The following is a 56,155-nucleotide window of genomic DNA, read 5'->3' on the forward strand; positions in this document are numbered from 1 at the left end:
CATAAAAGTGTTTGACTTGCTCTAATTTGTTACTGACGGAATTAATTCTTAATTCCTTACCTTTGCTTTTGTTCAGTTTTCAAAGAACTTGTTTGTTTAAAGCTTGTCGCTCGTTTTGGCGACTTTATTAGGATAACATCTCAAAAATAAGATGTCAACCTGTTTTTTTATCGTGTTTCCCGACTGCAACATTGTTTCTGTGTGTCGCAGCGACAAGAAATAATATAGCACGATACTCATAAACAGGTCAACACCTTTTTGTAAAAAAGTTTATTCTTTTATTGCGTAATAACGGTGGTATAGGTTTTTGCTTTTCGTTTCCCGTTTAACCGTCTTGATATATCCCTTATCTTTTAGGTGCGTAAGAAGCATTGGAAGGTCGAGAGCATAATCCTGCACTTCACTATGCTCCATTAACTCATGGTATGCCCATTCGTCTTTTTGTTTAAAAACACTTAGTAAATGATTAGCTCCCAGTTTTGTTTTAGAAGAAAGTGAAAACTCTGAAGCAAGCAGAAGAAGCTCGATTCTTTTATCAATCGATTCCTCGCCTGTCACAAGCTCTTCATAAAGCTTGAAGATCTCAGGCTGGATCATCTTCACTTGGTTCCAGACAGTTACCTCCGGATAATAACCATGCTCAATAACAGACAGACGTGCTAAATGATGAAGAGCATGCATGATGTTATTAAAAGCATCAAGATATTGTCCCGAGTGAAATAATTCCTTCCCATCATTATATCGTCTTAAAAGTTTAGCGAACTCGAGGCCAATCTTATGTGTCCTCTCTTCTACAGGAAATTCATGAAGCCTGTCCCTCAGCCTCGTTATGTATTCGTTTCGATTAAAAAGAACTTTTCCGTTCATTACCCAGTCAACTGCTCTCCTATTGGTGCCAAGCATGAGCCATGAATTCAATAGCTCTTCTGTTACAACATGCAAGGCTGCTGAACCGGATTGGAACTCGTAATGTTTAATCATCCACGGCTGATCAGATTCTTTTACTATAATAAGAAGAATACTGTCAAAGTGGTCAGTACCTGGGCTAAATGCTTTTGTCTTTTCAACATCCAATACACCTAACGTGTTTTCATTGCTGGCTCTTTCCTGATAAAGAGGGCGTAAAATATCGTCCATTAAAGGTCATCTCCCATATTAACAAAATCCTGTGTGTTATCTTTCAACATCAAATAAAGAAATCCTTTTTCTTTTCTTCAGAGTTCATATGTTATACTAATGAACGTAGGAGGGACAGGTATGATAAAGTATACGAGCAAGATTAATAAAATACGTACGTTTGCCTTAAGCCTCGTGTTCATAGGTATTATCATCATGTATGCAGGCCTGTTTTTCAAGACAAGTTTTGTCGTTATGTCTATTTTTATGGTTATTGGGTTTATTGCAACAATCGCTAGTGCTGGTGTTTACTTTTGGATTGGAATGATCTCTACTCAGGCAGTACAAGTTGTCTGTCCGAATTGTGGAAAAGTCACAAAAGTCCTCGGCCGTGTTGACGCATGTATGTCCTGTAATCAGCCGCTTACGATGGATAAAGGTCTTGAAGGCAAAGATTTTGATGAGAAGTATAATTCTAAACGCCAAATGCGTAAAGAAAATAGATAAAGCTGACATTCCGTTAAGGAAGTCAGCTTTTTTCATTTAGTGTTATCTTTTGCAATCCGGGCAGACGCCGTATATTTCCATCCGGTGCCGGCCAACTTCAAAGCCTGTCACCGACTCGGCAAGACTTTCTACTTCATCTAAGCCTGGATAATGAAAATCTACAATTTTTCCGCAAGAATCACAGATGATATGGTAGTGGTCGGTAGTCACACAATCAAACCGGCTAGATGAATCTCCATAAGTCAGTTCTTTTACAAGACCCGCTTCTTTAAATACACGAAGATTATTATAGACGGTAGCAACACTCATATTTGGAAACTTCCCTTCCAGTGCCTTGTAGATCTCATCAGCAGTCGGATGGGACATCGATTGAATAAGATGCTCTAAGATAGCATGACGCTGCGGTGTAATACGTACACCTGCTTCTTTTAAATTGTCAATTGCAGCATTGATCTTTGCACTAGACATCCGTCATGCACCCCATTTCTTTAAGAATTATTACTTTATAATCGTTATAATTAGTCTACTGCTTAACTACAGGTTTTGTCAATTGAAGTATACGCAGCACTCACTTTTTTAAGATAAATCTTCGTGAAGGACAGGTTCATCTACCTTCATTTTTTCATTTACATACCTTGCAGCAACGAACAAAAAGTCTGATAGTCGGTTTAAATAAGATAATACAAGAGGATTTACAGCTTCCACCCCTACGGCCAGCCGCTCTGCCCGTCTTGCAATCGTTCTGGCTGTATGGAGAGCACCTGCAGAAGGAGACCCTCCTGGCAGTATAAACTGCTTCAATGGTTTTAGCCCTTCCTGCCAACTATCGATCGTTTCCTCAAGAAAACGAATATCGTCTTCTTTCAGCTTCCAAGATACTTCTTTACCAACAGGTGTCGCCAGCTCAGCTCCAACATGAAACAGAACCGTTTGAACTTTTCGCATGACGATTGATGCTTGCTTTGCCCAATCTTCATCAGGTAATTGACTAATGCCAAGACCGATCATACTGTTCGCTTCATCACATGTACCATATGCTTCTACTCTGATGTCATTTTTTGATACTCGTTCGCCAAAGATTAAAGAAGTTGTTCCTTTATCCCCAGTTTTTGTGTAAATCTTCATATTAATACCCCCGATCATAAGGAATGATATTGATCATCTCTGAAAGTTTGTGACTTCGATAAAGTTTAAGATTATCACTAAAAATTTCAATAGCTCTTTCCTGATATTGCGGTGAGATACCAGACAGGTGTGGTGTAACGGTCACATTGTCCATATCCCATAGCGGACTTTCTTCAGATAGCGGCTCTTTTTCGAAAACATCCAGAGCGGCATGAAGGATCTTCTTATCTCGAAGAGCTTCGATAAGTTCACTTTCAACGATTGTAGTGCCCCGGCCAATATTTATGAGAACCGCAGAAGATTTCATTCGCGCAAAAGCCTCAGCCCCAATGAATCCTTCTGTTAAAGGTGTTGAAGGAAGCACATTCACAATAAAATCACTTTCTTCATACAGCTTGTTTATTCCTTCTTGATCTACAATTGCATCAAAGTTCGGCACTGATCCGCCGCTTCTGTTAAAACCAATGGTCTCCATATTGAAGGCTTTCGCAAGTCTTGCAACTTCTGATCCGATTGCACCTGTTCCTAATATACCAATTGTTTGTCCTGAGATTTCAGTCATAGGCACTTTTCGGTCCCACTTATGCTGTTTTTGATTGTCCATTAATTCTTTTGCTCTTCTGGACACTTGCAGCATCATGGAAATTGTATATTCTGCCATCGGGGTCTTATGTATGCCCCTGGCGTTTGTAATAAGGATATCCTTTTTTTGAAGAGCTTTAAAAGGCATCTTATCCAGTCCTGCAGAGATTACCATAATCCATTTTAACGATTTCGCCTTAGCGACTAATTCGTCTGTCAGATCTTCACCGTAAGAAATGAGAATCTCTGCTTGATCCAGATCCACTTCAGCTTCTTTCATCTTGTTGTAAAAACGAAACTCCTCAACAGGAAATCGCGCTTTAAGCTCTTCTTTGACTTCTTCTCTTAATCGTCCGCTTGAAAGTATCATAAAAAAACACCTTCTTTTTATTATTGTTGAATTAGAAAAAGCGGGACAGTGCATCCCGCAATTTAATTCGTTTTTTCACACTGCTTATTTAAGATTTTCTGGATTCAGCCCTTGTAATTCAGGCAGTACGAATAATCCATCTTTACGGATTAAAACATCATCGAAGTAGATTTCGCCACCGCCGTACTCCGGACGCTGAATGAGAACCATATCCCAATGGATCCCTGATTCGTTTCCATTAAAAGCATCTTGATAAGCTCTTCCTGGTGTAAAGTGAATGCTTCCGCCGATCTTTTCGTCGAATAAGATGTCACCCATTGGATGCTGGATCAGTGGATTTACACCGATTGCAAACTCACCAACATAACGAGCGCCTTCGTCCGTATCAAAGATTTCGTTCAATTTCTCCGTATTATCTGAAGTAGCTTCAACAATTTTTCCGTCTTTAAACGTTAAACTTACATTATTAAATGTCGTTCCATGATAAGGACAAGGCGTGTTATATGTGATCTTTCCATTCACGCTGTCTTTAACTGGGGCTGTAAATACCTCACCATCAGGAATATTATTTTCACCTGCACACATGACAGCAGGAATACCTTTAATAGAAAACGTCAGATCAGTTCCAGGTCCTGTGATGCGTACTTTATCCGTACGCTCCATCAATGCATGAAGAGGCTTTTGTGCTTCTGCCATCGCTTTATAGTCAACATTGCAAACATCAAGTACAAAATCAGTGAATTTCTCCAGACTCATTTTAGCCATTTGAGCTAGACCTGTTGTTGGATAATTCAACAATACCCATTGACGATCGTTGATAATCAGGTTTTGAACAGGCTTATTCAACTCGGCTTTCATTTGGAAAATATCACTTGGGATTTCAGCAAACTCTGAATCATTGTTTTTACATTGAATGGAGATATAAGCATCTACGTCTTCCATCCTTGCAAGATCCCACTTCACTTGTGGCTCAGTATGTTCCTTAGAAGATCCCGTCAATAAAACGCGGGAAATTTCTTCGTCTACAAGCTGTACATACGGATAAGCTCCCATGTTATACGTTTCTTTTACCAGCTCTTTAACTAGCGGCTTTCCTGCAATAAAAGAAGTAATTAAGACTTTTTGCCCTTTTTCAAGTTTAAGTGAGTGCGTTAACAATGTTTTTGCTAACGTTGTTAAACGTTCATCTCTCATTATGTAGACCCCCATATATTTATCTGTTATAAAATTCACACAATTATATTTTAGCATGGGAGAGCTATCCTGCCTATTTTTTATAAATGAAAGCATAGTATCTTCTGAAGCGCTGCATAATAAATGGCGTGGAGGTGATTAAAATGAACGTATCACGTGCTCAGCAAATCATTGAATCTGAAAAAGAGATCGAAGTTTTACATAATGGGACTCCAGTCTGGCTTCAATCGGTTGACGAGAACAATCAAACGGCAAGAGCTTACACAAGAGAACAGCCGGATAACGAGATGAACATCCCTGTGAATGAATTGCAGGAAAGTTAAAAAAGCCCCGAATTCAGGGCTTTTTCTTATGATAAATTTTCTTTTATAAATGCGAGCGCATCCTGTACGTGATCCTTCACTCTTACTTTCCGATATTCCTTTTGAATGACTCCCTCTTTATCAATGATAAAAGTGGATCTCTCAATTCCCATGTACTCTTTCCCGAAGTTCTTCTTCAGTTTCCAAACATCATACAATTCTGCAGCCTTATGATCCTCATCCGCAACCAGCAAAAATGGCAGACCGTATTTCTCGATGAATTTATCGTGTCGCGCGAGAGGATCTGGACTGACACCAATAATGACCGTATTCTGTTCCTCGAAGTCACCGTGCATATCTCTAAAGTCACAAGCCTGTGTAGTACAGCCTGGTGTCATGTCTTTCGGATAGAAATACAAAACCACATTCTTGCCTTTAAAGTCAGAAAGCTTGACTTCCTCTCCGTTACTCGCAGGCAATTTAAAATCAGGTGCTTTTGTTCCTGTTTCAACAGTCATTGAATAAGCCTCCTTAAAATTAAATCTTTCTATATTAAGGTTAGCCTAAACGCCGCTTCTTCAACAACTATTTTGCTGTTCTATTATGGTGTATAACAGAAGAGAGAACAAATGCGATCGGCAGCAAATAGCCGATCAGTGCCTGAAATGCTGCGATCCATCTCCCTGCACCGACTGGAACAATATCACCGTACCCCACTGAAAGAATCGTGGTACTGCTGAAATAAATGCATGCTTCAATAAACGAAAAAAAATCGCTTTGTTCCAGCTCCAGTTTTATCACCGGGTAACCCATAATGGACAATAAAGCATATATCATGCCAAAACCCGAAATAATCGTTCCATATACAATGAATAAAATCAGCAGATGGCTCGCTGGCATAAGATGCTCTTTTATACCAGGGTGTTTAAACAGCATCCATATGCTGCGCATAATAATCGCAGTACTTGCTATTAATAAAATGACCAAAACGCCATGTCCCATTTCTTCCACCTCCATTTATCTTATGAAAAGATAATGGTGAGTAGGACAGCCTTTATAAGATCTAAAGTAAAAAGACAGCCCGCATTTTTGCGTGCTGTCTTTCTAAATGGCACTGCACTTATCTATAAGTTATAGCTTTTGGCTTATTTATGTTCTTTCTCTTCATTGAAAAGAGCGGCAGGAGGCTCACCGCACGCCCCCCCCGGAAAGCGAGCATCCTGTAACGGAAATCAACCACTTTCAAAACTGCCTTTTGCTATTAATTCTTTGCTTTATTTGCAGAGACAAGCTCTGTTAATTCCTTAAGCTGAGTTGCCAGTTCACGCACACGCGTCTGTGCCAGCTCGTCCACTAGTACATTTCCTTCATCAAAGTTAACCGGATCAGCTACATACTGATCTGGAATAACTAAGCTGTAGATTCCGCGTAATACGGTACGAAGATTAGCCAGGGCGTTAATTCCGCCTTTTCCGCCGCCGGCTGCAACTGCTATTGCGGAAGGCTTATTTTTGAAATACTTACCGCCTAAGAAATCGAGTGCATTCTTTAATGCCCCGCTCATACCGCTGTGGTATTCAGGACTTGTTACGAAGAATCCATCAGCTTCCTCAGCATATACCGCAAGTTTTTTTACTGTTTCATTTTCTGCAGACGCCGCGTCACCTGTAAACAACGGAAGCCGGTCAATTCCCACATCGAAATATAAAACTTCAACGTTCATCTTTCTTAGCTCTTCAGCTGCATATTGAGCAATACCACGCGTTCTGGATTCTGCTGTTGGACTCCCTGCTATAACCATGATCTTCATATATATCCCTCATTTCTACGATGTTCAAAGTAGTACGGTTCATATATTACTAAACTTTTATCTTCTTTTATAAGCGAAACGAATTCAAAAGTATAAAATCACGACTTTAGTCAGATTTTTTATGAAATATATATTGACTTTCCTGTTGTTCGGATGTAAATTATTTGTAATTTTGGAATTATTAAAAACTAATTAGATATAGACCTAATCAAAAAGGAGAGGAAGTTGTAAATGGTACACGTATCTGTCGATTTTTCACCTTTTAACGAAATGATGATCAGTCTTCATGTTATTCAAAACCCTTCACATCACCCTTATAGGAAGGGATGGGCAGAAAGAGCAGTCAACAAACTCCCTCAAGATCTTGCGCTGCTCATAAAGGAATGGGGACCGCATTTTTATGAGTGGATGTATTTTATAAATATCCGTAACGAATTTCAATTTAACGAGGAAACAGTTGAAGAAGGAATTGAAAAGTTGGCCAGAGTTCCAGATTTAACTTTTGCTTACCTGTTACTTGGAGAGAGATACGGAACAGACAGCTTGCTGAAGTGGAAGAACAATCCGGCAACTGCCCCCCTACACTCTATTGAAAAAGATATTCTTTTAAGGACAGCGAGCTGGAAAAGCAGATTCTGTGATTTCTTTTATGATTACAATCGTCATCTGTTTGCCGAGGAGCTTTTCCGGATAACGCCTTGGATTGCGAGGGCATCTGACAATTTTAAGAAAGAACTCATGTCCTCGAAGATAGAAACATTAAACAGCATTCATCCCGATGTAACCGTTACGTCAGAAAATATAAAGATAAAAAAGAATGATGTGTACACCTTTTTCTTTGAAGAGTTTCCTAGACTAGTGATCCAGCCTTCTACATATGCAACACCTCACGTCATGCTTTGCTGCAACGAGGACCGGGTTGCGATCGCTCTTCATGTAGCGGTTCCCGATTCAGAAAAAGACCGGGAGCCTCCTGAGGATTTAATCTCACTATTAAAAGCCCTCAGTGAACCCACCCGTTTAAAGATTTTGCAGGATCTGCTTCATCACCCATACAGCACGAAACAGCTTGCCCACAAATTTGGATTAACCGAAGCCACTGTTTCCAGTCATTTAAAACTATTACTCTCTTGCGGCTTAGTGGAAACTCAAAGAAAAGGATATTACGTATTTTACACCGGGAAACGTGACCGCTTGGAATCTTTAAGGACAGAAGTTACACAGTTCATGCAGCAGCCCGTTCTGGACGAATATATTTTTATCCCTGATTTAACTTAAAAGGAGCGTCTTAAAATGAGAAAGCTAGTTTTGTATGTTAAATCCATATTTCTTCTCGCTGTAGGTATCATTTTGCTTGCGGCTGCACCTTCTCTTATTGCTGGGGATAATGGTATTAAATTCAGTCTGATCCGTTATGCACAATCTGTGTTTGATATAATCAGCAGTTTAGTTACACCATCTTCACTGACCGTTTACACCCACACCCAGACTTGGGCTTTTCCTAGAATGCCCGTTAACCGATCAATCGTATTTTTGAATGAAGTTACTGAAAGACCTCTTTTTCCTGAAATATGGGGAATCGTGGGCTATACCCTCATCCTGCTTTTAGCGAGTTTTTGTATCGCTTTTACAATTGCTGTTTTTCTCGGCTGGATGACAGAGCTTTTTCCTCCAGTTTTTAAGAAGACACTTTTGCGAATCAGCGATCTGCTCGAAGCTTTGCCAGATTTATTCTTTGTGTTTTCGATTCAGTTAATGGTGGTCTGGATCTACAAAAAGACGGGATGGCTTGCAGCAAATCCATTTACATCCAGCAGAGAACCCTCTTTCCTACTGCCGCTCGTAACATTAAGCGTAGTTCCAGCAATCTATTTATATAGATTGCAACTCTTATTATCAGAAACCGAGCTCGAAAAGGAATACATCACCTTTGCACGTTCAAAAGGAATTAAAAAATCCTATATCATTCTCCATCACCTCATAAAAAACACGGTAAGTGAATTAAGTATCCACCTTCCGTTTATCATGCTGATCTTATTCAGCCAGATGGTTGTATTGGAATACCTTTTTAACATGAATGGAATTATGAGGATTCTATTAGGTGAACAGCCCTCCGAAACAAGAGCAATGCTGTTGCTATTAATCGCTTTACCTCTTTTCGGAACGGTAAAACTTCTGCGGATTGTATTGAAAGAGAGGGTTTCTCATGCTGGGTAAGTTAAACACTTTTCATGTCGGATTGATGCTATTGTCTATCATCCTATTTACAAGTATCATTTTCCCAATACTTATTTCAGAACCGGTTATCCATCATTTCCGTTATACAGAAGAAACACGGCAACTCATCGTTCCTCCGTATGGTCCTTCTCAGGAATACTGGCTTGGAACAGATCGAAATGGCAAGGACCTATTTTATGCGATAGTGGACGGAGCTAAGTACACCATTGTATTTGCAGGCATCATTACTCTTGCACGTATGATCATATCTCTCATAATGGGAATGGTTTTTAAACGCTTGTTTATGAATAGCTGGTGGAGCGGTTTGATACAAAGTTTTCAATACATTCCGCAATCACTGATCGTTTTACTAGTCCTGTCACCTCTCATGTTTTATGAGTTAAGATCTGACTCTGTATTATCATACGCAGAAACTTTGGTCATCCAGCTCATTGTTCTAGTAGCTGTGGGTATCTTGCCGCTCGGAAAAATTATTGCTGAAACAGCTGAGTCACTCTCGGGTTTTCAATATATAACATGTTCAAAACATATGGGGGCTTCGTCTTTTCAAATAACAATAAGACATATCATGCCTCATATGTGTCCGCGCCTCTTTATCCTGGCAGGCAGACAGTTCACCCAAGTTCTAACCTTGATGCTGCACCTGGCCATCTACCATTTATTTATTGGAGGAGTAAAAATCACTTCCGGTCAGGAGCATGATCAATTCAACAACTATTCTACGATTTCAAACGAATGGACAGGACTGATCAGCATGTATCATAGGGAACTTATGCTAGAGCCTTTTGTTGTTATGGTCCCCGTTGTCGCCTATACCTTATTGATTCTTTGTGTAAATGTTATGACGAAAAGCCTTGAGAAAAGCTTTGATAAACGACTTTTGCATTAAATAGTATTGTTAGTTAACTAAATGATTGTATGGTCATTCTTTTTATCTCTTCATTGACAAGTTGATTGAAGTGCAAGGTGCGAGACTCCTGCGGGACGAGTGGGACAGGTGAGACTCCTAATGGCGCAGAGCGTCAGGAGGCTCACCGCCCGCCCCGCGGAAAGCGAGCATCCTGGAACGGAAATCAACTACTTTCAAAACAGTTTAAAATAAAAACCGCTCTCCTTTTTTCGGGAGAACGGTTTTCTTTAGTTTCCTGCACCTCTGTATTTTGTGACACCGACATTCCACAACGTTACGGCGATCGTAAAGAATACGAGTCCAACAACCGGTGTTAAGAAAGCATACGTATACCACTCTTCTCTCTCTAAAAAGTATGAAGCAGGATATACACCTACAAATGCAAACGGAAGAATCCATGTGAGCACGTATTTAATGATTTTATTATATATATCAACCGGATACCGGCCATAGTTGCCGATGTTATACATCATAGGCATGATATCTGTACGTGAATCGGACCAAAATCCGATCGTAGCCAGGCTGATGAAGATCCCCGCATACACAAGAGCTCCTCCAATGACAAAAAGCAGAAAGATAAGCGGATCATACCAGCTTAACTCGAGACCGAGTTTGCCGCCTGCATAAAACATAACGATCAATCCTGTCACTGCACCAAATAACGATTCTAGCTCCATCCGCTCGAGCACGATTTGAAACAGACTGTGAACAGGTCTCGTCAGGATACGGTCCATCTCCCCTTTGACAATATAACGATCGGTAAAATCCCAAATATTAAAGAAAGAAGAAAATATCGCAAACGGCACAAGGAAGAATCCATAGATAAAGATCATCTCATCCTTACTCCACCCTGCGAGCAGTGTTGTATGTCCGAAAACAACAAGGATAAACACAAGGTTCACGGCTTGAAACAGAAAATCAGAAAAAATCTCCACGACCATATCTGCTCTGTAAGTTAGCCTAGTTTTTAAATATTGTCCTGCATATTGAAAAAAGATTGATAAGTATTCCATCTGTTTCTATCCCCCTTGAACCACAAGCTGGCGCTTCGCTAAAATCCAGAGCACGTAAACAGGGATAATTAAGATAACTGACCAAAGCGCCTGATTGATTAAAGCTTCAAACACTTGAGAGCCTTTAAACCCTTCCGTAAAAATCATACTCGGGATGTAACTGATCCCCTGAAACGGAAGATAGCTCATAATATCCTGTGCCCACATCGGATAAAAACTAAGCGGCAGGATCAGCCCTGAGAAAAGGTCGATCACAACTCGCTTTGCCCGGATCAGTCCGTCGTTGTTAAATAAGAAGAACGTTGCAATGCCGGCAAGCAGATTGATCTGTGTGTTAATAATGAAACTGAATCCGATCGATATAAAGAAGTAAATCCAAGTCCCGGCGTTAGCAGACAGCTCAACTGGGAAAACGAGCGCCACGATCACCATACCAGGAACCGAAAAGAACAGTAATCTAAAGATCCCTTCACCTAGCCCCTGCATCATCTTCATATTTAAGTAAGGATAGGGACGAACCATCTCGATCGCTACTTTTCCTTCTTTAATTTCCATCGCAATCTCACGGTCGATGTTATTAAAATAAAAGGCTCTGGCCATCCAAGCCACTGCAATATAGGTGGTCATCTGTGTGATCGACAGACCCTGAATGTTTTCCTTCCCGCCATAGATCGCACTCCATAAAAAGTAATAAGCACCGATGTTGATGCTGTAGATTAAGATTCCGCTGTAATAGTTCGTACGATAAGCCAGCATCATCAAGAAACGGATGCGGATCATTTCTATATACTTACCCATGGCGAACAGCACCTTCTACATAGATGTTTCGGATGATTTCTTCAGTCGAGATCTCAAGGATCTTTAAATCTGCAATCTTCTTAACAGCCGTCACTTTTCCGATAACCCCTGATATCACCGTTTCATCACTATCTACAGAGGCAACCCAAATCAGGTCACTCTCCCCTTGCTCCCAGACTACGAGGTGATCTTTTGTTAAATTCTGCAGTTCTTCTAATGTTGCCTTTTCGCTAAACTGGAACTGAATCTGCTTTCCTTCTGCCCAGTTTTCACGAAGTTCTTTTAACGGACCATCATAAATGATCTTTCCTTCATCGAGCATGACAACCCGCTCACAAAGAGCTTCAATATCTGAGAGGTCATGTGTTGTTAAAAGGATGGTCGTTCCATACTTTTCGTTGATGCGTTTTAAGAACTCACGAATCTTTAGTTTTACAAGCACATCAAGACCGATTGTCGGCTCATCTAAAAACAGCAGCGGTGGATTATGAATAAGAGCTGCCGCCAATTCACAGCGCATTCTCTGTCCGAGTGACAGCTTTCGGACTGGCTTATCAAGAAGCGGTCCGATATCGAGCGTCTCTATCACATCTTTCATATGTTCTTCATATTGCTGATCAGGTACATTGTAGATTTTCTTTAACAGCCTGAACGATTCCTGAACCGCGATATCCCACCAAAGCTGTGAACGCTGGCCGAACACAACCCCAATCGTCTTAACGAACTTTTCCCGCTCTTTATGCGGATTCATGCCATTCACAACAATCTTGCCGTCAGTCGGTGTTAAGATGCCTGTAAGCATTTTAATAGAAGTAGACTTACCTGCTCCGTTTTCACCTATATATCCGACCATCTCTCCTCTTTTAATCGAAAAAGAAATATCGTCTACTGCTGTTTTAATTGTGTAGTTTCGTGTGAAAAGGTCACGAAACGCCCCCTTCAAACCTTGCCGGCTCGAAAAGGACTTAAACTCTTTCTTCAGATTCTGAACATCTATAATATTCTTCATATAATGAAGCCTCCAAAATAAATAAAAGAAATAATATAAGGTATTTTAAGTGTTTGTAATTTTGCAAAGCAAAATTTAGCTTTTCCTATCAGAGAAACGCAAGCACTAGGATAGTGTATCCTATCCTTCTTCTAAAACTCAAATAGTTGAGAACTTACGGTACAGTTTTCCAGTCCTGTCTCCGCAAGCTTTTCATGCTACAATACTAGTTGTACTCAAGGTTACTTAGTTATTTAGGAGGAATTATATATGAATCACTCTCGATCTGAAGCTCTATATGATGAAGCTCTCTTACATATTGTCGGAGGTGTTAACAGCCCTTCGCGTTCATTTAAAGCAGTTGGAGGCGGTGCACCAGTTTTCATGGAACGCGCTGAAGGTGCTTATTTTTGGGATGAGGACGGCAACCGCTATATTGATTACTTAGCTGCTTATGGTCCTATTATTACTGGACATGCTCACCCTCATGTTACAAAAGCGATCGTTAAAGCTGCTGAAAACGGCGTTCTTTACGGGACACCTACTGCACTTGAAGTTAAATTTGCAAAAATGCTAAAAGAAGCCATGCCGGCGATGGATAAAGTTCGATTTGTAAACTCTGGAACTGAAGCGGTTATGACGACGATCCGTGTTGCTCGTGCTTATACCGGCCGTGATAAAATCATTAAATTCGCTGGCTGCTACCACGGCCATTCTGATTTGGTTCTTGTTGCTGCCGGATCTGGTCCATCCACACTCGGAACACCGGATTCTGCAGGCGTTCCGAAAAGCATCGCACAAGAAGTGATCACGGTTCCTTTTAACGATGTTGATGCTTACCGTGCTGCTATGGACAAATGGGGCGACCAAATTGCTGCTGTTCTTGTGGAACCGATCGTTGGGAACTTCGGAATCGTTGAGCCGAAAGAAGGATTTTTACAAGCGATTAATGACATTACTCACGAGCATGGCGCTCTCGTAATCTATGATGAAGTCATTACAGCTTTCCGTTTTATGTATGGAGGCGCACAAGATTTACTAGGTGTGAAGCCCGATATGACAGCACTTGGTAAAATTATCGGCGGTGGACTCCCAATTGGTGCATACGGCGGCAAAAAAGAGATCATGGAAAAAGTAGCTCCGCTTGGACCTGCGTATCAAGCAGGAACGATGGCTGGAAACCCGGCTTCCATCTCAGCCGGAATTGCCTGCTTGGAAGTATTGAAGCAAGAAGGGGTATATGAGGAGATGGATCGTTTAGGAGTGATTCTTGAAAATGGATTGCTGGAACAAGCTGCGAAACATAACGTTTCCGTGAGCATCAACCGCTTGAAAGGTGCATTAACTCTTTATTTTACAGATGAAAAGATCGTGAATTACGAGCAGGCTGAAGCAACCGATGGAGAGATATTCGGAAGGTATTTTAAACAAATGCTTAACGAAGGCATTAACCTTGCTCCTTCCAAGTATGAAGCGATGTTCTTAACAACTGCCCATACGGAAGAAGACGTGATGACAACGATTGAAGCAGCTGGTAGAGCATTTAGCAGACTTTAAGATTTAGTCCATTTTTAAAAGTTTGTTGCTTTTAATTCATTTTATTTATTCACTTCACTGACAAGTTGATTGGGTGGAAGGTGCGAGACTCCTACGGGACGAGCGGTCAGGTGAGACCACTCAAAGGCGCAGAAAGGCAAGTGTGCTCACCGCACGCCCCGTGGAAAGCAAGCAATCTAGACCAGAAATCAACTAGTTACAAGAGTAACAAAGTTTGCGAAAACATCCAAAACTTAAAAGAATAAAGAATCCGTCTTAGCACGGATTCTTTTTTTGTTTTAGGGGAAAACAAGTAATAAATACCGTTGCCTTTTCATACGGTATGTAAGTCTGCAATTTTCACAATTTGTTAACACACTCTGACTTGATTAAACTTAAAAAACAGTTTATAGTGTTTGAGATTATTAACATTTTTTATGAGAAAGGAATTATCGCAGTTATGAAATTAGGAGCCCGAATGATTAAAACGGGTTTAGCCATATCGTTATCGATCTACCTGGCGATGATGTTTCAACTGGACCAGCCGGTTTACGCGGCTATTGCTGCAACATTCGCGATTCAGCCTTCCATCTACAGGTCGTATCAAACCATCTTGGAACAGATTCAAGGGAATCTTGTAGGTGCAATCTTTGCTATTATTTTTGTTATTTTGCTAGGTAATAACCCGTTTGTAATTGGATTTGTTGTTGTACTCGTTATCGCAGCCAACTTAAAGATGAAAATTGAAAAAACAATACCGTTATCCATTGTTACGGTAATCGTGATCATGGAGAGCCACACAGAGAACTTTATTGGTTTTGCTGTGGACCGGTTCTTGCTCATTATGCTCGGCGTCCTATCGGCATTCTTAGTAAACCTGGTATTCATGCCTCCTAAATACGAAACAAAATTGTATTATAAGATCTCAGGTCATACCGATGAAATTATTAAATGGATTCGCATGGTCACGAGACACGCATCAGAACATAATGCGATTAAGGAAGATTTGACTCATCTAAAAGAAAACCGCTTTAAGATGGATCAATATTATCTATTATATAAAGAAGAGCGAACTTATTTCAGGACTAATAAATATTCGAAGACCCGTAAGCTTGTACTCTACAGGCAGATGATCCAGACGACCAACAAAGCGCTGGAACTGCTGAAGAGCCTGCACCGGCATGAAAACGAATTATACAACATGCCTGAACCGCTTCAGGAACTGATTCAGCTGAAGCTCGATGGATTAACAAACTTCCACGAACAGATGCTGCTGAAATACACTGATAAAATCAGAGCGCAGCACACACTCGACATGGACGACGAGATCAGCAAGAAGGCGCTCATGAAATGCATCATGAGCTATTATAAAAGCCCTGATAATGAAGAGTGGATTGAGCTCTTCCCGGTATTCGCACTGATCATCGATTACAGCGACCAGCTTGAACACTTGAACACACTGGTAGAAAGCTTTAAAAACTACCATCAGGACGACAGCGAAGTTCAATTGGACCAGCGGTTTGAGGATTAGATGAAGATGTAAGCAGGCCAGCCCTTTTGTGGGGGCTGGTTTTTTGTTGTTGGTTTGGATGGTGCGCTGGCAGAAGTTAGCTCGATACGGATGGCTGGACTTCTGTCGATTCCTGTCGAGGAATGTAAACTCGTGGATAAGAGCTAAAAACTTTTGGATTCAGGGATAAAACTCGTGGATTGAGCCTAAAATCTCGTGGATTCATAGGTGGAATTTGTGGATTCGCCCACTTTCAGGTGCGAAAATAGGAATCTTGCTTTTTGCTTCAAACGGTATCATGCGGCAAAATGGGATTCCTAACAGTATCCAAAAATACTAAGGAGGCTAACATTTGAAAAAGCAAAGGAAAACACCCATTTTTATTACTAAATTATCAAAATTAGTTAGGAGAATTCCTCCCAAACACTTTAGGAAAGAAGAATTCCAAGAACAGCTTCGGAATCATTCTTCTGGCTTTAAAGGTGAACAATCTTTAGAATATTTTTATCGATATTTGCCAAAGGACATTTATTATCTTCACGGTCTACGTATACAGGAAGATAAATATTACTTTCAAATGGACACCTTGCTTATAACCCCTAGTTTCATTACCATTCTCGAAATTAAATACATGGCTGGCCATCTGCTATTTGAAGATCAGTTCTTTCAATTCATTCGAACTTATGATGGAAAAGAAGAAGGATTCGCAAACCCCATTGATCAGGTCAATCGTCAACAATATCATCTCTCTAAAATTCTTGAACAGCATAAAATGCCTTCTATTCCCATTGAAACTCTTGTCGTAATGACTCATCCTTCTGCTATTGTTGAATCCTCTCCCACATATAAGGAAGCTAAAGAAAAAGTAATTAAAAGTTCAGGTCTTCAACAAAAATTTGAAAGCCTTGCTCGAAAATATCCCACACCCATTCTTACACAAAAACAAATTAAGAAGTTAACCAGATTATTAATTAAATTAACCTCTTCATATGATCCTGATATTTGCGAACTCTTTCAAGTAAAAAAGAATGAACTCGCCAAAGGGGTGTTTTGTCCTAAGTGCTCTCATTCCATTATGAGATATGAATGGGGGAAGTGGCATTGCAATACTTGTCATACTTCTTCAAAGACTGCACATATTGAGGCACTGCAAGATTATGCCCTTTTAATCTCTAAAACAATTACTAATCATGAATGTGCTTACTATTTAAATCTATCATCAAGCAGTCAAGCCTATCACCTTTTACGGTCTTTAAATCTGCCTGCATCTGGAACAAATCGATCCCGCCATTACCACCTCAATCCACTCCTAGAAGAAGTTCATTAAAAAAGAAGCTTGGCATATGCCAAGCCTCCTCATTTCACTTCTTATTAGCTCTTCATCCGCGGATCGAGTGCATCACGGAGGCCGTCACCCATCAGGTTGAAACCTAGTACTGTCAGCATGATCGCGAGACCTGGGAACAATACCGTCCATGGTGCCTGGATGATGAAGTCTTTCGAATCAGCAAGCATTTTCCCCCATTCTGGAGTCGGCGGCTGAGCCCCCATCCCCAAGAATCCTAGAGCTGCCGCTTCAATGATGGCTGTTGCGATAGCTAGTGTTCCTTGAACGATGATCGGAGCTAAGCTGTTCGGCAAGATGTGATGAACGAGAATCCGAAAATCACTCATACCGATCGCCCGTGCTGCTGTGATATATTCTTCTTCTTTTACACTAAGTACCCTTGAACGCAATAAACGTCCGAACGTTGGAACGTTGATGATGGCAATCGCGATCAACGCATTCTTCAGGGATGGTCCTAGTACAGATACTACTGCAATCGCAAGCAAGATACTCGGGAACGCAAGCAGGATATCAAAAATACGTGAAATGATGCCATCAACCCACCTGCCGTAATAACCGGCTACGATCCCGAGCAACGAACCTACGATGACAGAGCCGGCTACCGAGAAGAAACCTACCCATAGCGAGATTCGGGCACCGTGGATGATACGGCTTAAAATATCACGGCCAAATTCGTCTGTTCCGAACCAGTGTTCAGCTGATGGCGAAATGTGTTTGTCTTTTAGCTGGACATCACTGTAATCGTATGGAGCTAACACATCTGCGAGCAGCGCGATCAAAATAAAAAAGGATACGATCGACAGGCCGACAAGTGCTATTTTATTCTTTTTAAAACTTCTCCAAGCATCTTTCCAAGGAGAGATTACTTTGTCTTCCACAGGTTCCGCTGGTATATGCTGCGGCTGCGGATCCGGCTGCGGGACTACGGGAGGTTGTGATCTAGTTAGTTCTGACATTCTCTAATCCCTCCTACTTAAATTTAATTCTTGGATCGATTGCTGCATAGAGCAGATCCACGAGTAAGTTAATTAATACAAAGATGGTAGCCACCACAAGAATACCTGATTGAATAACTGGATAATCACGGTAGGAGATCGCATCGTAAATATACGTACCAATCCCTGGCCATCCGAAGATTGTTTCTGTCAGAATAGCTCCACCGAGGAGTAATCCTGTTTGCAATCCGATAACCGTAACAACCGGAATTAAAGCATTTTTCAATGAATGCTTGTAAACGACCCAGAACATTTTCATACCTTTTGCACGAGCGGTACGGATGTAATCTGAACGCATTACTTCAAGCATGCTTGAACGCGTCATACGTGCAATGATTGCCATTGGGATTGTTGCAAGGGCAACACCAGGTAAGATAAGGTGCTTCACTACTTCAACAAACTGATCCATTCTGCCTTGAAGCAGAGTATCAATTAGATATAAGTGCGTTATCGGATCTACCGGAACACGAATATTATCACGCCCTGTAGTAGGCAATAGATCAAAGTGGATGGAGAATACATATTGCTCCATCAAACCGAGCCAGAAGATCGGCATAGAAATCCCTATTAAAGCGAGCACCATTGCAGCATAGTCAAACCATGAATTTTGGAACCAAGCTGAGATGATACCAGCATTAATACCAATTACGATTGCGATGATCATCGCTACGAGCGCCAATTCAATAGTCGCTGCTAAATATGGCCAGATTTCCTCTGCGATCGGTACGTTCGTTTTAAGTGAAACTCCTAGATCTCCAGTAAACAGACCTTTTAAATAATCGATAAATTGTGTGTACCAAGGCTGATCTAACCCAAGTCGCTTTGTTAAAGATGCAACGGCTTCTTTCGTGGCCTGCTGCCCTAAAATTAATTGTGCTGGATTCCCCGGGATAGCACGAATCATCATAAAAACTATAAATGTCATTCCTAGAAGTACAGGAACGAGCGTCGCTAACCGTCTGATAGTATAGGCAAACATAGGGTCACCTCTTTCTTTAGAAGAATTACAAGTATGATAGGTTACTTAGTCATTTTGCAAAAAAAGGGGAGCAGGCTATATTAGGCCATACTCCCCGCCATACCTTATTCGAAAGATACATCCACGAAAGATTGAGATCCAGTTGGATGTGGAACGAATCCTTTGATTTTGCTTGCGCCAGCCAATTGAGGCTTAGAGTGAACAAGCGGAACCCATGGAGCATCGTCATGAATAATTACTTGAGCTTTTTTGTAAAGTTCCTCACGCTTCGCTTCATCAGCTGTTGTTTGAGCTTCAACTAATAGCTTATGAACTTCTTCGTTCGCGTAACGAGAGTAGTTGTTAGAATCGATCGTGTCTTTGTCAAGAAGCGTATAAAGGAAGTTATCCGCATCTCCATTATCACCAGTCCAGCCTAGCATGAACATTGGTGCTTCACCTTTTTGAACTTTCTCAAGGTAAGTACCCCACTCAAAAGTTACGATGTTAGCTTTGATATTAACTTTTGCAAGTTTTGCTTGGATTGCTTCAGCTACTTTTTGACCGTTCGGCATGTATGGACGTGCTACTGGCATTGCCCATAGATCCATTTCAAATCCTTTTTCTAATCCTGCTTTAGCTAAAAGTTCTTTAGCTTTTGCTTCGTCATACTCGCGATCTTGGATTTCATCGTTGTAACCAGCGATTGAAGGAGGCATTGGGTTTTTAGCCGGCTCAGCAGTTCCTTCATAGAAGTTGTCGATGATCGCTTGCTTGTCGATCAAGTGGCTGATCGCCTGACGTACTTCTTTCTTATCGAATGGTGCTTTTTCAACGTTAAATCCTAGGTAACCAACGTTCATTGAAGGACGTTCGAACAATTGAAGCTTTCCGTTATCTGTTACTTTTTTCATATCAGATGGATTAAGAGCATCCATTAAGTCGATCTCGCCTTTTGTTAAAGCATTTAAACGAGAAGAGTTGTCTTTAATTACTTTGAAAGTTACGCCATCAAGTTTTGGAAGACCATCCATCCAGTAATCAGCGTTCTTTTCAAGTACGATCGTGTCGTTTGGCTTCCAGCTCTTGAATTTGAAAGGTCCAGTACCAACTGGCTGTTTGCTGAGCTTGTCACCATCTAAAGATTTCGGGCTCGCGATTGCGAACGGGCTCATTGCAACGTTCTTTAAGAATGGAGCTTGTGGCTTGTTTAAAGTGATAACTACTTTGTATTCGCCATCAGCTTTTACATCTTTAATGACATGGCCTTCGTCACCTTCAAATCCACCAAACATAGATCCGTAGTAAGCGAATTTTTCGCCATCTTTACTTTGTGCCCAACGGTCAAAGTTCTTCACTACCGCATCAGCGTTGAACTTCTCACCATCATGGAACTTAACGCCTTCTTCAAGCTCAAACGTATACGTTAAGCCATCTTCAGAAATATCCCATTTCTTTGCAAGACCAGGAACGATATCTGTGTTATCTTTGCCGTAGTTTACTAGCGGCTCATAGATTTGTTCTGTAACGATGAAAGATTCACCGTCTGTTACAACAGCTGGATCAAGTGCAACGGAGTCCCCACCGCGGCCGTAGATCATAACATTGTTCGGATCGACTTTTTCGTCGTCTCCACCTTTGCTGCTGTCATTGCCTGATGAACATCCTGCCAAAGCTAGAGATAAAGCAAGCATTAAAGCAAATAAAGTTAATAGACTTTTCTTCATCTTCTTTCCCCCAGTTCTCATTTTAATAGTGCCTTTTTGTATATGTACGCGCTTACCGTTTATTCGTATAAATGGCAGGCAGCGTAGTGGCCTTCAGCAACTTCTTTTAAAACAGGTTTTACTGATGCACAATGTTCCATCGCTTGCGGGCATCTCGTATGAAACGGACAGCCGGCTGGCGGATTGGACGGACTCGGTACATCCCCTTGAAGGATGACGCGATCCTTTTGATGTTCAACATCCGGAATCGGAACGGCAGATAGTAGTGCCTGAGTGTATGGGTGTTTCGGGTTGTCGTATAGTTTTTCACTATCGGCAAGCTCCACGATATGCCCCAGATACATCACCCCGACTCTGTCACTGATATGGCGTACAACTCCCAGATCATGTGCGATGAAAAGATAAGTTAAATCGAATTCTTTCTGCAGATCCTGCATTAGGTTCAGCACCTGCGATTGAATGGAAACATCCAATGCAGATACAGGCTCGTCCGCTATGATCAGCTTCGGATTAACAGCAAGAGCTCTTGCAATCCCTATCCGCTGGCGCTGTCCTCCTGAAAATTGGTGAGGATAGCGTTTGGCATGCCAGCTGCTGAGCCCTACTACTTCGAGCAATTCTTTCACTCTTCTTTTTCGTTCCGCTTTATCCTTTACACCGTGAACGATTAAAGGTTCTTCTAAAATCTTTTCAACCGTGTGACGCGGATTGAGTGATGCGAAAGGATCCTGAAACACCATCTGCATTTCACGGCGTTTTTTTCTCATCGCGTTTGTTGACAGTTTAGTAATATCTTCGCCTTCGAAGTAAATTTTTCCTTCAGTAGGTTCCAAAAGCCGTAAGAGCATTCGTCCTGTTGTGGACTTGCCGCATCCGCTCTCCCCTACAAGTCCTAGTGTTTCTCCTTTTTTTATAAAAAAGGAAATACCATCTACAGCCTTTACTTCACCGACTTGTTTGCCTAGCACTCCGCCTTTGATCGGAAAGTGCATTTTTAGATTCTCTACTTTAACTAATGGCTGTGTCTGACTCATGCAGGTTCACTCCCTTCTCCTCATAAAGCCAGCATCTTACTTGATGGCTGCCTTCTTGAGTTTTAAGATGCGGAGTTTCAGAGATACATCTTGTTCCTGCATGCTCACAGCGCGGTGCGAATGAACAGCCTGACTTTATGGAACCAGGCTTTGGAACATTCCCAGGAATGGAATAAAGTCTGCCAACCTTTTCCCTCATATCTGGTACTGACTTGATCAGTCCAACTGTATATGGATGCTGCGGGTTTTGGAAAATGGTTTTTACATCGCCCTCTTCAACTACTTTTCCAGCATACATAACAACTACACGTTCACACATTTCAGCAACTACACCAAGGTCATGAGTTATCATCATAATGGCAGTATCAGTTTCTTTGTTTAACCGCTTCATTAAGTCTAGAATTTGGGCTTGGATCGTTACATCAAGAGCAGTTGTAGGCTCGTCCGCGATTAGAAGCTTCGGGTCACAGATCATGGCCATCGCGATCATGACGCGCTGACGCATACCTCCCGATAACTGATGCGGATACTCTTTTACGAGCTCTTCAGCTCTTGGCAATCCAACAAGCTTAAGCATTTCAATCGCTTTGCCCCATGCTTCTTTCTTTGACCATTTTCTATGTATGCGCAGTGATTCAATAAGCTGGTCACCGATTGTAATAACCGGATTCAAGCTTGTCATCGGCTCCTGAAATATCATGCCGATCTCATTGCCTCTAATTTTCCGCATCCTTTTTTCTGGTGCAGAAGCAAGATTTTCACCTTTAAAGAGGATTTCCCCTTCGATCTTCCCAGGCGGGGTAGGTACTAAGCCCATGACAGATAGTGATGTTACGCTCTTGCCACAGCCGGACTCACCAACAATTCCTAAAACTTCGCCGGGATTGATATGAAAATCGACACCGTCAACCGCTGGAATTGCGCCATCCTCTGTCAGGAAAGAAGTTTTCAGATTCTTAACTTCTAAAACTGGATTCCCCATGAGATCTCACTCCTTTCTCTAAGCTGTCAAATTTCCTAGAATATTACTTCTCTGTTGTGAATTATGACACTACTCTGACATTTTGACAATAATTAATTTTCAGAATAATCGACAAATACTCCTCCGGATGTAGGGATAAAGACCTAACTTTATTGGATTAATTTCATAAAAGATTACAAAAAAGACCGGCATCTGCCAGTCTTTGTCACATTAACTCAATTGTTGAACCGTAAATAAATCATAATAAGGTCCTTGTTTTTCCATTAACTCTTTGTGTTTGCCTATTTCTGCGATCTTACCATGATCAATAACAATGATACGGTCAGCATGAGTGATCGTAGACAACCGGTGTGCCACGATGAACGTTGTCCGGTCTTTTGCGAGCTTCTCAAGTGCTTCTTGGATAAGGTGTTCGCTTTCTAGATCAAGTGCAGAGGTCGCTTCATCCAGAATTAGGATCGGAGGATTTTTCAAAAATACTCTTGAGATGGCAACACGCTGCTTCTGGCCGCCTGAGAGCTTAACTCCACGTTCCCCTATTTTAGTATCGTATCCTTGCGGCAAATTCATGATAAAATCGTGTGCGTTCGCTGCTTTAGCGGCTGAGATCATCTCTTCATCTGAAGCATCAGGATTTCCCATTAGGATGTTGGCGCGTACAGACTCGCTGAACAAAATGTTATCCTGCAGAACCATCCCGATTTTATCGCGCAAAGACCTTACCTGAAAATCGCGTATATCTGTTCCATCAAGCTTGATGCTTCCCTCTGTTACATCGTAAAACCGCGGAATTAGACTAATTAATGATGACTTTCCTCCCCCGCTCATTCCGACCAGGGCAATCGTTTCCCCAGGCTCGACAGATAACGATACGTTATGGAGTACATCCGTTTCATTCTCATTATAGGTAAAAGAAACATTTTCAAAATCCAATGCCCCTTTTACATTATCTAAAGACTTTGCTCCAGGCGAATCTTCAATGTCATAGGATTCATCCAAAAATTCAAACATCCTGTCCATTGAAGCAATGGATTGTGTAAGAGTTGTTGAAGAATTCACAAGGCGTCTTAATGGATTGTAAAGCCTGTCCATATAAGCTACAAAAGCTACTAATGCTCCAATCGTGATGTTTCCAGTGATGGCTTGATACGCCGCGAACCCGATTACGAGAAGCGGAGCGATATCTGTCACCGTGTTTACAACTGAGAACGTTTTTGCGTTCCACTTCGTATGATCCATCGCTTTATTTAAAAATTTTGAGTTGCGTTTATCAAACTGAACTTGCTCATGATCTTCCAGCGCAAAACTTCGAATGACTGACATCCCTTGAACTCTTTCATGCAGATGCCCCTGTACTTCAGCAAGTGCCTGTGAACGATCTTTCGTCAGCTGGCGAAGACGGGCATAGAAAAATTTTACCGAAAACGCATAGACCGGCAGCATCGATAAGGCGACGATGGTCAGCCAGAAATCCATGGAAAACATGATGGCTACAGCAATAACGATGGTTGCCATATCAAGCCAAACATTCATAAGACCTGTGATTACAAACGTTTTTGTCTGTTCCACATCATGAATGACTCTTGAAATGATTTCTCCAGATTTATTATTCGAATAAAAACGAAGACTTAAGCGCTGAATATGGTCGAACATTTTATCACGAATATCATACAAAATTTTACTTCCGACCCACTGCGCATAGTACTGTCTCCAATATTCAATCGGCGGTCGAAGAACAACAAATATAATGGCGGCACCGCCCATCAGCCAATATAGCTTATTCATCTTTTCATCAAACGGCAATGATGTTTGAATAATGTCGTCCAATACATATTTGAGAATGAGCGGAGTCATTAAAGGAATTCCGAATTTGGCAAGACCAATTAAAATTGTCCAAAAGATCTGCCATTTGTAGGGTTTAACAAAAGCCAAATATCGCTTAATACTATCCATGCATATCACACCATTCTGTATTCATAAAGAAAACTTGGCATCTGCCAAGTTATTCTCGTAATGAGTAAAAAAAGGATAACCCGCTGACTACTCAACAGGTTTTCCTTTTTAACGAAATTCTAAATATCTTTCATACCATTGTTCCACAAATCCAGGTTCAAAAGGTCCCTTTTTCTGTGTAACCATCATGATTAATTCTTGAAGATTTTTTTGAATGATCGTATCCAGCTGACTCGGATACCTCATCATTCTTTTGTGAAGCTCATATTCGTCCTCATCTAATAAGATATAAGTTCCATCTGGAAAGACTTTAATATCTAAATCATAATCAATATACTTCAACGCTTCCTTGTCCCACATAAATGGGGAGCCAAGGTTGCAATAATAATAAATACCATCTTCCCGTATCATGCCAATCACGTTGAACCACTGCTTGGAATTAAAATAGCATATAGCAGGTTCTCTTGTCCGCCATTGACGGCCGTCAGATTCGGTAACCAAGATCCGGTCATTACCGCAGATAACCTGACTGGGAGTCCCTTTCAGAATGACAGTATCCTCCCAGTTACGGTGGAGGTAGCCATTATGTTTGTAGCTTTGAATATTGATTATACTTCCGGTTGCAGGAAAACTCATCTCTCTCTCCTTTCTGCCCGAGTTCCGGAAGCTAATGTTACCTATTGAGTTGCTGACTCTCCTTTCTTCAAACCATTTGTCGGTAATTCACCAGCTCCATGTTTAAACCTCGTTCTACATTTGTTTTTTATTCCCGTTCATTACTTTCTTACAAAACACGCTTTTTTCTCTACTTTATTATATCGTTTTAAGAATAGTTTGGAAATGTACTTGTCCCTGTTTTTTAAAAATAAACGCCTTTTTTATAATAATTCCGCTCTAATAGTATTCCCATCGGTTATGTATAGAAAACGTATTGGTTTTTTATAAAAACTGTTTCAGCAAACTCTGTTGCTCTTGAATGTGGTTGATTTCCACTCCAGGTTACCCGCTTTCCACGGGGCGTGCAGAGAGCTTCCTACCGCTTTGCGCCATTAGGAGTTTCAATGAAGCATATGCGCTCCTGTGTCTAAAAGCTATTCTCAACCAAGCCAGATTCCTCGTCGCATTCCTTGCGAGAAGGATATTCATGTAGTTGGCACGCTCGTCCCGTAGGACAAGGAAGGCCTCGGCAGCTTTACAATCGCACGAAGAAAATGTGATTTTCCATTTTCGAGGAGTCGGCAACCTTGCGCTCCAATCAACTTGCAGATGAAGAGAGAAATAAGAACCAGAAGTAACAATCCTTTAGAAAAAAAGCTTTTTGATTAAAAAATAAAACCAAAAAATGCCCCCTAGTGATTAGGGAGCATTCCTGGATAGAGGTTATTTTTGTTGTTGGTTCTTACCTTGTTGAGACTGTTGGTTTTGCTGACGAACTTCCTGAGCGTTAGTTTCGCTAGCAAATTCAGTTCCGTAAGACTGACCAGCTTGTTGTTGTTGAGCTTGCTGCTTTTGGCGAGCTTGCTGCTGTTGTTGTTTTTGTTGTTGTTTGTCCATGTTTTTTCACCTCCACGAAATATAATTTACCCGGGGTAGACGTGTTTTATAAGGAGTTTTTATTAATAGATATTTCCAGTATTAAAAGTTAAAAAATTGGGGGATAAATGAATGATTACACTAATTTAAGGAGGGTTGAAATCATGTATGTAGGAAGAGATATGACCGAACTGAGTATGACCAGCAAAAATGAATGGAAAGACGAAGAGCTCGCCTATTTTCATCACTCACTGCAGCAGATGGCCCCTTATCTAAACGAAGAAGGCACGAGTATTCACAGAGAAATCATTAAAGAAATCGAAGCTCGCGGCGGCTTAAAACGCGGCGAAGCTGATTGGACACACGGGACCGAAGTTAAATATGATTGAATAGGAGGATCCCCCAACGAGCTTGGGGATCTTTTGCTTTTGTTATGATTGCGTAAACGCGCATAAATCTTTGCGAACGCGCATAAATCTTTGCGAACGCGCATAAATCTTTGCGAACGCGCATAAATCTTTGCGAACGCGCATAAATCTTTGCGAACGCGCATAAAAACAAGCCCTCCGCTTCGCTAGGGCTTGTTTTTATTAGAAATTGCTATAAGACTGGCCACCGTCGACGTTCAGCGTGCTCCCTACGACCCAGGAAGCTCTCTTAGACGCTAAAAATACTGCTACATTTGCAACTTCTTCTACTGTACCGAAACGTCCGGCGGAAATATGTTCTTCAACGAATGCATTTATTTGATCTGGATCTTGTTCCAGCCTTTTCTTCCAATTTCCTGTTTCATGTAAAATAGAACCAGGAGCAACCCCGTTTACTCGGACACCTTTTGAAATCATCTCATCACCAAATGATTTCGTGAAGGAAATCATTGCCGCTTTGCTCGCATTATAAGTCGGCTTTCCACCTGATTCACGGCCGAAAATGGATGAAATGTTAATAATTGCTCCGCCATCAGCATTTCCACTCATCACTTCCGCAGCTTGTTTGCTTAAGTCCACAGCTGATAAAAAGTTCAGATGCATCGCTTCTTCAAACTGTTCCATGCTTGTTTCCATAACCGTTGACCCATTGCTGCCGCCTGCGTTATTAACGAGGACATCAATCGTACCAAACTTCTCCAAGAAGTCTTTCATCACACGTTTACGATCATGTTCATCTGTTACATCACCTTGAAAAATCTCGATCCCTTCTTTTTGAGCCGATTCCAGATCACTCAAAGTCCTACCTACAATTCCAACTTTTGCACCCTCATCTAAGAATGCATAGGCAATCGCCTGACCGATTCCTTTCGACCCGCCTGTAACGAGAACCGATTTTCCTTTAAGTTCTAAATTCATACAATGATTGCCTCCTTTATTAGCCGAATAATTTTTTGATGAGAAACAGGAAACGGATACTGGTCCAGCTCCTCTACTGTTACCCATTTCCAATCCGGTGGCAGCTCTTCAGTACTTTCAAGTATTTTTCCTTGCCATATATTGATTTCCCATTTTAAATGTGAAAAAACATGCTCAATATAACCAGCCTTTTCCTCAAGGACAGCTTCAACGCAAATATTTTCGTCCAAATATCCTTTTATTGCATCCATTTCTGCATTTTTGTTTTCACCAACATATTCCGTATTCGGAAACTCCCACATGTTTGCGAGCAGACCTTCCGAAGGTCTTTTGTGAATTAGGAAGCGTCCATCTTCCCCAACTATTATTCCTGAAGCCATCTTTGCTTTTCTCACTTTTGTTTTACCAAGTTTAACAGGAAGCTCATGCTGCTTTCCTTTCTCGAAACCTTTACAGAGTTCCCGCATCGGGCAAAGCAGACAAGCAGGTGATTTTGGTGTACAGATCAACGCTCCAAGCTCCATCATTGCTTGGTTAAAAGATGACGGATCCTCATGAGATATAAGCTCACGAACTGCTTTTTCAAACAAGATCCGGGTTTTTGGCTTGCTGATATCTTCTTCTATTAAAAGGATTCTCGATAAAACACGCATCACGTTGCCATCAACAGCAGGCTCAGGAATTCCATACGCAATACTTAAAATAGCTCCAGCCGTATACGGTCCAACACCTTTTAAACCCGCAATTTCCTTTGGTGTATCAGGCACTTTTCCGCCATAAGATTCGCATACTTCTTTTACAGCGGTTTGTAAGTTTCGAACTCGGGAATAATAACCTAGACCCTCCCAAGCTTTAAGTACTTTCTCTTCATCAGCAGAAGCAAGATCTTGAAGAGTAGGAAAAAGGCTGGTGAACCGTTCGAAATAAGGAATAACAGTATCTACTCTTGTTTGCTGAAGCATGATTTCGGATACCCAGACACGGTAGGGATCTTGGTTTTCTCGCCATGGCAGAGTGCGTTTATTTTCACTATACCAAGTAAGCAATTGTTCTTGAAATTGTTTCACATATGACGCATCGAGGGAAAATAAACTATTACTTGTTGTGTTCAATTTAGAGATCTTCCTTTACGTTCATTTTTTCAAACGCCCAGCAGTGAATTTTTTCTGCTCCCCCTGACACGAGCGGGAAAAGTTTTGAAAAAACAGGGTGCTCTCTAGACGTACGTTTTTCTTTTATTGTTTCATATGCTTCTTTATCGTTTACCTTAAAATATTCAACATAAAGCGACGGCTGATCCGCAGCCCTGTACCATTGAATGTCGGCTGCGCCTAGTTTTTTAAGTTCATCAATCACAGATGCCATTTCGTACTCATATGATTGAAGTGTCTCTGGATTTACTTTATACTCCATAAAAACTGTTAACATTATCTTTCACTCCATTCCCTACATAGGAGGTGGTCGCCTTGGATACAGGCACACATATTGTGATGGGGTTGGGATTAGGCGGTTTAGCCATGCTGGACCCTGCAATCGCAAATGATCCAGCGACATCCCAAGCCATCCTCGCCGGGACTTTAATCGGTTCCCAGGCTCCTGATTTTGATACTATTCTAAAGCTAAAAAACAACGCAGTCTATATTCGTAACCACAGGGGTCTAACCCATTCCCTGCCCGCATTGGTGATCTGGCCGCTTCTATTATTCGGCATTATATCATTATTTGTTCCGCAGGCTGACAGCGGGAAACTGCTCTTATGGACCGCTATAGCTGTTTTCCTGCATGTTTTTGTAGATATATTCAACGCTTATGGCACACAAGCTCTGTATCCTTTATCAAAGAAATGGATTGCCTTAGGTGTTATCAGCATCTTTGATCCATTTATCTTTTTCCTTCATATCGCCGGTCTTCTCCTTTGGTATGTGGGAGTAAATCCAGGATACACATTCTTAGGCGTGTATGTCATTCTTGTCTTTTATTACATTTGGCGCATTCTTGCACGTCAAAAGGTTAACAAGATTGTCTTAAAAAAACTACCTGAAGCTGAAGAAATTTATGCAAGTCCGACCATGCGCTGGGGACAATATCATTTAGCCATTAAGTCAAAGCATGAATTTTTCGTTGCTGGGTTAAAAAATGGGAAAGTAACGATCTGGGATACATTTGACAGGCTACCCATTCCGCAGACCAAAATCGTGGATGCGGCGAAATTGGATAAAAACATTTCCGCCTTTCTTTCCTTCTCACCTGTTCACAGATGGGAAGTTGAAAAGAACGATCATGGTCATATGGTTCAATTTATTGATCTCAGATACCGAAGTAAAGGTCACTATCCTTTTGTCGCCATGGTCCAACTCGATGAGAACCTGAACATTATCACATCTTACACAGGATGGGTATATTCTGAAGACAGGCTAAAAAAGAAAATGGATTTCTCACCGATGGATCTTTTAAACAACAATGAATAAGTAAAGAGACGGGCTTAGTTAATCGGCCCGTCTTTTTTAATGAATCGCTGAAATTTTGGATTGCTTGAGAAGTATTCGTGCAGCTTGTGGCCGTATGAATTAATGAGCTGTGTCACCATCTTCTCGGTTACATCTTGACCCTCATATTCCCTTCCAGCTCTTGCACGGGTTGATTCAAAATCTTCCCATAATCCTTCCACCCATTCCCTGGATTCTTGATAACTCAGGCCAGGGTTCACTTTTTGAAGCATTTTCGCTAATCTTTCAAAACGCTCTTCCATTATTCTCCCTCCTTATCCAAATTTTAAAGAAAGCCCCGTCACATAAAGGTTTCTATTACGTTTCATACTAGTTGAGAACCGATTTAAAGGAGGTAATACCACATGCGAAATAAATCGAAAAACTTCCCTAATCGGATCTCCTTCTCAGGTGAGCCGAGAGCAAAAGAAGAATTCTCTTCTAAACGGCCAGATGGATCAACTCGCGACCATCCACAGGAGCGAATGTTTTTATCCAATCAACACCGAGATGATCAGTAACTCTTGCGGTTATGAATTTCATTCTGGGGGGTGAATCAGTTGAACAAGAAAGATTACTTCTCATCAACACGATTTAACGGAAAATATTCTGACCCCTTTCACTCGCCGCGTGCCAATTCGAAGCATGCGTACAATCAAGTGAATGGGGAGACCCAGCAAGCATTAAATAACTATGTGCTTGAAATTCAAACACGTAAGCGTTCATAGTGAAGAATAAAGAAGCGGTCCTGTTATCGCTTCTTTATTTATGTTTTTTTAAGCGAACTGATTTGGTGGCCATAAATATACATACACTCACATCCTGAAGCGAGCATCCTGTAACAGAAATCAAGATTCTTCTTTTGCAAGTTGATTGGAGCGTAAGGATGCGAGACTCCTGCGGGACAAGCGGTCAGGTGAGACCCTTAACGGCGCAAAGCGGCAAGGGGCTCACCGCCTGCCCCGCGGAAAGCGAGCATCCTGGAGCGGAAATCAACTACTTTCAAAATGTTTATGCTTCAAGCACCGAAATCGGCAAGGCTTCTAACGTACTCTGTTTATTTTTATAACCCCAGGCAAAAATACCATTTAAGTAAAGAACCGAAAAAGTGGAGCCCGGATCTCCTTGTATGCCGTATTCTTTTCCGCTTTCAATGGTTGCAGGATCCATCAGATAGCATTTCGCCATCGCAATTTTACGTTCATGAACAGCGTACTCACTCACCATGCCCATTTGTTCTGCTTTTTGTGCTTTTGCTCTTAAAGAAGCAATCTCTGCTCTTATTTCAGACTCAGTCATCTCGCTAAATCTTTTTTCCATTTGAATCTTTCCTCTCTTTTCTGTACGCTGAAACGTGGATTCAAACCTACTTTATATAGGAGTGATATTATGAATAAAACTGTCATTATTACAGGCGGTGGTTCAGGTCTTGGCTTGGCTCTGGCAAAACAATACAGCAAAGAATTTCATGTATGCCTGATCGGGCGTACAGAATCGAAACTTCAGCAAGCCATAGAAACCCTATCACAAAATGATAATCGCGTTTCTTATCAAGTTTGCGATGTTGCCGATTATGAGCAAGTACAAACCACTTTACATGCAATATTTGAAAAAGAACCTGTACACCTTGTAATCAACAATGCAGGAACTGGTGTTTTTGAACCTTTAAACGCCTTAACAAAAGACGATATTGAGCTCATGGTTCATACAAATGTGTATGGAACGATTTATCCTTCACAAGCCGTTTATTCTCTCTTTCAAAAACAAGGCTACGGCAAAGTAATGAACATTATCTCCACTGCTGGCCTAAGAGGAAAAGTGAATGAGTCTGTATACTGTGCGACTAAATTTGCAGTGCGCGGTTTTACAGAAAGCATTGTTAAGGAATGGGAAGGAACCGGGATATTTCCTACAGCGGTCTATATGGGCGGGATGGATACCCCTTTTTGGGACGATACCGATCACATTAAAGACCGCTCTCGTTTAAAATCCCCGGAAACGGTTGCAAAAATGATTTTCGATCAGGACGATAATCGTTCAGAAATTTTTATAGATCGTTAAGCTCGTCTCCATTTAGAACTTCTGATATAACAGATGAATCAAAGCCCTTGCTGTATAAAAAACGCTTCATGCGTGATTCGTACTCATAACCTGTGTATTTCTTATATTTTTGATGTGCTTTTTTCGCATGAACCAGCAGGGCTTCTTTTTCTTCTTCAGGAGACTGGCTGATCTTTGCCTCTTGGAAAGCCATCTCGATCACTTCCCAATTGAATCCTTTTTGCTGAAGCTGCTGAGCAATTTTTTGTTTTTGTTCTTTCTCAGAACGTTTTGCAGTGCTTCTAAATTGTTTTTGAATAAACTTAACCGACGCCTCAAGCTGCTCCTCATATGTGAACTGGTCCAGCGCCTCTTGGGTATCACTCTCCCCGACGCCCTTTTTCTTAAGCTCCTGGCGGATAGCGCCTGGTCCTTTAAAAGAAGTGTTCATCCGGGTTTTCACGAACGAATCGGCAAAAGTTTTATCATTAACAAAATCATACTCTGATAATTTTTCAATCACTCTTTTGATCGTAGACTCAGTGACCTCTTTTTTCTCAAGATACGCTTCTATTTCATGTACTGTCCGCATTCGATAAGACAAAAAGTGAAGTGCTTTATTAAAAGCTTTTCGATACTCATCTTCTTCGATGATCTCTTGCCATTCATCCTCATCGATCTCCATACCTTTTTGAAGTTGAAACTTTATCAAAACGTCAGCATCCACACTAAAAGCGAACTCTTCTTTTTTTCCTTTTTGAATAAACACATTAAATCGTTCATCATTTTTTTGCTGAGCAGAAATCCTTGTTATTACAGCCATCTACCCACCTTCTTTCAGCTTATATTTTAACATAAGTCTTCTTGCAGTTTGAAAAAATACCCCTTTTATAGTTCGTAAACAAGGGAATTGAATAGGGAGAGGTAAATAGTAATAAAGATAATGGTGAGAGGAGTCTTTTATGAAAAACATTTTAATATCCGGCGGCACCGGATTTGTCGGAAAACACATTACGGATTTACTGACTAAAGATCACTACAAAATATTTATCCTGACACGAAATACAAATAACAAACCTAGTCAAGAAAACGTTTCTTATGTAGAATGGCTAACTCCTCAAAGTACGCCTGAAAAAAATCTCCCTAGAATCGATGCGATTATTAACCTTGCTGGTGAATCTATCAATGGGAGATGGACTGACAATAAAAAGCAAAAAATTTTAAACAGCCGTTTAAAAGCAACGGAATCTCTGTTAGATCTTGCCAAAAAGATGCCTGAGCCTCCTTCTGTCTGGATCAACGCATCTGCTATCGGTTATTACGGCACTTCAAAAAAAGAAGTTTTCACAGAGCAGACAACAAGACATGGCACCGACTTTTTAGCTGAAGTCGTTAAAGCATGGGAAACAAAAGCAAGCGAAGCAAAGAATCTAGGATGCCGAACGGTATTTACCCGTTTTGGACTTATTTTAGGCCGTGACGGAGGTGTCCTTCCTCAGTTAACTCTGCCGTACCGTTTTTTTGCAGGAGGAACTGTAGGGTCTGGTGAACAGTGGGTTTCATGGGTGCACGTTGAAGATGTTGCCCGCCTAATAAAAGAGGTACTTCAAAACGGCAAATACGAAGGTCCCGTAAATGCTACTGCTCCTGGACCAGTTACGATGAAAGAGTTTGGCCAGGTCACTGGTGATGTGATGCATCGGCCACACTGGCTCCCAGCCCCCTCGTTTGCGTTTAAGCTTTTGTTTGGAGAAATGAGCATGCTGATTCTTAAAGGGCAGCAAGTACTTCCAGAAAAAGCGATGAACTTAGATTTTTCATTTAAATTTCCTCATCTGAAGGGGGCTTTACATGATTTGTTACAATGATAATAAAAATAATCTATCAGGTGACACATTATGAAAAAATTGATTAAAAATGCAAAAGTATACCCTATTACGAGCGCTGAGCTGGAGCAAGGAGATGTCCTCATTGAAAACGGCAAGATCATTGCTGTTGAAGCATCGATTGAACCATCTTCTGATATGGAAATTATAGATGCAGAAAACCTTCATCTCCTTCCCGGATTTATTGATGTACATACACATCTAGGTCTTTATGATGAAGGAACAGGATGGGCCGGAAATGATGCCAATGAAACACACGAAGTGCTTACTCCGCATATTCGTGCGATCGATGGGTGTCATCCTTTAGATATTGCATTTAAAGATGCTGTGCGTTTCGGGGTCACGACGGCCCACATCATGCCAGGAAGCGCGAATGTAATCGGGGGTACGACTTCAGTTATTAAGACACACGGTCAAGATATAAGAAAAATGATTATCAAAGAAACAGCTGGCCTTAAAATTGCATTAGGCGAGAATCCCAAGAGGATCCATAGCGGACGACACAATGACTCCATTACCCGTATGGGAATTATGGGGATGCTCCGTGAAGCGTTTTACCAGGCACAGGGTTCGGCTTATCAAGATAATCTCCGAGTCGCTCCCATTGCTGCAGCATTAAACCGCGAGATACCTGTACGCATTCATGCCCACCGTGCTGATGATATATTGTCAGCTATCCGTTTCGCTGAAGAGTTTAACCTGGATTTCCGCATTGAGCATTGTACAGAAGGACACTTAATCGCAGATTCACTGAAAGATTTAAATCTTAAGGTCAGCGTTGGACCAACTTTAACCCGAAAGTCTAAGATAGAACTTAAAAATAAAACATGGGACACGTATCGTATACTATCTGAAAATAATGTCGAAGTTTCGATTACAACCGATCATCCTTATATTCCTATCCAATACTTGAACGTTTGTGCAGCCATTGCCGTACGGGAAGGATTGAGCGAAAAAAAAGCGCTTGAAGGAATCACGATCGCACCAGCCAGAAACCTTGGAATAGCGAATCGTGTCGGAAGTATCGAACCTGGGAAAGATGCTGATTTATCCTTATGGACAGAGCATCCGTTCCACTTTTCGGCAACACCTGTTATGACCATGATTGAAGGCGAAATAATTTACAAAAAATCTACAAAATAACTATTTTCTTTTTTAGAAAAATGTCTTATGATACAAGAAGAGCAACATGCGGATTTCGATTAATCCGGTCTAACTAAAAAGTGCTCTATAGAACACCAAAATTATTTTCATAAATTAAATATTGAGCAAGGGAAGGCAATTGGTGCGCCACCAGCTATGACTGGTCCTAGTGGGTTCGATTCCCACCCCGAATTAATTTTTATTCTTAATTCGAGGGTGGGGGATAATTCTGCCCTCTAGGAGGGATTAAATTGTTGAAAAAGCGTGATTTATCAGACAGTCATGTTCTTTACAATTTAATGGTGCACCCAGACGTCTTCCCTTTTGTACGTCAAAAAGCTGCTTCTTTTGAAGAATTCATGTTCTTAACGAAGCAAACGATCGAGGAAGAAGACCAAGGAAAAATCATTTCCAGAACGATTTTGGATGAGTGGCATAATCCTATCGGCACCATTAATTTATTCGATGTCCAAGATGGCTACGGTTTTCTTGGAACATGGATCGGTCAGCCATACTTTGGCAAGGGTTATAATAACTTAGCGAAAGAAGCATTCTTTTCTGAGTTATTTTTTGAAAAGGATATTCATACCGTGTTTATGAGAATCAGAAAGGTAAACATTCGCTCACAAAAAGCTGCTGAAAAAATTCCTTATGTGACACTTGCAAATGAGACACGCAAGGATATTTACGATCAGCTCAATCAAGGCGAAGAAATTTATAATCTTTATCAGATTGAAAAAGATAACTATTTGATGCATCAGCTTCGTACTCAGCCTCTTGAAGTGGCAGAAGAGCAATTAAAGGAAGCTTAATGCACGAAACAAGTTAATAAACGTTGCACATACTAAGACCACCTTCATTTTTTGAGGGTGGTCTTTTTGATTTGTGTGAATATCCTCTTTGCAAGTTGATTGGAGCGCAAGGTGCGAGACTCCTGCGGGACGAGCGGTCAGGTGGAGACTCCTAATGGCGCAAAGCGGCAGGAGGCTCACCGCACGCCCCGCGGAAAGCGAGCATTCTGGAGTGGAAATCAACACCTTCAATAACTACAAAGGATTACATTTTTATTTTAAGGAGGTCTTTCTAATGAAAAGCAGCAAACGAGAAGCAAAAGAGCGAAATAATGATTTAACTAAAACACAAGAAGTCACTTACAAGGAAGAATTAAAATCTGCAGAATCTGTTGCAGAAACGAAAGAAATGACGAATGAAGACTATTCGTAAGTGGTGAATTCTTCCTGTATTAGATTTTACGATTCTGCACATTCTAAGTTCGAGGACAAGTTCCTCACAAGCTTTTGATTTACGTTTCAAACATTGTATATCTTTAAGGAGGTATTTTTGTGGAAAAACGTAACCGAAAGTCCCCATCGCACAACAAAGCTAATGCTTCACAAGCCAAAGGACTTGACGTCGAGTACTCAAGTGAATTGGCAGATCAAAACGATCTTGAAGCGCAAGCTCGTGCACAAGCCGCTGACCGACGCCAGAACAAGGGCCGTCGCTAAGTGCAAAAAGACCTGCTGGGATAGCAGGTCTTTTTTTGATATAAGAAAATTCCAAAAGTGCATAACTTGTGGATAAAGTTATCAACAACTATGTGCATATTGTGAATAACTTAATTAACTATATAAATGATTGTGTGCAATTCTGTGCAAAAATTGTGTATTATACACAGTTTCTGTGGAAAACCATGTGGATAGTGTGTATATATCAGAATTTTTGAAGCAATAAATTTATTTTACTGAAAGTACTTTTATTATTTTTGCTGGGTTTCCACCTACTACTGCATTATCTGGTACATCTTTTGTGACAACTGCTCCTGATGCGATAACTGCATTATTGCCGATTTTCACACCTGGATTAATAATGGAACTGCCTCCAAGCCACACATTGTTCCCAATATGAACAGGCTTACCATATTCCTTACCTGAGTTCCGTTCATGGGGATCTAACGGATGTGTTGCCGTATAGATATGAACTCCCGGAGCAAGCATGCAGTTATCTCCAATACGTACTTCACAAACATCTAAGATTGTACAATCAAAGTTTGCATAGAAGTTTTCCCCAACATGTATGTTGTATCCGTAATCACATCTGAAGTTAGGTTCTATACCAATGTTTTCCCCCGTTGAGCCAAATAGTTCTTTAATCAGCTCGCTCCTCTTTTCGGTCTCGTTCTCGAGAGTTGCATTATACAATCTCGTTAACCTTCTGGCCTCTATGCGCTCTTTCTCTAATTGTGGATCATTTGGCCGATACATGTCACCGTTAATCATCTTTTCTTTTTCTGAAGTCATAAAAAAGCCTCCTCCCCATGCTATCCTGGTATCATTCTAAGACCAACGTACAAACAGCTTCTACTTGCGCGGTTTGCGGAAACATATCCACAGGCGTTATATTCTCTATTTTAAATCCTTTACTTATCAACATGTGGACATCTTTGGCTAAAGTTGATGGGTTACATGAAACATAGACCATCCGTTTAGGTTTGATTTTCGCAACTGTTTCAAGAAAGGCTTGGTCACAGCCTGTTCTAGGCGGATCTACAACGATTATGTCAGGATGCCAGCCTTCTTTTAGCCATTTAGGGAGCAGCTTTTCAGCTTTTCCCGTTTCATACTTGGCGTTCGTAATTCCATGTTTCTCAGCATTTTTTCTTGCATCTTCAATTGATTCTTTAATAATATCCATACCTCGTACTTCTTTTACCCCATCAGACAGCCACATTCCAATGGTTCCGGAACCGCAATAAGCGTCTACAAGCTTTTCTTTACCTGTCAGGTTAGCCTGCCTTTTTACTTCATCATACAGTTTAACCGTCTGCTGCGGATTCAATTGAAAAAACGCACGTGCAGACAGTTCGAAGCTAAGATCACCTAAATGCTCTGTTATCGTATCTTTCCCGTATACACCCTCTGTTTGATCACCAAAAATTAATGATGTTTTTTCTTCATTAACATTTTGAACAAACGAAGTTACTTGCGGAAGACGTTTTTTGACTTCTGCTATGAAAAGTTCTTTTTTAGGAAAGGCTTCTGTAGCTGTAACAAGAACAAGTTGTATTTGATCGGTACGAAAAGCAGTACGAACCACAATTGTCCTAATGCTCCCAGTACGTTTTCTTTCGTTATAAACAGGAAGGTTAAGATCGCGGATGATCTGTTTAACCTTGTTCGTTACGATATTCGTATCTTCGTGCTGAACCAGGCAGTGATCAATATTGATCAGTTTATGAGAATTGCTGCTGTACAAGCCAGCGATGACTGTATCATTTATCTTGCCTACTTGAAACTGACTCTTGTTTCTGTAATACCATGGTTCTTTCATTCCAATCGTTTTCTCGAGAGGAAGTTTGTCCTTAGAAATTTTTGTGTAACGTTCAAACGCCTGAGCCACGATATCTCTTTTTTCTTTTAACTGGGAAGGATAGGACAAATGCTGAAGCTGACAGCCTCCGCACTCCTCGTAAATCGGGCATGGCGGAGTTGTCCGGTTTTTTGACTTCTTTTTAATCTTTTTAATTTTGCCCTCAGCTCTGTTCGGGAACACTTTTGTAACTTCCACCTGAATTTCTTCACCAGGAAGAGCACCAGGAACAAATACCACCTGGCGTTTATAAAATCCGATTCCTTCTCCATTAATACCTAGTCGTTTAATCGATAGCGGAAACGTTTGGCCGGTTTTCATGATTGGATTAACTTGCTTTGTATTCTTCAAATTTTTTCACTCTTTTCTTCGCTAAGAAGTTGCTTTTCTTATTGTAGACGAAACGAACCGCTTCTACCAACTTCATCACCGCATAAACAGACAATGAGATTTATTTGAAAAATCAAATATATCACTTTGTACCGATTGAATAGAGTAAAACCCATGTATAATGTTTTTATCGAAAGCGCTTTTGTTAATAGCATTATTATTTTTTTGCATTTTTACGAAACCGCTTTCGTTATTGTTCTATTAACTAAAAGGAGGAAAAAATCGTCTGCAGAGTTTACAAAAACACCCTTTTAAGTGTCTTTTTTCATAAAAAAAGCGCCCTTGTATCATACAAAGGCACTGTTTAAGGATTAAATAATAAGGGAGGTGCAGACTTTTTCAGTTGTAAGTCATCAAGGCTTTTGAAAGTATATCCTCTCTTTTGAAGAGCTTCTATCGTTTTCTCCAATGCATCCGCGTTGTCTTTTGAAACGGTATGCAATAGAAGAATGCTGCCTGGATGGATCTGTTTCATGATCTGGTTGTAGGAATACTCCCAACCACGCTGTTTGTTGGTTTCCCAATCGAGAAATGCAAGTGACCAAAACACATGTGTGTAGCCTTCTTTTTTTGCAAGCATAATCGTTCTTTCGCTAAAAACACCTCTTGGCGGACGCAGATAGTGCATATCTGTTCTACCGGTGAGTTCTGTATATCTCAGCTTCACTTTTTCTAATTCATTTTTTAATCGCGAATCAGAAACCTGTGTTAAATCTGGATGATGATAGGAATGATTACCTACTATATGCCCTTCTTCAGCCATTCTTTTTATTAGGTGAGGGTGAGTTTTCATAAATTGTCCGGTTACAAAAAAGGCAGCAGGTACTTTTTTTCGTTTCAATACATCCAGCACATTATCTGTATATCCGTTTTCATACCCATTATCAAACGTTAAATAGATGTCTTTTTTGGTTGGATTTCCTAAAAAAAGACTGTCGTATCTTTTAATGAGTTCAAGATATCTCGAATCAGTAGTAGGTGGAGTTTCTTTCCCCTTTTTTTCAAAAAACCACTCCAGCCTTTGATTCGATACACCTCGTTCGGCATAAATTACATGTGATTGGGTGAAAAATAAAATGGAAACCAAAATCAGGCACAGGAGCCGGTTGATTTTCATAAGAACTTCCTCCTTCAAACGACAACCTATACCTTTATTGTGTTTTGATTAGCAGAAACCATGCTAGGGATATTAAGGAAACCCCGATGATTCTCTAAAATCCAAATGGTTTAGCGGCGAATCTAAAAATTTTGGTGCTCAATCCAAAAGTTTTGAGCTTCAATCCAAAAATTCCACCTTCCAATCCAGAAGTTTTGGGCATTTATCCACGAGTCGACAATCCCGGAAATATATTGACCTTCTACCCTCTACACCACAGCCCTTTACAAACAAAAAACCACAGTTCATTCACTGAACTGCGGCTTTAATTACAATATTTATTTAAAAACCGGATCTTTAAACTGCTCCAGCTTTTGTAAGGATGATTTCTCAACATGCTCATGCAGGCTGTTTCCGTGGGAATCCATTGTTACGACAGCTGTAAAGCCATTAACACGGATATGCCACATCGCTTCAGGAATACCGAATTCCATCAGATCAACACCTTCAACCTTTTCCATACATTCCGCATAATACTGTGCGGCACCGCCGATCGCGTTCAAGTAAACACCGCCATGCTCTTTAAGAGCAGCTAGTGTTTTTGGCCCCATGCCGCCTTTACCGATGACTGCACGGATGCCAAATTTCTTCATGATGTCGCCTTGATAAGGCTCCTCACGAATACTCGTCGTTGGTCCTGCAGCTTTTACTACCCAGTTCCCATCAGCATCCTTTGCCATAACAGGTCCGCAGTGATAGATGATCTGACCATTTAAGTCGATCGGAGCAGGGTTATCCATAAGATGCTTATGAATTGCATCGCGTCCGGTATGCATCATGCCGTTGATCGTAACAACATCTCCGACCTTCAACTCACGGATCTGCTCTTCTGTAATGGGAGCTTCTAACGTAATGCTTCTTGTTTTCTCTTCTTGATGCTCTAGAGCTGCAGCTGCTTCCTCATCTGCTTTTGCAAAATCGATCTCTTCGCCTTCTTGATACAGCCATTCTTGGATTTCTCCTGTATCAGCGTTCAGCTTTACCCCTAAACGGCGATAGGCCCAGCAGTTGTAAGCAACAGATACGAAAAAGCTAGCCGGGATACGGTTAATAACGCCGATTTTACAGCCTAACAGCGTCGTTTCTCCGCCAAATCCCATCGTTCCGATTCCGAGCTTGTTTGCGTTGTCCATCACATACTCTTCAAGCTTGCGAAGGTTTTCATTCGGGTTAACATCGTCAACTGAACGGAACAGCATTTCCTTTGCCAGTTCATATCCAGAAGTACGGTCTCCTCCGATTCCAACACCAATAAAACCAGCACTGCACCCTTGTCCTTGTGCTTGATATACAGAGTGCATGATGCATTTGCGGATGCCATCCAAGTCACGTCCTGCACGTCCTAATCCTTCTAATTCAGCAGGCAGGCTGTACTGGATATTTTTATTTTCACAGCCTCCGCCTTTTAGGATAAGGCGAGCATCGATATAATCTTCTTCCCATTGTTCAAACTTGATAACAGGAGTTCCGTCACCAAGGTTGTCACCGCTGTTATCTCCAGTGATGGAATCAACAGAGTTCGGGCGAAGCTTCGTGTCCTTTGTGGCATCAGCAATAGCTTGACGGATGGCTTTTTTCATCTTAATCTGGTTCGCGCCTACAGGGACTTTAATTTTAAACGTAGGCAACCCTGTATCCTGGCAGATCGGTGATACATTCTCGTCTGCTTTTAAAATATTATCTGTAATCGTATCTAAAGACATAGCTGCCCGAGTTCCTGCATTCTCTTTAAGTTTGGCTGCAAGAATGGCACGGCGAACGTCTTTTGGCAATTTGGTTGATGTTTCTACAATCAGTTTATACATACTTTCCTGAAATTTTTCCATCTCTCCACTACCCCTTTATGACTTGGCTTTTTGTAAGCGTAATCACTATTAATGCTTCTATTATAACAAAAAAATCCGTTCCTTTAATAAAGAAACGGATTCCAAACTTATTTTTCTTCCCAATCGTAACGAAATTGCTTACACTTCTCTTCAAGATCGTCGAGCATTGAGATGATCTTATCGATCTCATCAATCCCGGCTGTTTCAGCATCTATAGAATCTAAAACATCAACTAATAAATCAATACGATTTTTAATATATTCTTTTTGAGAGGATTTATCCTGAATAGAGTTACCCATGTTGATCTCTCCTTTCCATCCATTCTACTTTAACAAGGCCAGACGCTTTTGCCAATATTAGATTAGGCTTTTCACACTTAAGTTTACCCTTTTTCTTTATCAATTGTTCAGTTAAGATAAGTATTGTCCATTTTGGCATGAAGGAGATTTTATAATGGTTACAAAAACAGCTTTAAAAGCGATAACCCCGGATTATGATCCATGGGAAGCTTATTTAGATATACACGATCATCAAAAACTGCAGCTCTCCAATATTGAAATTACGACTACTACACTCTGCAACATGAGGTGTGCGCACTGTGCTGTCGGTTATACACTGCAAACAAAAGACCCTGAACCACTTCCGCTGGATTTAGTCATAAAACGACTTGATGAGATTCCTCATTTAAGAGCCTTCAGTATTACCGGCGGTGAGCCTATGCTTTCGTTGAAATCTGTAAACAGCTATGTGGTCCCTCTTTTAAAGTACGCCAGAGAACGTGGTGCCCGTACACAGATCAACTCAAATTTAACGTTAGATTTAGCGCGCTACGAAAAAATTATTCCATATTTAGATGTTCTCCATATCTCCCATAACTGGGGTACACTGGAGGAGTTTTCTGAGACTGGTTTTGCCATGATGGAAAAGAAGCCTTCACTAGCTCAAAGAGAAGCATATTTCTCACGGCTTATCGAAAACGCACGAGCTCTTACACAAGCAGGTGTTATGGTATCTGCTGAAACGATGCTTAATAAGAAGACAGTTCCTTACTTGGAAGACATACATAAACATATACTTGAGATGGGCTGTCAGCGACACGAAATACATCCGATGTACCCGAGTGACTTTGCAAGCACTTTGGAAACCATAAGTCTGGACGAAATGCGCAAAAGCATCCATAGACTCCTGGACATACGAGATAAAAAGACATGGATGCTGTTTGGAACCTTGCCTTTTTATGCGTGCTCCGACAACGAAGAAGACCTTAAATTGCTGAGAAGACTTCAGAACGAGAAAAATGTAACGGTTAGAAACGATCCTGATGGAAGATCCCGTCTGAATATCAATCTTTTTGACGGCAATATTATCGTGACTGATTTCGGTGACGCTCCTCCGCTTGGGAATATTAAAGATACGAGCCTGCTTGAAGCCTATCAAATGTGGAACGATTCAAAGCTCGCAAAAGAACTTGGATGCCACTGCCCTGCTGTAAAATGCCTTGGGCCGAATGTTCTTGTTAAGCATTCTTATTATCAAGATATTCACTTTTCCGATAGGACAGCAAAGCTTTAAAGCGGTAAAAAGTTATAAACTTTACAAAAGTAAGTTTAAAACGTATAATAAAAGGCAAATATTAAACTGTAGCTTAAGCTTTGTCGTATAGAGGTGAATGATATGGATTACAGCACTATGTGTCCGAAATATGAAGTTGCCATGGATATAATCGGTAAAAAATGGACAGGACTCATCATTCGAGTGTTGATGGACGGTCCTAAACGTTTTAAAGATATTAAATCTCAAATTCCCGAGATGAGTGACCGTATGCTTACGGAACGAATGAAGGAATTAGAATCAGTTGGAATTGTCAAGCGCAACGTTTATCCGGAGACTCCTGTAAGAATCGAATATTCACTAACGGATAAAGGAAATTCCTTGAAGTCAATTATTAATGCTATACAAGATTGGAGCGAACAGTGGGTCGATCATTGTTAGGCTTCTTATAAGAAAAAGGACAGCCGTCTAGACGCTGTCCTTTTTTACATATTACTCGTATGAAAACGGAATGATACGTGGTCTTGAATTGGAATCCAAGCACCGATTCCCTGCTGTGTAACGTTTTGAATGACGATTTCTCTTTTTCCGCCTTTTAATACAATGTACACTTCTCCGTAAGTAACTCTTCCTCTTTCGTTAACTGCCGGAACATAACTGTGTAAGTAACCGACTTGCTTAGGAGAAACATGATATACATTTGGTTTTTTTGTTCCTGCACCTACTGCTGTCTGGAATGCAAGAGGCAGCTTCGATTTTTCCGCTGCTGCAATGAGCATCATCTTTTGAACCGCTTCGCTGTTTGGAATGGAAGCCGTCAGTCCTCCGCTTACTTTTTTATGAGCTGTCTGGTTGTAATATAATTTAGCTATTGACTGTGCCCCTCTGTTATCTAAGCGGTTTGTATTGATCTGCTGATGCTCCCAGTTTACTGTAGTCTCAGTCGATTGATAAGAAAGCGGCCATTGACCTAAGTAAATTTTAGCACGATACCAGAATGCAACTTTTGAAGCGTTTATGCTTGATTCATTTAAAAGTCTGATCAGATCAGGGTTCGTGATCGGAACATCAGATGTTTTTAGCATTGCCTTAGCCAATTTGCTCGGTTCAAGATATGGAAGATCTTGCGCTGAGTTAGGATACGTATTTTCTTTCGAGATGCTCAGCACCGAACCCGGAACTTTTATGTCAGCTTTTTGTTCCGCTTTTTGTTCCACTTTTTGTTCCGATTTCTCAGATGTTTTTTCTGCCGGTTTTTCCGCAGGCTTCTCAGTGGTTTTTTCCTTTGCTAACGCCTGGTTTGTAAAAGCAAAAAGCATAACAAATATGAAGATAAGAATTCTTTTTCTCATGATTTCCTCCTTTACCCCTATTTTTTTCTATCTCATGAAATTTATCCGCGTGCACGGGTCTCTTTCACTGGGGTATTGTTGGAAATAAAAAAATCCCGATTCATGAGTTAGAATCAGGATTTCTTACTATGCTTGTATTTCAAAGCTTTCGGTGATATTGATGCTGTCCTTAACAGACTGTACCATCGAACAATTTTTCCGGGTAACTACTAAAGCTTTTTCAACTTTCTCATGTGGAAGTTCATTTCCCTTTATGACAAAATGCAGATGAATGTCTGATACTCTGTTTGCCTCGTTTTCATCACGTGTCACTTTTGCTGTAACCTCAATGTTTTCATATGGCAGCCTCATACGTTCTAATACTTTTCTTAAAACGCCGCCGCTGCAAACCGCTACAGAAGATACGAGGAGCTGAAATGGCCTGAACCCATATTCGGCATCTCCGCTGATTTTTAGTGTTCCATATTCAACGGTCGTTTCAAATCCTTTTTCATTCATTTTAAAATCCATTGTCAACACACCTCTGGTAAAGTTTTTATTCAACTTTTAACTGCATCCATTGTACAATGGTTTTAGTTTGTTTTGAAAAGGAGATGCTCATGCAGCTTTCAACATATAGATTCTCTGTTTTAGTCAGCATTGTTTTTATTTCTGGTTTTGCACAAGGAATGTTATTGCCGCTGATCGCGGTTATTTTTGAGCAGAACGGAACCTCTGCATCGTTAAACGGTTTCCACGCAACTGCGCTGTATATTGGGATTCTGATCGCTTCTCCTTTCATAGAGAAGCCCCTTCGTAAGTTCGGCTATAAACCGCTTATTATGTCAGGTCTTTTAGCAGTGATATTATGCTTTGCTTTGTTTCCGATCTGGAAAGTCTTTTGGTTTTGGTTCGTGCTGCGGCTGCTTATCGGAATCGGTGATCATATGCTTCATTTTTCTACTCAAACATGGATCACTTCGAATAGTCCAGAAAATAAGCGGGGACGGAATATCTCCCTTTACGGTATAGCATTCGGTGCTGGTTTCGGAATCGGACCTCTCATGACGAAAATGCTAGAGGTAAATGAAAACCTTCCGTTTTGGTTCGCAGCAGTTCTTTGCTTAATTTCATTTATATTAATGACAAGTATACGCAATGAAAAGCCTGAGACGGAATCAGCACGAATGGCTGGTGTCACTGCATTTTCACGCTATAAAGAGGTACTTAAGATCGCCTGGGTTTCATTGCTACCCCCATTTGCATACGGGTTTCTTGAAGCAACACTCCATGGATCTTTTCCTGTTTTCGCCCTTCGAAACGGTATAAGTCTGGATTGGGTAGCGGTCTTATTGCCTGCATTTGTATTAGGGAGCTTGGTTTTTCAGCTTCCGCTAGGTGTTTTAAGTGATAAATTTGGACGAAAGCCCATTTTAATCTTTTCTTTCGTTTCAGGATTTTTCTCGTTTTTAGCAACCTATTGGACATTGCATTCCTTCTGGGTCCTTCTTGCTCTGTTCTTTTTCTCAGGTATGTTTGTTGGATCGATGTTTTCTCTTGGAATTGCCTATATGAGTGACCTGCTTCCAAAATACCATCTTCCTGCCGGCAACATTTTAGCAGGAATCAGCTTTAGCATCGGAAGTATGACAGGTCCATTAATCGGGGGAAGTTTTATCAGTTGGTTTAAAGGCGGTGCTTTTGTTTTCGCGATCTGCGGTATGTTATTTATTCTTTGCCTGCCGATTGTATTTACAAAAAAACGCACTTCTGATGAAGCTGCACAGACAAAAACGGCTTAGGTTAAATATTTTTTTGTACTTTACCCATATTATGAAAAGCAGGAATTTTGACATTGAATGCGCAATCTTTAAACTAGAATTAATGATACTTTCACAATTTTGAATAATAAGGAGTAGATTTGTATGATGAGATTACGTTCGGATATGCCTGAACTTAGCGGTGCAACAGAGTGGATCAATGGAGAGGTCTCTAAGAGCGATCTTGTTGGCGACAAGCCGACCCTTATTCACTTCTGGTCAGTCAGCTGTGGTCTATGTAAAGAAGCCATGCCTAGCATCAACCAGTTTCGGGATGATTACAAAGATGAACTGAACGTTATTGCCGTTCATATGCCTCGTTCCGAGAAGGATCTTGATCTTGCACAGATTAAAGAAGTTGCTGCAGAACATGATATTACACAGCCCATCTTTGTAGACAATGATCATGCATTAACGGATGCATTTGAAAATGAGTATGTTCCTGCTTACTATGTATTCGATGCAGAAGGAAAACTTCGTCATTACCAAGCGGGCGGAGACGGAATGAAAATGCTGACAAAACGTGTTAACCGTGTACTAGGAAAAGAAACAAAATAAAAAACCGGGCTCAGCCCGGTTTTATTTTTTTTTCTTTTTTCCTGTAAACGGCCTTTCCATAAGCCTAAATAGCAGGGCAAAGAACTTGTAGATAAATAAGCCCGTCATTGCGCCTAATCCGTTAAGAAGTATGTCATCGATATCGAAAATTCTTTTTGCATATTCGTATTGCAGCACTTCAATAACAAAGCTTGTACCAAATCCAATAACAAACATAAGCCGCCATGAATTAAATACACGGAATATTAAAGGCAGCAAAAGACCAAGCGGTAAAAATAAGATAATATTGCCTATGATGTTTTTAAAAATCAAGTAGTAATCTCCGCTTCTCCACATGAGGCGTATACTATCGAACAAAACAAGATTTGCTGATTTTCCATATACGTACTCATTAAATGAGAAAAGCGTGGCTTTTATAAGAACAGCCATGTACACAATAAAGAAAAGTGCACCTATCACACTAAAAAAAACTCTAACTTTTTTCATAACGCCTTTCTCCTGCCTTTATTTCAAAAATTCCCATAAGTGCCTTTTAAGTTTAACACGCAAAGGTCTTAAGGAGATACAGGTAAAAGACACAAAATCTCTCCAACATAGTCCTTCTATTATGCGGTAATTTTCTTTTTGGCTCTTTTTACAACAATAAATAACAGAATCGCAGTCACGATAATCGCAGCTACGGGGAGCATATATTCTTCTGCCTTTGCGCCGACATCTTTCCACTGCGGTCCAAATTGCTTCCCAAGATAAATATAAAATGCGGTAATCGGAAACATCGCGATGAATGTGTAGACCGAAAATACCCAAACATTCATTTTTGCCATGCCGCACGGAACAGATATAGTAGTTCTTACACCAGGAAGAAATCGTCCGAAAAAAGCGACTCCTGCACCGTATTTTTCAAAAAAGCGATCTGCGGCATCAATTTCTTTTTCTTTGATAAAAACATACTTGCCATACTTGATCAGAAAAGGTCTTCCGCCATATCTGCCGAGAGCATAAAGCGTCAGCGGTCCGAGCGTACCTCCTAAAGTTCCGGCAACAACCGCAAGCCAATAATTCATATCACCTTCATATACCCAAAATCCTACGAGCGGTAGAACCAGCTCAGCGGGAACAAATTCAAAAGTGAGTGCAATAATTAGTCCAAGATAAGAAAACTGCTTTAAAAACTCAATAAATGAGAGTATAAGTTCTTCCACCTTATCTCCCTCCCTTTCTGTCCAGAAGCACAACGAAAAACATTATAACACAATCATAAAAATGCCTTAAAGTCTTCGCAATAAAGCAAAAAAAGCCGCCCGTAACCGGACAGCTTTTACTTATTAATGAAAGTTGTTCTTTTTGTTAGCACTGCTGCTTGTCTTGTGTTTACTTTCATTTTTGTTGTTCTTGCTATGGTTAGTGTTTTGTTTGTTGCTTTTTCCCATTTAGCAATACCTCCTTATTTCAAGGTACTACTAGTTTTTCCTATCATTCAGCCTTTAACAAGCCCCTTTTCTTGGCAAAGTCGATCTTATATTTATGGAACGTAGCATTAAGCACACCGCCAGAAAGCAGAACGATTCCTGTTAGATAAAACCAAAGCATGAGTACAATAATAGCTCCAATACTTCCGTACGTTTGCGAGTAATTTCCGAAGTGATCTACATAAAAAGCAAATCCTAATGAAACGATCTGCCATAAGAATGTAGCAACGAGAGAACCATACCAGATTTCACTGTATTTTAGCTTTTTACATGGGGCCATATAGTAAAGAATTGAAACAACTGTTGCGATCAGAAAGAAACTGATCAGCCAGCGAAGTACAGACCATATTGTTAGAAATTCATCACTTAAACCTAAATAGGAAAATGCTGCATTGCCCAACATCTTGCCGAACACCGGGAAAACCAAAGCGACAATAAATGCAAAAACTACACCAAAAGTTAAAAAGATCGATAAGATTCTTGTTTTGACAAAGCCTCTGCATTCTTCAACTCCATATGCTTCGTTCAATGTTTTAATAACAGCATTGATGGCGTTTGATGCTGACCAGATGGTTGCTAAAATCCCGATAGATAGCAATCCTCCACTTCTTCCTTCAAGCACTGCCAACAAATTTTCTCTCACAGAATCCATCGCCTCAGCAGGTACGAAATGTTCCAGGAGGTTCAGTGCCTCAGCAGGTTCTATAAAGAAAGCACCCAGAGTTAATAAGAAGATTAAAAAAGGAAACAATGATAAAAGAAAATAGTAAGCAAGCTGTGCTGCAAGCCCTGTTACGTCTCCCCTTTTAAAGCCGTGCATAAATTCAATTCCGAAAGATTTTGCTTTCATGTTTTTAAGAATATGCCATAAAGTCAATGGTTCTCTCACCCCTAACTTATTTGTATAGTTCCTTTATCATTCCCTTTCCTAATGGTGATAAAAACTTTTTTCGACAGAAGTTTATATTTTTTTATAATGGGTAACTTAAGAATAATTCCATATTACAACCACACAAAAAAAAGGAGGAATTTTAAATGAGTTTATTATGGGCACTTATAATTGGAGGAATCATCGGTTGGTTAGCAGGACTATTAACAGGGCGTGACGTACCAGGTGGAATCATCGGTAACATCATCGCTGGTTTCGTTGGTGCTTGGTTAGGTGGCTTATTATTAGGTGACTGGGGTCCAACTGTTGCTGGTTTCGCAATTATTCCAGCTATCATCGGTGCTATCGTAGTCGTACTTATTGTAAGCTGGATTATGCGCAGCATGCGTAGCCGTGCTTAATTAAGAAACACCAAAAGAACATAATCAGAAATAAAAATGAAAGCTGGCTCAAAAGATCTGAAATGGATCTTCTAGAGTCAGCTTTTTTCATTATCTAGGGATATTTAAGGAAATATCAACACACATTATATTTGTTAAAATGATTAAGGAGGAAATGAAAATGGACGCACAACGCGCACAAGAAATCTCTGCTTCAACTGCAATGGCTAACGTCACATATAACGGACAAAGCATTTATATTGAGCATGTCGATCAGGAGAACGGAACTGCTACAATCCATCCACTCGATGAACCAAACAACAAACAAAGCGTTTCGGTTTCCAGTCTGGAAGAACAATAAAAACAACCCACCACATCCCGTGTGGTGGGTTATATATTTTCTCTATTTGAAGCTATTATCCAAAAGATTGTTGCTCCTAAACGATTTTGAAGAGCACTTCTTTGAACAGTTAATTGGAGCGGAAGGACGAGACTCCTGCAGGATGAGTGGGACAGGTGAGACCACTCAATGTCGCGAAGCGACGAGGGGGCTCACCGCACACCCTGCGGAAAGCGAGTTCTGTAGCGGAAATTAACCCCTTACAAAAGCAACAAAGCCTACGAAAACAATCTTATTAAAACCGTTTCTTAAATACATAACTCGGCTTTTCATAATGCATCTTTTCTTCATAAAAACGGTGAGCATCTAATCGATTCACATTCGAACTCAACGCTACACAGTTGCAATTGTTCTGTACTGCAAACGACTCCAAAAAGGCTAGCAGTTCTTCCCCATAACCTTTTGACCGCTCCTCTGAATCCGTGATCAGATCATATAGATATATATGTTTTCCATCATAAAAGTTCGTTAGTATGGCGAAACCTGCAAGTGCGACAATCTTTTCGTTATGATAATTGGCAAACAGCGTATAGCCTTCATTTTGCATTTGAAGAAATAATTCATAGAACAAGTCCTCTGAAAGATGCGTCCGCAGCTGGTTCATCACAGGAAATGCTTCGCGTACTTCGTGCTCTAACGACAATTGCCGAATCTCACCCATTGTTACTCCTCCTGATTAAAGCGATTCTCTATTTTTTATTTCGATAAGCAGTCTTTCACACCCTGCAGTTACAAGGTCATATACTTCTTGAAAGTTACCGGTGAAATACGGATCTGGTACATCTTCAAACTCGTTCTCCGGCACAAAATCCAGAAGTCTTGCAATCATGCCTGTCTCTGATTGCCCTGCCATCTTGTGCATGTTTCCTATGTTCTCAGCATCCATTCCAATTATATAATCATATAGTGCCAGGTCGTTCGTTTTAATCTGACGCGCCTTTTGACCTTCAAATGATATTTGATTCTTTGTTAAAATATTTCTTGTGCCTTCATGCGGCGGTTCTCCTACATGCCAATTGCCAGTTCCTGCGGAGTCCACAGAGATTCTCCCCTCTAGACCTTCTTTTCTAACGAGATCCCTAAAAATAGCCTCAGCCATTGGTGAACGGCATATATTCCCTAAACAAACAAAGAGTACTTTAATCATGATTCATACCCCTTTCTTCTTCCTTTTAAATTATAACATTTCTAACCCCTTTCAAAAGGAATTCTAAAGCAAAAAGAAAACCGGGCTTTTCTTCAGCCTGGTTTTCTTTTGCGACATTTAAGCTAGATATGCTTCACGGACTTGTTCATTTGTTATCAATTCCTGTCCCTGCCCTGCCATCACGATCTCTCCCGTTTGGATCACATACCCTCTATGCGCAACCTGCAGAGCCTGATAAGCATTTTGTTCGACCAAAAGAATAGTCATCCCTTCTTTGTTTAAGTCACTGATTATGTCAAAGATCTGTTCAACAATTACAGGCGCTAATCCCATGGATGGCTCATCCAGCAGCAATAGACGCGGCTTTGACATTAAAGCACGTCCTATCGCAAGCATCTGCTGCTCACCGCCACTCATCGTTCCTCCCTTTTGACTCAAACGTTCCTGAAGACGCGGAAAATATTGAAATACTTTTTCCATTCGTTCTTTTACTATTCTTTTATCTTTTACAATAAAAGCCCCCATCTCCAGATTTTCTTTCACAGTAAGTCTTGGGAAAATCCTTCTTCCTTCAGGTACGTGGGCTATCCCGGTCTGTGCGGTTAAGTGAGCGGGTTGTTTTGAGATATCTTTTCCTTCATAAATAACGGAGCCTGTTTTTGGCATTACCTGGCCGCTGATCGTTTTCAGCGTTGTCGATTTTCCTGCGCCGTTCGAACCGATTAATGTAACGATCTCCCCTTTTTCAACAGAGATGCTGATCCCCTTAAGCGCATGAATACCACCGTAAAATGTGTTTACATCTTTCAACTGTAAAATACTCATCGTTCTCCCCCTTACGCTGGCGTTACGGCACTTTTTCCAAGATAGGCTTCAATCACTTTTACATTATTACGGATTTCCGCAGGTTTTCCTTCAGCAATCTTTTCACCATGATCCAATACAAAAATTTGTTCCGAAATTTCCATTACGAGTTTCATATCATGTTCGATCAATATGATCGTAACATCAAGATCCTCTCTCATACGGTGGATGAATTCTGTTAACTCCCGGGTTTCTCTTGGGTTCATCCCGGCTGCGGGTTCATCGAGCAGAAGGAGTTTCGGTTTTGTCGCCAGTGCACGGGCGATCTCCAGCCTTCGCTGTGCGCCATATGAAAGATTTTGAGCATCCTCATTCAAATGTTTCGCCAGCCCGACATATTCAAGCCAATGATACGCTTCTTCCTGCGCACGCTTTTCTTCCTCACGCACTGTTTTTGTTTGAAAAAGTGTTCCGACTAGACCTGCTCTCAATTGCTTGTGCAAACCAACCATCACATTTTCCAGAACCGTAATGTTTGAGAACAATCGGATATTCTGAAACGTTCGGGCAATACCTTGCCTTGCAATATCATGCGGTTTCTTTCCGATTAAGGAAGTTGATCCAAGCTGCACATTCCCTTTATCAGGCTGATAAACACCTGTAATCAGATTGAAAAAAGTCGTTTTCCCCGCTCCGTTCGGACCTATAACGGCTGTGATCGATCCTTTTTCAACGGTTATATCAACTGAATTAACAGCAACGAGACCACCAAATTGTTTTGTTAAATTGCTCACTGTTAATATCGACATTTTAATCCCGCCCCCTTAAGCTTGAAATCCTTTATCTGGTTCAACCGTAATCTGATCTTTTCTGTGCTTTTTGGAACCCTCTTTTAAAGATTCCTCATCGAACACAGGATTTTTCGCAGGAATTAATCCTTGAGGGCGATAGATTGCAAATACGATTAAGATAGCTCCAAAAATAAATCGCTGCATTTTAGCTGGCGCCAGTGCCTCTGGAAAACTGATCACTCCGTTCAGGCTTAGCTGGTTCAAGTAATTCGTTACTTCCGTGAGAACCTGCAGGTTTAAAATCGTGATTACCGCAGCCCCTAAAATAACGCCAGGAACACTTCCCATCCCGCCTAAGATAACCATTACAAGAATCGTAATCGATTCCAGCAATGTAAAACTGGTAGGATCAACGAACGTCTGCTTAGCAGCAAAGACGACTCCCATCATTCCAGAGAAAGATGCTCCGATCGCGAATGCCAATAGTTTTGTCCTTACGAGGTGGATTCCCATTGATTGTGCAGCAATCTCATTTTCTCTAACTGCTTTCCATGAACGGCCAATCTTTGAATATTCGAATCTTCTTACAGCCAGAATAACAAACAGCAAGATTGCGAGAACGATAAAATAGAACTGATTCGGATAAACGAATTGATAGCCGAAAATTTCAGGCGGCTTTACCGATGCAAGCCCCATCGCACCGTTCGTGATATTAACAGGCTTATCAAGGTTGTTGAAAACAATCCTGATGATCTCCCCAAAACCTAGTGTTACGATGGCGAGATAATCCCCTTTTACACGGAGCACTGGTATACCTAGAAGCACTCCGAATAGTGCTGCTACAAAACAGCCGATCAAGATAAAGATCCAGAAGCTCTCCCCAGATAGCGGAAAGTCACCGAATGGCATAAAATTAGCTGCCTGTCCTGTAGCAAAGATTCCGTACGTGTAAGCGCCAATGGCGAAGAACGCCACGAATCCAAGGTCCAAGAGTCCGGCCAAGCCGACTACAATGTTCAATCCGAGCGCCATCGCAACATAGATCCCAACAACTGTAGCCACTTCCATATATGACTGGTACCCTGGCCCTGTACTTGAAACGAATGGTATGACTCCGATCAATACCACACCTGCGATCACCCATTTTAATCGGTCAGGCAGTTCCGTGTAGTATAAGAGGAGCAAAGAAAATAACAGAAGAAGAAATGCCGTTACAGATGCTTGAGCCAAGTATAAGCTCAGTGAAGTGACTAACACATAAAGCACGAGCAGAATGATTTGAGCCAGTTTGTTGCCTTTTAGTTTATTTGTCAGCTTATGCATGCACCTTCACCTACACTTTCTCAGTAACTGCTTTTCCAAACAGTCCTTCTGGTTTAAAAATCAAAACTATGATTAAGATCGCAAACGCAAACACATCTTTATATTCAGCTCCAAAAATACCGCCTGTTAAGAGCTGAAGGTTTGCTGCAGCAAACATCTCCAGAAGTCCAAGCATAATACCGCCTGCCATAGCTCCCCGGATATTTCCAATCCCCCCTAGGACAGCAGCAGTAAATGCCTTTAATCCAAGGATAAAACCAATGTAAGGATCAATCGTTCCATATTGAACAGCAAAAAGTACACCCGTTGCTCCTCCAAGAGCTGATCCGATAAAGAAAGTTAGCGAGATGACTTTGTTCACGTTGATCGACATGAGTGATGCTGTTTCACGATCTTGTGCAACAGCTCTCATCGCCATTCCCCATTTCGTTTTATTAACGAAAAAATCCAAGCCCACCATCATGATCACAACCGAAATGATAAGAATGAGCGTAGAGGTTTTAAAAAATGCATCACTAAATGAAGAGGAAATACTAGAAAATTTAATAGCAAACTGCTCATTGAACATGGAAGGTCCAGTTAAGATGTAGTTTCCTCTCTTGTATTCCGTTATAAAACGAACCAAATCTTGAAGCAAAAACGAGACACCAATCGCAGAAATCAGCGTGATAAGCTTAGGCGAGTTCCGAAGTGGCCTATAAGCCATCCGTTCAATACCTACACCCATAAACCCGGTAAGAATGGAAGTAACGACCAACACGAGAATCAAAGCCAGAATAGCAGGCATAGCAGCCAGCCAGCCCAGCCCTGTCATCAATATGAGCATCGCTACACCTATAAAAGCACCAGTCATAAAGATTTCACCATGAGCAAAGTTGATAAGCTCCAATATTCCATAGACCATCGTGTATCCAAGTGCGATAACCGCATAAATTGCACCAAGAGCTAAACCGTCAACAAGAACTTGAGGCAACGTTTGTAAAATTTCAGCTAACATAAATATTCCTCTCTTTCACAACTAGGGAGTTTATGTAAAAAAGAAGAGGGATATGGCCATTAGGGTCATTCCCTCTCATGTAAACGTTGGTTTACTTACTGATTTCGCCTTCTTGAACTCCAGGATATTTAGCTTCACTGAATTTATAGATATATACTTTAGCGAACTTGTTATCACCTTTGTCATCGAATCCGACTTTTGTTACTACACCTTGGAAATCTTGAATTTTACGGATTGCTTCGGCCACTTTCTCACGGGATGGAAGATCTCCATCATTGCCTTCAATTGCATCTTCAAGCCCTTCTAATAAAACGCTCATAGAGTCATAGCCATAAGCAGAATAAGATTCTACATTCTTGTTAAATTTCTCTTTGTATTTTGAAGAGAAATCTTTCCCTTCATCAGTTTTGCTCGCATCAGCCGCAACAGATGTATAGTATACGTTTTGTACAGCGTCGCCTGCGATTTCAACTAGAGTAGAAGAGTCCATTCCATCTCCGCCCATGAAAGGAATCTTGATCCCT

Annotated in this window: 66 protein-coding genes (1 of these 66 cut by a window edge); 24 read left to right on the top strand and 42 right to left on the bottom strand. The window is 40.8% G+C overall.

Annotated elements, in window-relative coordinates; all coding sequences use genetic code 11:
• Positions 1–270: 270 nt before the first annotated feature.
• Positions 271–1,137 carry a nucleotidyltransferase-like protein gene (locus EV282_RS16690; protein ID WP_130297042.1) on the bottom strand — a complete coding sequence of 289 codons (867 nt, stop codon included), beginning with the start codon at positions 1,135–1,137 and terminating at the stop codon, positions 271–273.
• A gap of 120 nt (positions 1,138–1,257) precedes the next feature.
• Between EV282_RS16690 and EV282_RS16695 the strand changes: the two genes are divergently transcribed.
• Complete coding sequence (locus EV282_RS16695; protein ID WP_077364682.1) at positions 1,258–1,623, top strand: YgzB family protein; 366 nt, start codon at positions 1,258–1,260, stop codon at positions 1,621–1,623.
• A gap of 42 nt (positions 1,624–1,665) precedes the next feature.
• On the opposite strand, the gene perR is transcribed toward EV282_RS16695, so the two are convergent.
• The 4 genes from perR to EV282_RS16715 form a co-directional block, all read right to left on the bottom strand.
• Positions 1,666–2,091, bottom strand: a complete 426-nt coding sequence (gene perR, locus EV282_RS16700) for a peroxide-responsive transcriptional repressor PerR (RefSeq protein WP_130297043.1) — start codon at positions 2,089–2,091, stop codon at positions 1,666–1,668.
• A 108-nt stretch (positions 2,092–2,199) separates the two neighbouring features.
• Entirely contained in the window at positions 2,200–2,748 is a 549-nt protein-coding gene (locus tag EV282_RS16705) for a cob(I)yrinic acid a,c-diamide adenosyltransferase (RefSeq protein ID WP_130297044.1), read from the bottom strand.
• A gap of 1 nt (position 2,749) precedes the next feature.
• Complete coding sequence (locus tag EV282_RS16710) at positions 2,750–3,700, bottom strand: D-2-hydroxyacid dehydrogenase (RefSeq protein WP_130297045.1); 951 nt, start codon at positions 3,698–3,700, stop codon at positions 2,750–2,752.
• 84 nt (positions 3,701–3,784) lie between these two features.
• The gene (locus tag EV282_RS16715) at positions 3,785–4,894 is read right to left on the bottom strand and encodes an aminopeptidase (protein ID WP_130297046.1); all 1,110 of its coding nucleotides are present in this window, start codon (positions 4,892–4,894) and stop codon (positions 3,785–3,787) included.
• Positions 4,895–5,037: 143 nt separating this feature from the next.
• Here EV282_RS16715 and EV282_RS16720 point away from each other — a divergent pair, with 143 nt between their 5' ends.
• Positions 5,038–5,217, top strand: coding sequence for an H-type small acid-soluble spore protein (locus EV282_RS16720; RefSeq protein ID WP_066286244.1), 180 nt, complete (start codon positions 5,038–5,040; stop codon positions 5,215–5,217).
• Between the two features lie 26 nt (positions 5,218–5,243).
• On the opposite strand, the gene bcp is transcribed toward EV282_RS16720, so the two are convergent.
• The 3 genes from bcp to EV282_RS16735 all read right to left on the bottom strand — a co-directional run bounded on the left by bcp (position 5,244) and on the right by EV282_RS16735 (position 7,006).
• Positions 5,244–5,714: a thioredoxin-dependent thiol peroxidase gene (gene bcp, locus EV282_RS16725; protein ID WP_130297047.1), complete on the bottom strand. Its 471-nt coding sequence runs from the start codon at positions 5,712–5,714 to the stop codon at positions 5,244–5,246.
• 67 nt (positions 5,715–5,781) lie between these two features.
• Positions 5,782–6,198 (bottom strand): potassium channel family protein, encoded by a 417-nt coding sequence (locus EV282_RS16730; RefSeq protein WP_242611936.1) that lies wholly within the window; start codon positions 6,196–6,198, stop codon positions 5,782–5,784.
• 259 nt (positions 6,199–6,457) lie between these two features.
• Positions 6,458–7,006: an NADPH-dependent FMN reductase gene (locus EV282_RS16735; protein WP_130297048.1), complete on the bottom strand. Its 549-nt coding sequence runs from the start codon at positions 7,004–7,006 to the stop codon at positions 6,458–6,460.
• A gap of 231 nt (positions 7,007–7,237) precedes the next feature.
• Here EV282_RS16735 and EV282_RS16740 point away from each other — a divergent pair, with 231 nt between their 5' ends.
• From EV282_RS16740 to EV282_RS16750, 3 genes are read left to right on the top strand one after another with little or no spacing between them, the layout of a single operon-like run.
• Positions 7,238–8,284, top strand: a complete 1,047-nt coding sequence (locus tag EV282_RS16740) for an ArsR/SmtB family transcription factor (protein ID WP_130297049.1) — start codon at positions 7,238–7,240, stop codon at positions 8,282–8,284.
• A gap of 15 nt (positions 8,285–8,299) precedes the next feature.
• A complete protein-coding gene (locus tag EV282_RS16745) occupies positions 8,300–9,223 on the top strand; it encodes an ABC transporter permease subunit (RefSeq protein WP_130297050.1) in 924 nt (307 codons plus the stop codon).
• Positions 9,213–10,133: an ABC transporter permease subunit gene (locus EV282_RS16750; RefSeq protein ID WP_130297051.1), complete on the top strand. Its 921-nt coding sequence runs from the start codon at positions 9,213–9,215 to the stop codon at positions 10,131–10,133. The genes EV282_RS16745 and EV282_RS16750 overlap by 11 nt, the downstream gene beginning before the upstream one ends.
• Positions 10,134–10,381: 248 nt before the next feature.
• Here the strand turns inward: EV282_RS16750 and EV282_RS16760 are convergent, their stop codons facing one another.
• From EV282_RS16760 to EV282_RS16770, 3 genes are read right to left on the bottom strand one after another with little or no spacing between them, the layout of a single operon-like run.
• Positions 10,382–11,167 (bottom strand): ABC transporter permease, encoded by a 786-nt coding sequence (locus EV282_RS16760; protein ID WP_130297053.1) that lies wholly within the window; start codon positions 11,165–11,167, stop codon positions 10,382–10,384.
• A gap of 6 nt (positions 11,168–11,173) precedes the next feature.
• Positions 11,174–11,965 (bottom strand): ABC transporter permease, encoded by a 792-nt coding sequence (locus EV282_RS16765; protein WP_130297054.1) that lies wholly within the window; start codon positions 11,963–11,965, stop codon positions 11,174–11,176.
• The gene (locus EV282_RS16770) at positions 11,958–12,974 is read right to left on the bottom strand and encodes an ABC transporter ATP-binding protein (RefSeq protein ID WP_130297055.1); all 1,017 of its coding nucleotides are present in this window, start codon (positions 12,972–12,974) and stop codon (positions 11,958–11,960) included. Before EV282_RS16770 ends, EV282_RS16765 begins: the two co-directional genes overlap by 8 nt.
• A gap of 249 nt (positions 12,975–13,223) precedes the next feature.
• On the opposite strand from EV282_RS16770, the gene EV282_RS16775 reads away from it, so the two are divergent.
• From EV282_RS16775 to EV282_RS16785, 3 genes are all read left to right on the top strand, one after another.
• Positions 13,224–14,510, top strand: coding sequence for a glutamate-1-semialdehyde 2,1-aminomutase (locus EV282_RS16775; RefSeq protein ID WP_130297056.1), 1,287 nt, complete (start codon positions 13,224–13,226; stop codon positions 14,508–14,510).
• A gap of 439 nt (positions 14,511–14,949) precedes the next feature.
• Entirely contained in the window at positions 14,950–16,020 is a 1,071-nt protein-coding gene (locus EV282_RS16780) for an FUSC family protein (RefSeq protein WP_130297057.1), read from the top strand.
• Positions 16,021–16,351: 331 nt separating this feature from the next.
• Positions 16,352–17,326, top strand: a complete 975-nt coding sequence (locus EV282_RS16785) for a nuclease-related domain-containing protein (RefSeq protein ID WP_130297058.1) — start codon at positions 16,352–16,354, stop codon at positions 17,324–17,326.
• Between the two features lie 44 nt (positions 17,327–17,370).
• Here EV282_RS16785 and EV282_RS16790 read toward each other — a convergent pair whose 3' ends face one another.
• From EV282_RS16790 to EV282_RS16825, 8 genes are all read right to left on the bottom strand, one after another.
• Complete coding sequence (locus EV282_RS16790; RefSeq protein ID WP_130297059.1) at positions 17,371–18,303, bottom strand: ABC transporter permease; 933 nt, start codon at positions 18,301–18,303, stop codon at positions 17,371–17,373.
• A gap of 13 nt (positions 18,304–18,316) precedes the next feature.
• Positions 18,317–19,321, bottom strand: a complete 1,005-nt coding sequence (locus EV282_RS16795; protein WP_130297060.1) for an ABC transporter permease — start codon at positions 19,319–19,321, stop codon at positions 18,317–18,319.
• Between the two features lie 104 nt (positions 19,322–19,425).
• On the bottom strand, positions 19,426–21,027 hold the full coding sequence (locus tag EV282_RS16800) for an ABC transporter substrate-binding protein (protein WP_130297061.1): 1,602 nt from the start codon (positions 21,025–21,027) through the stop codon (positions 19,426–19,428).
• Between the two features lie 59 nt (positions 21,028–21,086).
• Positions 21,087–22,061, bottom strand: a complete 975-nt coding sequence (locus EV282_RS16805; protein WP_130297062.1) for an ABC transporter ATP-binding protein — start codon at positions 22,059–22,061, stop codon at positions 21,087–21,089.
• Positions 22,036–23,043: an ABC transporter ATP-binding protein gene (locus EV282_RS16810; RefSeq protein ID WP_130297063.1), complete on the bottom strand. Its 1,008-nt coding sequence runs from the start codon at positions 23,041–23,043 to the stop codon at positions 22,036–22,038. Before EV282_RS16810 ends, EV282_RS16805 begins: the two co-directional genes overlap by 26 nt.
• A gap of 210 nt (positions 23,044–23,253) precedes the next feature.
• Positions 23,254–24,996 carry an ABC transporter ATP-binding protein gene (locus EV282_RS16815; RefSeq protein ID WP_130297064.1) on the bottom strand — a complete coding sequence of 581 codons (1,743 nt, stop codon included), beginning with the start codon at positions 24,994–24,996 and terminating at the stop codon, positions 23,254–23,256.
• A gap of 108 nt (positions 24,997–25,104) precedes the next feature.
• Positions 25,105–25,632: a nucleoside tri-diphosphate phosphatase gene (ntdP, locus tag EV282_RS16820; protein ID WP_077364724.1), complete on the bottom strand. Its 528-nt coding sequence runs from the start codon at positions 25,630–25,632 to the stop codon at positions 25,105–25,107.
• Between the two features lie 744 nt (positions 25,633–26,376).
• On the bottom strand, positions 26,377–26,550 hold the full coding sequence (locus EV282_RS16825; protein ID WP_130297065.1) for a gamma-type small acid-soluble spore protein: 174 nt from the start codon (positions 26,548–26,550) through the stop codon (positions 26,377–26,379).
• A 143-nt stretch (positions 26,551–26,693) separates the two neighbouring features.
• Here EV282_RS16825 and EV282_RS16830 point away from each other — a divergent pair, with 143 nt between their 5' ends.
• Positions 26,694–26,918 carry a hypothetical protein gene (locus EV282_RS16830; protein WP_066286205.1) on the top strand — a complete coding sequence of 75 codons (225 nt, stop codon included), beginning with the start codon at positions 26,694–26,696 and terminating at the stop codon, positions 26,916–26,918.
• Between the two features lie 201 nt (positions 26,919–27,119).
• Here the strand turns inward: EV282_RS16830 and EV282_RS16835 are convergent, their stop codons facing one another.
• The 3 genes from EV282_RS16835 to EV282_RS16845 are packed head-to-tail and all read right to left on the bottom strand — an operon-like array spanning position 27,120 to position 29,303.
• Positions 27,120–27,875, bottom strand: coding sequence for an SDR family NAD(P)-dependent oxidoreductase (locus EV282_RS16835; RefSeq protein WP_130297066.1), 756 nt, complete (start codon positions 27,873–27,875; stop codon positions 27,120–27,122).
• Positions 27,872–28,987, bottom strand: a complete 1,116-nt coding sequence (gene mutY, locus EV282_RS16840) for an A/G-specific adenine glycosylase (protein WP_242611937.1) — start codon at positions 28,985–28,987, stop codon at positions 27,872–27,874. The genes EV282_RS16835 and mutY overlap by 4 nt, the downstream gene beginning before the upstream one ends.
• 1 nt (position 28,988) lies before the next feature.
• Complete coding sequence (locus tag EV282_RS16845) at positions 28,989–29,303, bottom strand: hypothetical protein (RefSeq protein ID WP_130297068.1); 315 nt, start codon at positions 29,301–29,303, stop codon at positions 28,989–28,991.
• A gap of 38 nt (positions 29,304–29,341) precedes the next feature.
• Between EV282_RS16845 and EV282_RS16850 the strand changes: the two genes are divergently transcribed.
• Positions 29,342–30,343: a metal-dependent hydrolase gene (locus EV282_RS16850; protein ID WP_130297069.1), complete on the top strand. Its 1,002-nt coding sequence runs from the start codon at positions 29,342–29,344 to the stop codon at positions 30,341–30,343.
• A gap of 14 nt (positions 30,344–30,357) precedes the next feature.
• On the opposite strand, the gene EV282_RS16855 is transcribed toward EV282_RS16850, so the two are convergent.
• Positions 30,358–30,624, bottom strand: a complete 267-nt coding sequence (locus tag EV282_RS16855; protein WP_130297070.1) for a YfhJ family protein — start codon at positions 30,622–30,624, stop codon at positions 30,358–30,360.
• 102 nt (positions 30,625–30,726) lie between these two features.
• On the opposite strand from EV282_RS16855, the gene sspK reads away from it, so the two are divergent.
• Together sspK and EV282_RS16865 are read left to right on the top strand one after the other, a co-directional pair.
• Positions 30,727–30,882, top strand: a complete 156-nt coding sequence (gene sspK, locus EV282_RS16860; RefSeq protein ID WP_066286185.1) for a small, acid-soluble spore protein K — start codon at positions 30,727–30,729, stop codon at positions 30,880–30,882.
• Positions 30,883–30,921: 39 nt separating this feature from the next.
• A complete protein-coding gene (locus tag EV282_RS16865; RefSeq protein ID WP_077364736.1) occupies positions 30,922–31,089 on the top strand; it encodes a YpzG family protein in 168 nt (55 codons plus the stop codon).
• Between the two features lie 283 nt (positions 31,090–31,372).
• On the opposite strand, the gene EV282_RS16875 is transcribed toward EV282_RS16865, so the two are convergent.
• Complete coding sequence (locus EV282_RS16875; protein ID WP_130297072.1) at positions 31,373–31,681, bottom strand: YfhH family protein; 309 nt, start codon at positions 31,679–31,681, stop codon at positions 31,373–31,375.
• 69 nt (positions 31,682–31,750) lie between these two features.
• On the opposite strand from EV282_RS16875, the gene EV282_RS16880 reads away from it, so the two are divergent.
• Positions 31,751–32,422 (top strand): SDR family NAD(P)-dependent oxidoreductase, encoded by a 672-nt coding sequence (locus EV282_RS16880; RefSeq protein WP_130297073.1) that lies wholly within the window; start codon positions 31,751–31,753, stop codon positions 32,420–32,422.
• Here EV282_RS16880 and recX read toward each other — a convergent pair.
• The gene (gene recX / locus EV282_RS16885) at positions 32,409–33,224 is read right to left on the bottom strand and encodes a recombination regulator RecX (RefSeq protein ID WP_130297074.1); all 816 of its coding nucleotides are present in this window, start codon (positions 33,222–33,224) and stop codon (positions 32,409–32,411) included. The genes EV282_RS16880 and recX overlap by 14 nt on opposite strands.
• 139 nt (positions 33,225–33,363) lie before the next feature.
• On the opposite strand from recX, the gene EV282_RS16890 reads away from it, so the two are divergent.
• From EV282_RS16890 to EV282_RS16905, 5 genes are all read left to right on the top strand, one after another.
• Complete coding sequence (locus tag EV282_RS16890) at positions 33,364–34,269, top strand: TIGR01777 family oxidoreductase (protein WP_130297075.1); 906 nt, start codon at positions 33,364–33,366, stop codon at positions 34,267–34,269.
• 30 nt (positions 34,270–34,299) lie between these two features.
• On the top strand, positions 34,300–35,430 hold the full coding sequence (locus EV282_RS16895) for an amidohydrolase (protein ID WP_130297076.1): 1,131 nt from the start codon (positions 34,300–34,302) through the stop codon (positions 35,428–35,430).
• Between the two features lie 251 nt (positions 35,431–35,681).
• Positions 35,682–36,242: a GNAT family N-acetyltransferase gene (locus tag EV282_RS16900; RefSeq protein WP_130297077.1), complete on the top strand. Its 561-nt coding sequence runs from the start codon at positions 35,682–35,684 to the stop codon at positions 36,240–36,242.
• A gap of 274 nt (positions 36,243–36,516) precedes the next feature.
• The gene (locus EV282_RS20380; RefSeq protein WP_156774208.1) at positions 36,517–36,654 is read left to right on the top strand and encodes a hypothetical protein; all 138 of its coding nucleotides are present in this window, start codon (positions 36,517–36,519) and stop codon (positions 36,652–36,654) included.
• Positions 36,655–36,773: 119 nt separating this feature from the next.
• Positions 36,774–36,938 carry a YfhD family protein gene (locus EV282_RS16905; RefSeq protein WP_130297078.1) on the top strand — a complete coding sequence of 55 codons (165 nt, stop codon included), beginning with the start codon at positions 36,774–36,776 and terminating at the stop codon, positions 36,936–36,938.
• Between the two features lie 228 nt (positions 36,939–37,166).
• On the opposite strand, the gene EV282_RS16910 is transcribed toward EV282_RS16905, so the two are convergent.
• The 5 genes from EV282_RS16910 to EV282_RS16930 form a co-directional block, all read right to left on the bottom strand.
• Positions 37,167–37,730: a sugar O-acetyltransferase gene (locus EV282_RS16910; RefSeq protein ID WP_130297079.1), complete on the bottom strand. Its 564-nt coding sequence runs from the start codon at positions 37,728–37,730 to the stop codon at positions 37,167–37,169.
• 31 nt (positions 37,731–37,761) lie between these two features.
• A complete protein-coding gene (gene rlmD / locus EV282_RS16915; protein ID WP_413466157.1) occupies positions 37,762–39,150 on the bottom strand; it encodes a 23S rRNA (uracil(1939)-C(5))-methyltransferase RlmD in 1,389 nt (462 codons plus the stop codon).
• Between the two features lie 343 nt (positions 39,151–39,493).
• On the bottom strand, positions 39,494–40,306 hold the full coding sequence (gene pdaA, locus EV282_RS16920; protein ID WP_130297080.1) for a delta-lactam-biosynthetic de-N-acetylase: 813 nt from the start codon (positions 40,304–40,306) through the stop codon (positions 39,494–39,496).
• Positions 40,307–40,623: 317 nt separating this feature from the next.
• Positions 40,624–42,171: a fumarate hydratase gene (locus tag EV282_RS16925; protein WP_130297081.1), complete on the bottom strand. Its 1,548-nt coding sequence runs from the start codon at positions 42,169–42,171 to the stop codon at positions 40,624–40,626.
• Positions 42,172–42,278: 107 nt separating this feature from the next.
• Entirely contained in the window at positions 42,279–42,470 is a 192-nt protein-coding gene (locus EV282_RS16930; RefSeq protein WP_066286158.1) for an SE1561 family protein, read from the bottom strand.
• Between the two features lie 154 nt (positions 42,471–42,624).
• On the opposite strand from EV282_RS16930, the gene yfkAB reads away from it, so the two are divergent.
• Positions 42,625–43,743: a radical SAM/CxCxxxxC motif protein YfkAB gene (yfkAB, locus tag EV282_RS16935; RefSeq protein WP_130297082.1), complete on the top strand. Its 1,119-nt coding sequence runs from the start codon at positions 42,625–42,627 to the stop codon at positions 43,741–43,743.
• 102 nt (positions 43,744–43,845) lie between these two features.
• On the top strand, positions 43,846–44,163 hold the full coding sequence (locus tag EV282_RS16940; protein ID WP_077364763.1) for a winged helix-turn-helix transcriptional regulator: 318 nt from the start codon (positions 43,846–43,848) through the stop codon (positions 44,161–44,163).
• A gap of 44 nt (positions 44,164–44,207) precedes the next feature.
• Here the strand turns inward: EV282_RS16940 and EV282_RS16945 are convergent, their stop codons facing one another.
• Positions 44,208–45,074, bottom strand: coding sequence for a YfkD famly protein (locus EV282_RS16945; protein WP_226537147.1), 867 nt, complete (start codon positions 45,072–45,074; stop codon positions 44,208–44,210).
• Between the two features lie 126 nt (positions 45,075–45,200).
• Entirely contained in the window at positions 45,201–45,584 is a 384-nt protein-coding gene (locus EV282_RS16950; RefSeq protein ID WP_130297083.1) for an OsmC family protein, read from the bottom strand.
• Positions 45,585–45,673: 89 nt separating this feature from the next.
• On the opposite strand from EV282_RS16950, the gene EV282_RS16955 reads away from it, so the two are divergent.
• Complete coding sequence (locus EV282_RS16955; protein WP_242611938.1) at positions 45,674–46,855, top strand: MFS transporter; 1,182 nt, start codon at positions 45,674–45,676, stop codon at positions 46,853–46,855.
• Between the two features lie 126 nt (positions 46,856–46,981).
• The gene (locus EV282_RS16960) at positions 46,982–47,431 is read left to right on the top strand and encodes a TlpA disulfide reductase family protein (RefSeq protein ID WP_077365183.1); all 450 of its coding nucleotides are present in this window, start codon (positions 46,982–46,984) and stop codon (positions 47,429–47,431) included.
• 21 nt (positions 47,432–47,452) lie between these two features.
• Here EV282_RS16960 and EV282_RS16965 read toward each other — a convergent pair whose 3' ends face one another.
• From EV282_RS16965 to EV282_RS16975, 3 genes are all read right to left on the bottom strand, one after another.
• Positions 47,453–47,917 carry a VanZ family protein gene (locus EV282_RS16965; protein WP_130297085.1) on the bottom strand — a complete coding sequence of 155 codons (465 nt, stop codon included), beginning with the start codon at positions 47,915–47,917 and terminating at the stop codon, positions 47,453–47,455.
• Between the two features lie 119 nt (positions 47,918–48,036).
• A complete protein-coding gene (locus tag EV282_RS16970) occupies positions 48,037–48,633 on the bottom strand; it encodes a DedA family protein (protein ID WP_130297086.1) in 597 nt (198 codons plus the stop codon).
• A 271-nt stretch (positions 48,634–48,904) separates the two neighbouring features.
• Positions 48,905–49,777 (bottom strand): YihY/virulence factor BrkB family protein, encoded by an 873-nt coding sequence (locus tag EV282_RS16975; RefSeq protein WP_130297087.1) that lies wholly within the window; start codon positions 49,775–49,777, stop codon positions 48,905–48,907.
• A gap of 158 nt (positions 49,778–49,935) precedes the next feature.
• Between EV282_RS16975 and EV282_RS16980 the strand changes: the two genes are divergently transcribed.
• Both EV282_RS16980 and EV282_RS16985 read left to right on the top strand, forming a co-directional pair.
• Entirely contained in the window at positions 49,936–50,190 is a 255-nt protein-coding gene (locus EV282_RS16980; RefSeq protein ID WP_066286139.1) for a GlsB/YeaQ/YmgE family stress response membrane protein, read from the top strand.
• Positions 50,191–50,350: 160 nt separating this feature from the next.
• A complete protein-coding gene (locus EV282_RS16985) occupies positions 50,351–50,530 on the top strand; it encodes a small acid-soluble spore protein H (protein WP_130297088.1) in 180 nt (59 codons plus the stop codon).
• A gap of 274 nt (positions 50,531–50,804) precedes the next feature.
• Here EV282_RS16985 and EV282_RS16990 read toward each other — a convergent pair whose 3' ends face one another.
• The 7 genes from EV282_RS16990 to EV282_RS17020 form a co-directional block, all read right to left on the bottom strand.
• On the bottom strand, positions 50,805–51,230 hold the full coding sequence (locus EV282_RS16990; protein WP_130297089.1) for a GNAT family N-acetyltransferase: 426 nt from the start codon (positions 51,228–51,230) through the stop codon (positions 50,805–50,807).
• Positions 51,231–51,245: 15 nt separating this feature from the next.
• Positions 51,246–51,716, bottom strand: a complete 471-nt coding sequence (locus tag EV282_RS16995) for a low molecular weight protein-tyrosine-phosphatase (protein ID WP_130297090.1) — start codon at positions 51,714–51,716, stop codon at positions 51,246–51,248.
• Positions 51,717–51,833: 117 nt separating this feature from the next.
• Positions 51,834–52,541, bottom strand: coding sequence for an ABC transporter ATP-binding protein (locus EV282_RS17000; protein ID WP_130297091.1), 708 nt, complete (start codon positions 52,539–52,541; stop codon positions 51,834–51,836).
• A gap of 11 nt (positions 52,542–52,552) precedes the next feature.
• Positions 52,553–53,329 (bottom strand): ABC transporter ATP-binding protein, encoded by a 777-nt coding sequence (locus EV282_RS17005; protein ID WP_130297092.1) that lies wholly within the window; start codon positions 53,327–53,329, stop codon positions 52,553–52,555.
• A gap of 15 nt (positions 53,330–53,344) precedes the next feature.
• Positions 53,345–54,634 carry a branched-chain amino acid ABC transporter permease gene (locus tag EV282_RS17010; protein WP_130297093.1) on the bottom strand — a complete coding sequence of 430 codons (1,290 nt, stop codon included), beginning with the start codon at positions 54,632–54,634 and terminating at the stop codon, positions 53,345–53,347.
• A 10-nt stretch (positions 54,635–54,644) separates the two neighbouring features.
• Positions 54,645–55,631, bottom strand: coding sequence for a branched-chain amino acid ABC transporter permease (locus tag EV282_RS17015; protein ID WP_130297094.1), 987 nt, complete (start codon positions 55,629–55,631; stop codon positions 54,645–54,647).
• Positions 55,632–55,722: 91 nt separating this feature from the next.
• Positions 55,723–56,155, bottom strand: the end of a protein-coding gene (locus EV282_RS17020) for a branched-chain amino acid ABC transporter substrate-binding protein (protein WP_130297095.1). 761 nt of this gene lie beyond the right edge of the window; the window shows 433 of its 1,194 coding nt (coding positions 762–1,194); its start codon lies off the right edge, out of view; its stop codon occupies positions 55,723–55,725.

Source organism: Fictibacillus sp. BK138 (assembly GCF_004216955.1).
In the GTDB taxonomy this organism is placed as follows: domain Bacteria; phylum Bacillota; class Bacilli; order Bacillales; family Fictibacillaceae; genus Fictibacillus.

Excerpts from the sequence above, each read along its gene's own strand:
- EV282_RS16895 (WP_130297076.1), top strand. The coding sequence starts at position 34,300 with ATGAAAAAATTGATTAAAAATGCAAAAGTATACCCTATTACGAGCGCT.
- EV282_RS16995 (WP_130297090.1), bottom strand. The coding sequence starts at position 51,716 with ATGATTAAAGTACTCTTTGTTTGTTTAGGGAATATATGCCGTTCACCA.
- EV282_RS17005 (WP_130297092.1), bottom strand. The coding sequence starts at position 53,329 with ATGTCGATATTAACAGTGAGCAATTTAACAAAACAATTTGGTGGTCTC.
- EV282_RS16730 (WP_242611936.1), bottom strand. The coding sequence starts at position 6,198 with ATGGGACATGGCGTTTTGGTCATTTTATTAATAGCAAGTACTGCGATT.
- EV282_RS16775 (WP_130297056.1), top strand. The coding sequence starts at position 13,224 with ATGAATCACTCTCGATCTGAAGCTCTATATGATGAAGCTCTCTTACAT.
- EV282_RS16825 (WP_130297065.1), bottom strand. The coding sequence starts at position 26,550 with ATGGACAAACAACAACAAAAACAACAACAGCAGCAAGCTCGCCAAAAG.
- ntdP (WP_077364724.1), bottom strand. The coding sequence starts at position 25,632 with ATGAGTTTTCCTGCAACCGGAAGTATAATCAATATTCAAAGCTACAAA.
- EV282_RS16985 (WP_130297088.1), top strand. The coding sequence starts at position 50,351 with ATGGACGCACAACGCGCACAAGAAATCTCTGCTTCAACTGCAATGGCT.
- EV282_RS16765 (WP_130297054.1), bottom strand. The coding sequence starts at position 11,965 with ATGGGTAAGTATATAGAAATGATCCGCATCCGTTTCTTGATGATGCTG.
- pdaA (WP_130297080.1), bottom strand. The coding sequence starts at position 40,306 with ATGAAAATCAACCGGCTCCTGTGCCTGATTTTGGTTTCCATTTTATTT.
- EV282_RS16930 (WP_066286158.1), bottom strand. The coding sequence starts at position 42,470 with ATGGGTAACTCTATTCAGGATAAATCCTCTCAAAAAGAATATATTAAA.
- sspK (WP_066286185.1), top strand. The coding sequence starts at position 30,727 with ATGCGAAATAAATCGAAAAACTTCCCTAATCGGATCTCCTTCTCAGGT.
- EV282_RS16790 (WP_130297059.1), bottom strand. The coding sequence starts at position 18,303 with ATGTCAGAACTAACTAGATCACAACCTCCCGTAGTCCCGCAGCCGGAT.
- EV282_RS16760 (WP_130297053.1), bottom strand. The coding sequence starts at position 11,167 with ATGGAATACTTATCAATCTTTTTTCAATATGCAGGACAATATTTAAAA.
- EV282_RS20380 (WP_156774208.1), top strand. The coding sequence starts at position 36,517 with ATGAAAAGCAGCAAACGAGAAGCAAAAGAGCGAAATAATGATTTAACT.
- EV282_RS17010 (WP_130297093.1), bottom strand. The coding sequence starts at position 54,634 with ATGCATAAGCTGACAAATAAACTAAAAGGCAACAAACTGGCTCAAATC.
- EV282_RS16690 (WP_130297042.1), bottom strand. The coding sequence starts at position 1,137 with ATGGACGATATTTTACGCCCTCTTTATCAGGAAAGAGCCAGCAATGAA.
- EV282_RS16805 (WP_130297062.1), bottom strand. The coding sequence starts at position 22,061 with ATGAGTCAGACACAGCCATTAGTTAAAGTAGAGAATCTAAAAATGCAC.
- EV282_RS16735 (WP_130297048.1), bottom strand. The coding sequence starts at position 7,006 with ATGAAGATCATGGTTATAGCAGGGAGTCCAACAGCAGAATCCAGAACG.
- EV282_RS16855 (WP_130297070.1), bottom strand. The coding sequence starts at position 30,624 with ATGGAAGAGCGTTTTGAAAGATTAGCGAAAATGCTTCAAAAAGTGAAC.
- EV282_RS16990 (WP_130297089.1), bottom strand. The coding sequence starts at position 51,230 with ATGGGTGAGATTCGGCAATTGTCGTTAGAGCACGAAGTACGCGAAGCA.
- EV282_RS16745 (WP_130297050.1), top strand. The coding sequence starts at position 8,300 with ATGAGAAAGCTAGTTTTGTATGTTAAATCCATATTTCTTCTCGCTGTA.
- EV282_RS16830 (WP_066286205.1), top strand. The coding sequence starts at position 26,694 with ATGTATGTAGGAAGAGATATGACCGAACTGAGTATGACCAGCAAAAAT.
- EV282_RS16770 (WP_130297055.1), bottom strand. The coding sequence starts at position 12,974 with ATGAAGAATATTATAGATGTTCAGAATCTGAAGAAAGAGTTTAAGTCC.
- bcp (WP_130297047.1), bottom strand. The coding sequence starts at position 5,714 with ATGACTGTTGAAACAGGAACAAAAGCACCTGATTTTAAATTGCCTGCG.
- EV282_RS16695 (WP_077364682.1), top strand. The coding sequence starts at position 1,258 with ATGATAAAGTATACGAGCAAGATTAATAAAATACGTACGTTTGCCTTA.
- EV282_RS16940 (WP_077364763.1), top strand. The coding sequence starts at position 43,846 with ATGGATTACAGCACTATGTGTCCGAAATATGAAGTTGCCATGGATATA.
- EV282_RS16750 (WP_130297051.1), top strand. The coding sequence starts at position 9,213 with ATGCTGGGTAAGTTAAACACTTTTCATGTCGGATTGATGCTATTGTCT.
- EV282_RS16875 (WP_130297072.1), bottom strand. The coding sequence starts at position 31,681 with ATGGAAAAAAGATTTAGCGAGATGACTGAGTCTGAAATAAGAGCAGAG.
- EV282_RS16945 (WP_226537147.1), bottom strand. The coding sequence starts at position 45,074 with ATGAGAAAAAGAATTCTTATCTTCATATTTGTTATGCTTTTTGCTTTT.
- EV282_RS16925 (WP_130297081.1), bottom strand. The coding sequence starts at position 42,171 with ATGGAAAAATTTCAGGAAAGTATGTATAAACTGATTGTAGAAACATCA.
- EV282_RS16890 (WP_130297075.1), top strand. The coding sequence starts at position 33,364 with ATGAAAAACATTTTAATATCCGGCGGCACCGGATTTGTCGGAAAACAC.
- EV282_RS16880 (WP_130297073.1), top strand. The coding sequence starts at position 31,751 with ATGAATAAAACTGTCATTATTACAGGCGGTGGTTCAGGTCTTGGCTTG.
- EV282_RS16950 (WP_130297083.1), bottom strand. The coding sequence starts at position 45,584 with ATGGATTTTAAAATGAATGAAAAAGGATTTGAAACGACCGTTGAATAT.
- EV282_RS16715 (WP_130297046.1), bottom strand. The coding sequence starts at position 4,894 with ATGAGAGATGAACGTTTAACAACGTTAGCAAAAACATTGTTAACGCAC.
- EV282_RS16795 (WP_130297060.1), bottom strand. The coding sequence starts at position 19,321 with ATGTTTGCCTATACTATCAGACGGTTAGCGACGCTCGTTCCTGTACTT.
- EV282_RS16710 (WP_130297045.1), bottom strand. The coding sequence starts at position 3,700 with ATGATACTTTCAAGCGGACGATTAAGAGAAGAAGTCAAAGAAGAGCTT.
- EV282_RS16955 (WP_242611938.1), top strand. The coding sequence starts at position 45,674 with ATGCAGCTTTCAACATATAGATTCTCTGTTTTAGTCAGCATTGTTTTT.
- EV282_RS17015 (WP_130297094.1), bottom strand. The coding sequence starts at position 55,631 with ATGTTAGCTGAAATTTTACAAACGTTGCCTCAAGTTCTTGTTGACGGT.
- EV282_RS16845 (WP_130297068.1), bottom strand. The coding sequence starts at position 29,303 with ATGTTAACAGTTTTTATGGAGTATAAAGTAAATCCAGAGACACTTCAA.
- EV282_RS16800 (WP_130297061.1), bottom strand. The coding sequence starts at position 21,027 with ATGAAGAAAAGTCTATTAACTTTATTTGCTTTAATGCTTGCTTTATCT.
- perR (WP_130297043.1), bottom strand. The coding sequence starts at position 2,091 with ATGTCTAGTGCAAAGATCAATGCTGCAATTGACAATTTAAAAGAAGCA.
- recX (WP_130297074.1), bottom strand. The coding sequence starts at position 33,224 with ATGGCTGTAATAACAAGGATTTCTGCTCAGCAAAAAAATGATGAACGA.
- EV282_RS16705 (WP_130297044.1), bottom strand. The coding sequence starts at position 2,748 with ATGAAGATTTACACAAAAACTGGGGATAAAGGAACAACTTCTTTAATC.
- EV282_RS16965 (WP_130297085.1), bottom strand. The coding sequence starts at position 47,917 with ATGAAAAAAGTTAGAGTTTTTTTTAGTGTGATAGGTGCACTTTTCTTT.
- EV282_RS16960 (WP_077365183.1), top strand. The coding sequence starts at position 46,982 with ATGAGATTACGTTCGGATATGCCTGAACTTAGCGGTGCAACAGAGTGG.
- EV282_RS16910 (WP_130297079.1), bottom strand. The coding sequence starts at position 37,730 with ATGACTTCAGAAAAAGAAAAGATGATTAACGGTGACATGTATCGGCCA.
- EV282_RS16980 (WP_066286139.1), top strand. The coding sequence starts at position 49,936 with ATGAGTTTATTATGGGCACTTATAATTGGAGGAATCATCGGTTGGTTA.
- EV282_RS16815 (WP_130297064.1), bottom strand. The coding sequence starts at position 24,996 with ATGGATAGTATTAAGCGATATTTGGCTTTTGTTAAACCCTACAAATGG.
- EV282_RS16810 (WP_130297063.1), bottom strand. The coding sequence starts at position 23,043 with ATGGGGAATCCAGTTTTAGAAGTTAAGAATCTGAAAACTTCTTTCCTG.
- EV282_RS17000 (WP_130297091.1), bottom strand. The coding sequence starts at position 52,541 with ATGAGTATTTTACAGTTGAAAGATGTAAACACATTTTACGGTGGTATT.
- EV282_RS16720 (WP_066286244.1), top strand. The coding sequence starts at position 5,038 with ATGAACGTATCACGTGCTCAGCAAATCATTGAATCTGAAAAAGAGATC.
- yfkAB (WP_130297082.1), top strand. The coding sequence starts at position 42,625 with ATGGTTACAAAAACAGCTTTAAAAGCGATAACCCCGGATTATGATCCA.
- EV282_RS16740 (WP_130297049.1), top strand. The coding sequence starts at position 7,238 with ATGGTACACGTATCTGTCGATTTTTCACCTTTTAACGAAATGATGATC.
- EV282_RS16835 (WP_130297066.1), bottom strand. The coding sequence starts at position 27,875 with ATGAATTTAGAACTTAAAGGAAAATCGGTTCTCGTTACAGGCGGGTCG.
- EV282_RS16780 (WP_130297057.1), top strand. The coding sequence starts at position 14,950 with ATGAAATTAGGAGCCCGAATGATTAAAACGGGTTTAGCCATATCGTTA.